The organism is Eubacterium sp. AM46-8 (assembly GCF_003466705.1).
Lineage (GTDB): Bacteria > Bacillota > Clostridia > Lachnospirales > Lachnospiraceae > Lachnospira.
In genome coordinates, this window is record NZ_QSEU01000004.1 from 57,672 (window position 1) to 115,342 (window position 57,671).

The 57,671-nt window shown below is 37.4% G+C and carries 54 protein-coding genes and 2 pseudogenes (2 of these 56 cut by a window edge); 1 reads left to right on the forward strand and 55 read right to left on the reverse strand.

Annotated features, from left to right (window positions below; translation table 11 throughout):
• The 21 genes and pseudogenes from DW963_RS03860 to DW963_RS03960 all read right to left on the reverse strand — a co-directional run.
• Positions 1-2,179: the 5' portion of a penicillin-binding transpeptidase domain-containing protein gene (locus DW963_RS03860; RefSeq protein ID WP_117913916.1), read on the reverse strand. The gene continues 575 nt to the left of window position 1, outside the view; 2,179 of the gene's 2,754 nt are visible here — the first part of the coding sequence; the start codon lies at positions 2,177-2,179; its stop codon lies off the left edge, out of view.
• A complete protein-coding gene (gene mreD / locus DW963_RS03865) occupies positions 2,163-2,696 on the reverse strand; it encodes a rod shape-determining protein MreD (protein WP_117913917.1) in 534 nt (177 codons plus the stop codon). The genes DW963_RS03860 and mreD overlap by 17 nt, the downstream gene beginning before the upstream one ends.
• A gap of 19 nt (positions 2,697-2,715) precedes the next feature.
• A complete protein-coding gene (gene mreC / locus DW963_RS03870) occupies positions 2,716-3,555 on the reverse strand; it encodes a rod shape-determining protein MreC (protein ID WP_117913918.1) in 840 nt (279 codons plus the stop codon).
• Between the two features lie 14 nt (positions 3,556-3,569).
• Positions 3,570-4,586 carry a rod shape-determining protein gene (locus DW963_RS03875; RefSeq protein ID WP_117913919.1) on the reverse strand — a complete coding sequence of 339 codons (1,017 nt, stop codon included), beginning with the start codon at positions 4,584-4,586 and terminating at the stop codon, positions 3,570-3,572.
• Between the two features lie 22 nt (positions 4,587-4,608).
• Positions 4,609-5,301 carry a RadC family protein gene (gene radC, locus DW963_RS03880; protein WP_117913920.1) on the reverse strand — a complete coding sequence of 231 codons (693 nt, stop codon included), beginning with the start codon at positions 5,299-5,301 and terminating at the stop codon, positions 4,609-4,611.
• Between the two features lie 19 nt (positions 5,302-5,320).
• Positions 5,321-5,584, reverse strand: coding sequence for a DUF4321 domain-containing protein (locus DW963_RS03885; RefSeq protein WP_117913921.1), 264 nt, complete (start codon positions 5,582-5,584; stop codon positions 5,321-5,323).
• Between the two features lie 78 nt (positions 5,585-5,662).
• On the reverse strand, positions 5,663-6,943 hold the full coding sequence (locus DW963_RS03890; RefSeq protein ID WP_117913922.1) for a methionine gamma-lyase family protein: 1,281 nt from the start codon (positions 6,941-6,943) through the stop codon (positions 5,663-5,665).
• A complete protein-coding gene (gene miaA / locus DW963_RS03895) occupies positions 6,940-7,881 on the reverse strand; it encodes a tRNA (adenosine(37)-N6)-dimethylallyltransferase MiaA (protein WP_117913923.1) in 942 nt (313 codons plus the stop codon). The genes DW963_RS03890 and miaA overlap by 4 nt, the downstream gene beginning before the upstream one ends.
• Before the next feature lie 8 nt (positions 7,882-7,889).
• A pseudogene (gene mutL / locus DW963_RS14135) lies at positions 7,890-9,766 on the reverse strand (DNA mismatch repair endonuclease MutL).
• Between the two features lie 70 nt (positions 9,767-9,836).
• A complete protein-coding gene (mutS, locus tag DW963_RS03905) occupies positions 9,837-12,491 on the reverse strand; it encodes a DNA mismatch repair protein MutS (RefSeq protein WP_117913924.1) in 2,655 nt (884 codons plus the stop codon).
• Between the two features lie 15 nt (positions 12,492-12,506).
• Entirely contained in the window at positions 12,507-13,928 is a 1,422-nt protein-coding gene (gene miaB / locus DW963_RS03910) for a tRNA (N6-isopentenyl adenosine(37)-C2)-methylthiotransferase MiaB (protein WP_117913925.1), read from the reverse strand.
• 24 nt (positions 13,929-13,952) lie between these two features.
• Entirely contained in the window at positions 13,953-15,629 is a 1,677-nt protein-coding gene (locus tag DW963_RS03915; RefSeq protein WP_147347574.1) for a sensor domain-containing protein, read from the reverse strand.
• Positions 15,630-15,656: 27 nt separating this feature from the next.
• A complete protein-coding gene (locus tag DW963_RS03920; RefSeq protein ID WP_117913927.1) occupies positions 15,657-16,904 on the reverse strand; it encodes a glutamate-5-semialdehyde dehydrogenase in 1,248 nt (415 codons plus the stop codon).
• Positions 16,904-17,434 (reverse strand): 5-formyltetrahydrofolate cyclo-ligase, encoded by a 531-nt coding sequence (locus tag DW963_RS03925; RefSeq protein ID WP_117913928.1) that lies wholly within the window; start codon positions 17,432-17,434, stop codon positions 16,904-16,906. Before DW963_RS03925 ends, DW963_RS03920 begins: the two co-directional genes overlap by 1 nt.
• 29 nt (positions 17,435-17,463) lie before the next feature.
• Positions 17,464-17,718 carry a DUF896 domain-containing protein gene (locus DW963_RS03930; RefSeq protein ID WP_117913929.1) on the reverse strand — a complete coding sequence of 85 codons (255 nt, stop codon included), beginning with the start codon at positions 17,716-17,718 and terminating at the stop codon, positions 17,464-17,466.
• A 14-nt stretch (positions 17,719-17,732) separates the two neighbouring features.
• Positions 17,733-18,878, reverse strand: coding sequence for a hypothetical protein (locus tag DW963_RS03935; RefSeq protein ID WP_117913930.1), 1,146 nt, complete (start codon positions 18,876-18,878; stop codon positions 17,733-17,735).
• 40 nt (positions 18,879-18,918) lie between these two features.
• The gene (gene proB, locus DW963_RS03940) at positions 18,919-19,770 is read right to left on the reverse strand and encodes a glutamate 5-kinase (protein WP_117913931.1); all 852 of its coding nucleotides are present in this window, start codon (positions 19,768-19,770) and stop codon (positions 18,919-18,921) included.
• Positions 19,771-19,857: 87 nt separating this feature from the next.
• A complete protein-coding gene (locus tag DW963_RS03945) occupies positions 19,858-21,486 on the reverse strand; it encodes an NAD(P)/FAD-dependent oxidoreductase (RefSeq protein ID WP_117914019.1) in 1,629 nt (542 codons plus the stop codon).
• Positions 21,487-21,491: 5 nt separating this feature from the next.
• Positions 21,492-22,736 (reverse strand): aminoacetone oxidase family FAD-binding enzyme, encoded by a 1,245-nt coding sequence (locus DW963_RS03950; protein WP_117913932.1) that lies wholly within the window; start codon positions 22,734-22,736, stop codon positions 21,492-21,494.
• A 6-nt stretch (positions 22,737-22,742) separates the two neighbouring features.
• On the reverse strand, positions 22,743-24,281 hold the full coding sequence (locus DW963_RS03955) for a glycoside hydrolase family 43 protein (protein WP_117913933.1): 1,539 nt from the start codon (positions 24,279-24,281) through the stop codon (positions 22,743-22,745).
• A complete protein-coding gene (locus tag DW963_RS03960; RefSeq protein WP_243269378.1) occupies positions 24,278-25,144 on the reverse strand; it encodes an AraC family transcriptional regulator in 867 nt (288 codons plus the stop codon). The genes DW963_RS03955 and DW963_RS03960 overlap by 4 nt, the downstream gene beginning before the upstream one ends.
• Before the next feature lie 201 nt (positions 25,145-25,345).
• Here DW963_RS03960 and DW963_RS03965 point away from each other — a divergent pair, with 201 nt between their 5' ends.
• Positions 25,346-26,125 (forward strand): ZIP family metal transporter, encoded by a 780-nt coding sequence (locus DW963_RS03965; RefSeq protein ID WP_117913935.1) that lies wholly within the window; start codon positions 25,346-25,348, stop codon positions 26,123-26,125.
• Between the two features lie 3 nt (positions 26,126-26,128).
• Here DW963_RS03965 and DW963_RS03970 read toward each other — a convergent pair whose 3' ends face one another.
• The 34 genes and pseudogenes from DW963_RS03970 to DW963_RS04130 all read right to left on the reverse strand — a co-directional run.
• Positions 26,129-26,989 carry a L,D-transpeptidase family protein gene (locus DW963_RS03970; protein ID WP_117913936.1) on the reverse strand — a complete coding sequence of 287 codons (861 nt, stop codon included), beginning with the start codon at positions 26,987-26,989 and terminating at the stop codon, positions 26,129-26,131.
• Positions 26,990-27,089: 100 nt separating this feature from the next.
• Positions 27,090-29,063: an oleate hydratase gene (locus DW963_RS03975; protein WP_117913937.1), complete on the reverse strand. Its 1,974-nt coding sequence runs from the start codon at positions 29,061-29,063 to the stop codon at positions 27,090-27,092.
• A gap of 346 nt (positions 29,064-29,409) precedes the next feature.
• Positions 29,410-30,261 carry a DegV family protein gene (locus tag DW963_RS03980; protein WP_117913938.1) on the reverse strand — a complete coding sequence of 284 codons (852 nt, stop codon included), beginning with the start codon at positions 30,259-30,261 and terminating at the stop codon, positions 29,410-29,412.
• A gap of 17 nt (positions 30,262-30,278) precedes the next feature.
• Positions 30,279-30,647: a hypothetical protein gene (locus DW963_RS03985; RefSeq protein WP_117913939.1), complete on the reverse strand. Its 369-nt coding sequence runs from the start codon at positions 30,645-30,647 to the stop codon at positions 30,279-30,281.
• Positions 30,648-30,709: 62 nt separating this feature from the next.
• Complete coding sequence (gene cdd, locus DW963_RS03990) at positions 30,710-31,090, reverse strand: cytidine deaminase (protein ID WP_117913940.1); 381 nt, start codon at positions 31,088-31,090, stop codon at positions 30,710-30,712.
• Between the two features lie 12 nt (positions 31,091-31,102).
• A complete protein-coding gene (gene ybeY / locus DW963_RS03995) occupies positions 31,103-31,612 on the reverse strand; it encodes an rRNA maturation RNase YbeY (protein ID WP_117913941.1) in 510 nt (169 codons plus the stop codon).
• A gap of 1 nt (position 31,613) precedes the next feature.
• Positions 31,614-32,633, reverse strand: a complete 1,020-nt coding sequence (locus DW963_RS04000) for a PhoH family protein (protein WP_117913942.1) — start codon at positions 32,631-32,633, stop codon at positions 31,614-31,616.
• Positions 32,626-33,810 (reverse strand): sporulation protein YqfD, encoded by a 1,185-nt coding sequence (locus DW963_RS04005; protein ID WP_117913943.1) that lies wholly within the window; start codon positions 33,808-33,810, stop codon positions 32,626-32,628. Before DW963_RS04005 ends, DW963_RS04000 begins: the two co-directional genes overlap by 8 nt.
• The gene (locus DW963_RS04010; RefSeq protein WP_012739205.1) at positions 33,794-34,090 is read right to left on the reverse strand and encodes a YabP/YqfC family sporulation protein; all 297 of its coding nucleotides are present in this window, start codon (positions 34,088-34,090) and stop codon (positions 33,794-33,796) included. The genes DW963_RS04005 and DW963_RS04010 overlap by 17 nt, the downstream gene beginning before the upstream one ends.
• Positions 34,091-34,267: 177 nt before the next feature.
• Complete coding sequence (locus DW963_RS04015; RefSeq protein ID WP_117913944.1) at positions 34,268-34,585, reverse strand: P-loop NTPase family protein; 318 nt, start codon at positions 34,583-34,585, stop codon at positions 34,268-34,270.
• 186 nt (positions 34,586-34,771) lie between these two features.
• Entirely contained in the window at positions 34,772-35,110 is a 339-nt protein-coding gene (locus DW963_RS04020) for a hypothetical protein (protein WP_147347575.1), read from the reverse strand.
• A 182-nt stretch (positions 35,111-35,292) separates the two neighbouring features.
• Positions 35,293-35,469 carry a 30S ribosomal protein S21 gene (rpsU, locus tag DW963_RS04025; protein WP_005539624.1) on the reverse strand — a complete coding sequence of 59 codons (177 nt, stop codon included), beginning with the start codon at positions 35,467-35,469 and terminating at the stop codon, positions 35,293-35,295.
• A gap of 288 nt (positions 35,470-35,757) precedes the next feature.
• On the reverse strand, positions 35,758-38,400 hold the full coding sequence (alaS, locus tag DW963_RS04030) for an alanine--tRNA ligase (protein WP_117913946.1): 2,643 nt from the start codon (positions 38,398-38,400) through the stop codon (positions 35,758-35,760).
• Between the two features lie 16 nt (positions 38,401-38,416).
• On the reverse strand, positions 38,417-38,599 hold the full coding sequence (locus DW963_RS04035) for a hypothetical protein (RefSeq protein ID WP_117913947.1): 183 nt from the start codon (positions 38,597-38,599) through the stop codon (positions 38,417-38,419).
• A gap of 69 nt (positions 38,600-38,668) precedes the next feature.
• Complete coding sequence (locus DW963_RS04040) at positions 38,669-40,351, reverse strand: MutS-related protein (protein WP_117913948.1); 1,683 nt, start codon at positions 40,349-40,351, stop codon at positions 38,669-38,671.
• Complete coding sequence (deoD, locus tag DW963_RS04045; protein WP_117913949.1) at positions 40,348-41,085, reverse strand: purine-nucleoside phosphorylase; 738 nt, start codon at positions 41,083-41,085, stop codon at positions 40,348-40,350. Before deoD ends, DW963_RS04040 begins: the two co-directional genes overlap by 4 nt.
• A 60-nt stretch (positions 41,086-41,145) precedes the next feature.
• Positions 41,146-41,673 (reverse strand): adenine phosphoribosyltransferase, encoded by a 528-nt coding sequence (locus DW963_RS04050; protein WP_117913950.1) that lies wholly within the window; start codon positions 41,671-41,673, stop codon positions 41,146-41,148.
• Positions 41,674-41,753: 80 nt separating this feature from the next.
• On the reverse strand, positions 41,754-43,241 hold the full coding sequence (spoIVA, locus tag DW963_RS04055; RefSeq protein ID WP_117913951.1) for a stage IV sporulation protein A: 1,488 nt from the start codon (positions 43,239-43,241) through the stop codon (positions 41,754-41,756).
• A gap of 108 nt (positions 43,242-43,349) precedes the next feature.
• A complete protein-coding gene (locus tag DW963_RS04060; RefSeq protein ID WP_022205435.1) occupies positions 43,350-43,580 on the reverse strand; it encodes a hypothetical protein in 231 nt (76 codons plus the stop codon).
• Positions 43,581-43,595: 15 nt separating this feature from the next.
• Positions 43,596-45,587 (reverse strand): ATP-dependent DNA helicase RecG, encoded by a 1,992-nt coding sequence (gene recG, locus DW963_RS04065; RefSeq protein WP_502694402.1) that lies wholly within the window; start codon positions 45,585-45,587, stop codon positions 43,596-43,598.
• Between the two features lie 30 nt (positions 45,588-45,617).
• Positions 45,618-47,360 (reverse strand): DAK2 domain-containing protein, encoded by a 1,743-nt coding sequence (locus tag DW963_RS04070; protein ID WP_502694401.1) that lies wholly within the window; start codon positions 47,358-47,360, stop codon positions 45,618-45,620.
• 44 nt (positions 47,361-47,404) lie between these two features.
• Positions 47,405-47,764 carry an Asp23/Gls24 family envelope stress response protein gene (locus tag DW963_RS04075; RefSeq protein ID WP_117913952.1) on the reverse strand — a complete coding sequence of 120 codons (360 nt, stop codon included), beginning with the start codon at positions 47,762-47,764 and terminating at the stop codon, positions 47,405-47,407.
• 253 nt (positions 47,765-48,017) lie between these two features.
• Positions 48,018-48,203: a 50S ribosomal protein L28 gene (rpmB, locus tag DW963_RS04080; protein WP_117913953.1), complete on the reverse strand. Its 186-nt coding sequence runs from the start codon at positions 48,201-48,203 to the stop codon at positions 48,018-48,020.
• Between the two features lie 137 nt (positions 48,204-48,340).
• Positions 48,341-48,481 carry a hypothetical protein gene (locus DW963_RS13380; protein WP_199665627.1) on the reverse strand — a complete coding sequence of 47 codons (141 nt, stop codon included), beginning with the start codon at positions 48,479-48,481 and terminating at the stop codon, positions 48,341-48,343.
• 60 nt (positions 48,482-48,541) lie between these two features.
• Positions 48,542-48,931 carry a GerW family sporulation protein gene (locus tag DW963_RS04085; RefSeq protein WP_117913954.1) on the reverse strand — a complete coding sequence of 130 codons (390 nt, stop codon included), beginning with the start codon at positions 48,929-48,931 and terminating at the stop codon, positions 48,542-48,544.
• Between the two features lie 65 nt (positions 48,932-48,996).
• Positions 48,997-49,938: a DUF2953 domain-containing protein gene (locus tag DW963_RS04090; protein WP_117913955.1), complete on the reverse strand. Its 942-nt coding sequence runs from the start codon at positions 49,936-49,938 to the stop codon at positions 48,997-48,999.
• 23 nt (positions 49,939-49,961) lie between these two features.
• The gene (locus DW963_RS04095; RefSeq protein WP_117913956.1) at positions 49,962-50,306 is read right to left on the reverse strand and encodes a hypothetical protein; all 345 of its coding nucleotides are present in this window, start codon (positions 50,304-50,306) and stop codon (positions 49,962-49,964) included.
• A gap of 54 nt (positions 50,307-50,360) precedes the next feature.
• Positions 50,361-51,338, reverse strand: coding sequence for a hypothetical protein (locus tag DW963_RS04100; RefSeq protein ID WP_117913957.1), 978 nt, complete (start codon positions 51,336-51,338; stop codon positions 50,361-50,363).
• Entirely contained in the window at positions 51,335-51,748 is a 414-nt protein-coding gene (locus tag DW963_RS04105; RefSeq protein ID WP_117913958.1) for a hypothetical protein, read from the reverse strand. Before DW963_RS04105 ends, DW963_RS04100 begins: the two co-directional genes overlap by 4 nt.
• 15 nt (positions 51,749-51,763) lie before the next feature.
• Positions 51,764-53,043: pseudogene (locus tag DW963_RS04110) on the reverse strand (diaminopimelate decarboxylase).
• A 182-nt stretch (positions 53,044-53,225) separates the two neighbouring features.
• Positions 53,226-53,543: a leucine-rich repeat protein gene (locus DW963_RS04115; RefSeq protein WP_117913959.1), complete on the reverse strand. Its 318-nt coding sequence runs from the start codon at positions 53,541-53,543 to the stop codon at positions 53,226-53,228.
• Between the two features lie 86 nt (positions 53,544-53,629).
• Positions 53,630-55,123, reverse strand: a complete 1,494-nt coding sequence (locus DW963_RS04120) for a peptidoglycan D,D-transpeptidase FtsI family protein (RefSeq protein ID WP_158568613.1) — start codon at positions 55,121-55,123, stop codon at positions 53,630-53,632.
• Positions 55,068-56,432, reverse strand: a complete 1,365-nt coding sequence (locus DW963_RS04125) for an FtsW/RodA/SpoVE family cell cycle protein (protein ID WP_117913961.1) — start codon at positions 56,430-56,432, stop codon at positions 55,068-55,070. Before DW963_RS04125 ends, DW963_RS04120 begins: the two co-directional genes overlap by 56 nt.
• A 30-nt stretch (positions 56,433-56,462) precedes the next feature.
• Positions 56,463-57,671, reverse strand: partial view of a U32 family peptidase gene (locus DW963_RS04130; RefSeq protein ID WP_117913962.1) — the 3' portion only. It continues 1,188 nt past the right edge of the window; 1,209 of the gene's 2,397 nt are visible here — the last part of the coding sequence; the start codon falls outside the window, past its right edge; it ends in the stop codon at positions 56,463-56,465.

Consider the following 57,671-nt stretch of genomic DNA (forward strand, 5'->3'; position numbering starts at 1 on the left):
CATTCTTGCTACATGCAAGATTGTATCCAACATTATACATATAAACATTACATGAATCTCTTATGGCAGTTACAGGTGTCTCACTTCCATGTCCCCATTTCTGCCAACATCTAGGGGATGGTGTAACCTTATCAAACACACCAGAGCAGTTAAATGTTGTAGATGAAGAAATTATCCCACTATCAATACCTGCAATAATTGTACATGGCTTATAAGTAGAACCTGGGGCTATAAAAGACTGCGTTGCCCTGTTAAGCAGTGGACTTGCATTATCAGTAACAAGTGAACTGTAATACTTTGCATCTACTGTTCCTGACAACTTGTTATTATCATAACTTGGATATGAAACAAGTGCCAGAATATCGCCATTATTAGGATTAGTAACAACTGCTGAGCCTGAGCATGGTTTAAGTGCAAGCTGTCCAACAGTAATAATCTTATTAGAGATAACATATGACATAAATTCATATGCTCCCATGCTTCCTGATGAAAGAGATTGATAACGTGAATCATCTGCATTCATATCAAGAACGCCCTGTTCATAAAGAAGCATACACACCTGTCTTCCTGAAATACTTCCAGCATTAATCATATATTTGTACATTTTCTTAAAAAATGCTGTATCAGAATCAAGTGCTGAAATAATATAATCAACAAGTGCATCATATGACTCCTGAAGACTTGTATACTTCTCTGATGTAAGAGATGACATATCTATCCAGTTCTTAGATATACCATACGTCAAAAGCTGTGAGAGACTTGTCGAATCCCCGTATACCCAGTCATAATAAACACTGTCGCTTGTATCAACATTAGCCAGACTGAATATATTCTCACTTCTTAAAAGGTCATATATATACCAGATATACAACTGCTGTTCCTCTGAAAGTTTTCCATAAGCAGTGTTACCAGATTTAAGCTCACTATCCAACCATGATAAAGTCTGTGCCTTTTTTGTCTCAAACTGACTGTAAATCTCAGCTTCATTAGGTGTATTCTGTTCTTCAATTTCTTTTAATGAAACCAGATTATTATCAATAAGTGCAAAATATACTTCCTGTGCTGTTATATATATAGTATCAACATCACCAGAACCATTATAAGTTATCTTATTGCTTCCAGGTGTGAAATATTTCATGAATATATCGGTTATCTCATCTTCTATTGCATTATATATTGATTTCTGAAGGTTAATATCTATTGTAAGATATACATCATGTCCAGCCTGTGGATCTTCCTGATCAAGCACCTCTGTAACTCTTCCTACAGTATCAACATATACCGATTTCTCACCCTTTACTCCGGATAACTCATTCTCCATGCTCTTTTCAATTCCTGATTTACCAACAACATCATTACTTTCATATCCGTCGCCAAGCTCCTCTAATTCTGAATTAGAGACTGTTCCAGTATATCCAAGTATTTGTGAGCAATATACACTATCAACATATCTTCTTATATACTGCTCTTCCACAGTAACACCAACAAGACCATCACTGTTTTCCAGTATAGCTGCAACAGTTTCATCCGATACTTCATTTGCAATAATAAATGTAAGATATCTGTTATACGAATTGGCAGCCATATATCTTCTTAGATTAACAATCATAAGAGAATGTTCTATTCCAAATTCATCATAATTAACCTCATAAGTCTTGCAAAGGTACTTGAACATATTCTCTGCTGATGTAGCCTTCTGTTCGTCAGAAAGTGCTGCTATCGACTCAGTTCCATAAGAATCTCTTAAAAATCTTAAAAGCGATGTACCCTCAACATTATATGAGAACTGTCCATTATTATAGATAATAGGAAAATCATTAGAATATGTATCTCCATGATTTTCTATAATATCTAATGTCTTGTTAATAGAATTATTAATAGTTGTATTCTTAGTTGCGTTATCTGAATATCTTCCAGAGTCGCTTATCTTGACTGCGTATGACAGATCATTGTAAGCAAGAAGAACACCGTTACGGTCATAGATACGGCCTCTGGCAGCCGCAACACTCATATCTTTCTGTATAGAGCTTGATAAGTCTTCAACATATGAATCTCCCTTTATTATCTGAAGAACAAATAATCTGTGAACAAGAACAGAAATCAGAACAATAAACACAAGAATCATAGGAAAAATTCTGGATTTGAGAAGACTTACAATATAATCAAATACTTCCTTCATCAATCTTACCCTTCTTTTTTCTCTCTCTTCCTGGCTCCGTTATCGTACAGAAATAATGTATAGGATGATATATAATAAGAGAAACCAGTGCTGTATATACAACTTCCGGCAAAATAAATCTCGACATGAAAAATCCTACATTAAGTCTGTTATGAAGCAGGAAATTACCAATATATGATATAAATCCATATCCGAAATCAGCAGTTATCACAAGTGCAAGAGGGATAAGAATTTCTCTCACCTCGTACTTCTGATAAAAAAAGCCTGAAAAATATCCTATGTAAATAAAAATAAGTGCTGTAAATCCGAATAATCCGGAATAAAACAAATCATACATAATTCCTGCAAAAAATCCAGCAAACATTCCATCATTTTTTCCACAGAAAAACCCAAAAAATACTGGAAGAATAATAAGCCAGTTAGGCGAAATATTAGCAATTGAAATAACTCTTGCAACAGAAACCTGCATGAGATAGAAAAACAATATAATAATCAATTCTGTTATCTTTCTTTTCATAATAAATAGTCCTAAACACTTATTCTTTAAGCTGGGTTATGACTAATACCTCCTGCAGATTATTAAAATCAACTGCGGGAACAATATATCCAGACTGGGTAAGATTGTTAGAATCCAGCTTAACATCCTTAACATATCCAATCAGAATTCCCTGAAGATATTTATCACTTATATTGGATGTAACTACTTTATCACCATTTCTGACAATAACATCACTTTTAAAATGTGAAACACGTATCATTCCTGTATCCATAAGTTCAATATCACCTTGAACTATACATGTTTCATTAGTATCTATAAGCATTCCGCTCACATTACTGTTATTCTCTGTGATTGTCTTGACAATAGAATAATTACTTCCTGTTTCAGAAATAATACCTACAAGACCACCACTTGCAATAACATTCATATCAACTTTAAGCCCATCATCTGTACCTTTATCAATCTTGAATGAAGAATGCCAGTTATCTGTTGTAACTTCAATTACTCTTGCTCCGACTTTAGAATAGCCTGCATACTGCTGGTCAAGCTCATACAGCTCACGGAGCCTGTTAAGTTCATATGAATCCTGCTTTAACTGATTATTTTCTTCTGTAAGCTCATCAATCTGACTCTGAAGATTCTTATTCTCATCAAGAACAACTGATATTTCCTGAAGCGTCTGGTATTTGTCATAAACCCAGAAGCCTATATTGTTCATACCTTTCTGTACCGGAACAACAATCATTGAAACACATTTTTTAAGAGGCTTGGTAAGCGTATCTGTAAAAAAGCTTGTTCCAATAAAGAAGCAGCACAGAACCGTAAGTGCAATGAGAATATTCTTCGAAGTCATAAATGAAGAAATTTTCTTTCTCATTCTAAAACCTGCCCTTAATCAAAATTTTTCTCTGTTGGAGTATATGCAACCTTGGCAAATTCAGGATTAGATACAACTCCCATAAGACCTCTTACAACGCTTTCTGCAGGATGTTCCACAATGTTGACATTAAGATTAGTCTCATCCTTAATAAATTTCTCAAGATTATTAATCTGAGATGTTCCTCCTGTAAAATAAACACCATCTTTAATAATATCTGCCGCAAGTTCTGGCGGAGTTCTCTCAAGAATAACTTTAATTGCATCCATAATCGAATGTAATGAATCAATTATTGCCTGATATATAATATCAGAAGATATATCAACACTTACAGGCAGTCCTGATAAAACATTTCTTCCAAAACCAGGTGCAAAGCTTTCTGATACAGGAACAGCACTTCCTAACTGTTTCTTTAAATTCTCAGCAGTCTTGCTTCCAATAACAAGATTATAGGCTTTTCTTACGTTGCTTATAATGCAGTCATCAAGCTTATTACCACCAATCTTAACAGCCTTGCTTATAACGATTCCTCCTAAAGAAAGTACAGAAATTTCTGTTGTCTCAGCGCCGATATTAACAATCATGATACCTTTAGACTTGGTTACATCAAGACCTGCACCAATTGCATCTGCAACAGGCTTATCAACTACAAAAACATTCTTAGCCTTTACCTTTGAATCAACCACAAGTTCATAAAAGGCTCTCTTCTCTACTTCTGTTACATCTGTAGGTACAGCAATATAGAAATCTGAACCTGTAATCTTCTTTCCTTCATTAATCTTATTAAAGAAACTAAAAAGAAGTGTCTGCATATTCTCAATATCTGCTATAACACCAAACTTTACAGGGAAAGAAACCTCTATATGCTCAGGAGCTTTCTCATACATCTCATATGCTTCATCTCCAAAAGCTAAAAGCTCTGTTTTATTAGCAATAGCTATAATATTCTTCTCATTAAGTATCTTATCTTTGTCACTGCAGCACATTTTGAAATTACTTGTGCCTATATCAATTCCGTATGCGTTACCCATATCTTACTTCCTTTCTTAATTGTTAATTAATATATTGCATTTGTTTAAAACTGAAATAAGAATTATCTCCTATAACAATATGGTCCAGCAGCTCAATCCCTACAATCTTCCCTGCTTCTGCCACATTCCTTGTAACCTTCATATCTTCCCTGCTCGGAGAAGGATTGCCTGAAGGATGGTTATGAAGAAGAACTATTGAAGCTGCCCTGTTATCAAGTGCTTCTTTAAATATCTCTCTTACCGAAACCATTGAACCAGTGGAAGTTCCTACAGAAAGCACCTTATCTCTTATAAGACAGCATCTGTTATCAAGCATAACAAGTATAAGATGTTCTTTCTCAAGATGTCTCATGTCTTCCATATAATACCCTGCTATTGTCTCTGCATTGGAAAAATCTAATTTTTCTCTTGCCTTCTGCTTGGCAATACGCCTTGAAAGCTCAAGTATACAGCATATCTGCACAGCTTTAGCCTTTCCTATGCCTTTAATCTGCATAAGTTCCTGAACAGACATATTATAAAGTCCGTTAAGATTACCAGCACTCTCCAGTAACTTTTCAGCAAGTTCGATAGAACTTAATCCGTTCGTTCCGGTTCTGATAATGGCAGCTAACAGCTCCGCATTATCCAGCGCTGTTGCCCCATATTCAAGGCATTTCTCATAAGGAAGAAGCTTATCATCTTCTACACCTGTTATTATATTCTCATATACCATAAATTAAACAGCAGTCAGATTAAATAAATCTGTAAATAATAATTGCAAGTATAACGCCTATTATACTGGCAATAGTAATCTTAATCTGGAGTGCAAATGTTAATACAAGTACCCCAAGATCTAATACCAGTGGACTGTTAAGACCAAAACTCTGTCCATAAGACAGCCAGCTTAATGTATGTACACCGGCAGTAAGTTCTGCAATAAGACCGCCAAGCACAATGCCTATCAGAATGAATAGCCATAAAAGCCAGCCGTTCTTATATTTAGAAATGTTACTCATAGATTTCACCCTTTAATCATAAATTGGAGTACGGAAAAATCCATACTCCAATGCATTATAACACAAATATTAATTCAATCAAAGCTTTATAAGGTCTTTTTCAAACATTTTCTGAACACTCATCATAATTCCAAGCTTTGCATGATACCATGTAAGGCCTCCCTGGAAGAATACTGAATAAGGTTCTTTTAATGGGCCATCCGCAGAAAGTTCTATTGATGAGCCTTGAACGAAAGCTCCGGCAGCCATGATAACGTCTGAATCATATCCTGGCATCGGCCATGGTTCTGGTGTAACAAAGCTGTCAACAGGTGCTGCCGCCTGGATTCCTTTACAGAAAGCAAGAAGCCCGTCTGCACTTCCAAGCTCAACTGCCTGAATAATATCATATCTTGGCTCACTTCCATCAGGTCTTACTACAAAGCCTGCCTTTTCGTATACATTTGCAGCAAATATAGCACCTTTAAGTGCACCGGCAACAACTACAGGTGATAAGAAAAGCCCCTGATAAAAGCTCTGGTTTACACCGAGTGTTGCACCGACTTCTTTCCCAAGCCCCGGTGAAGACAATCTGTAAGCCGCCTGCTCAACACATTCTTTCTTTCCTGCTATATAACCTCCGCATGGAGCAAGTCCGCCACCAGGATTCTTTATAAGCGAACCAACTATCATATCTGCCCCAACCTCTGAAGGCTCAATTCTTTCAACAAATTCACCGTAGCAGTTATCAACCATGCATATAACATCTGGCTTGATTCCCTTGATAAAACTTATAAGTTCTCCAATTCTTTCAACTGAAAGTGTAGGTCTTGAAGCATATCCCTTAGAACGCTGGATTGTAACAAGCTTTGTTCTTTCATTGATTGCATTCTTAATTCCGTCATAATCAAAGCCTCCGTCTGGCAGCAGGTCAACCTGTGCATATGTAATTCCATATTCTGCAAGACTTCCCTTAGAAGGTCTGATACCGATAATTTCATCCATTGTATCATATGGCTTTCCAACAGGCGACAAAAGCTCATCACCCGGTCTTAAGTTAGATGATAAAGCTACATTTAACGCATGAGTTCCGCAGATAATCTGTGGTCTTACAAGTGCATCCTCTGTCTTGAATATATCTGAATATACTTTCTCAAGAGTATCTCTTCCATCATCGTTATAACCATAACCTGTTGTTCCTGATAAATGCATCTCAGCAACCTTATTATCCTGCATTGCCTTTATAACCTTCATCTGGTTATATTCTGCATTCTTGTCTATCTCTTCAAATCTGTCATGAAGCGACTTAATTATATTATCGCAGTAATCATATACTTCATCACAGATTCCCATATTCTTATACATTTCTCTCATAATCATATAATTTCCTTTTCTTTTAGTTGTTCAAGCATATACGAAAGTGCATCTTCTCTTCGTATCTGGGAAAAATCCACCCATGTAACCGACGGTTCTCTTCTAAACCATGTAAGCTGTCTTTTTGCAAAATGTCTTGTATCCTGCTTAATCATTTCTCTAAGACCAGCCTCATCACATCTGCCTTCAAGATAATCGAATACCTCTTTATATCCAATCCCCTGCATGGCAACATCGTCCTTTACAAGCCCCATGTCCGACAAATGTTTTACCTCATCAAGCAGTCCATTGTCAAACATTATATCAACACGCCTGTTTATTCTGTCATATAAAATTTCTCTTTTATCATTAAGGACAAAGTAGCAGAAATTATAAGGCGACTCTTTAGCTCTCTGCTCGTTATTATGTTCTGATATCTTCCTGCCTGTCGTCTTATAAAATTCAAGTGCACGGATAACTCTTTTGACATTATTGGCATGAATTGCCTCTGCAGATTCAGGGTCAGCTTCCTTTAACATATCGTGAAGCACCTCTGCGCCCTTGGTATCAGCAATCCCCTGAAGGTAATCCCTGTATTCATAATCACTTTCATCATCTTCAAATGTAGAATCATATAAAAGTGCCTGAATATAAAATCCTGTACCGCCAACAACTACAGGAATATGACCGTTCTCACGGATTTTTTGTATTGCATCTACAGCCATAGTCTTGAATCTTGCCACATCAAAGCCCTCTGTCGGCTCAATCTCATCAACAAGATAATGCTTAACACCCTGCATCTCTTCTTTTGTTATCTTGGCAGTTCCGATATCCATATATCTGTACACCTGCATGGAATCGGCACTTATTATCTCACCGTTTACCGCCTTTGCAAGTGCAATGGAAAGCTCTGTCTTTCCAACTGCTGTCGGACCTGTAAGTATTATTAAAGGTTCTTTTTTCATATCAGCCTCTATACTATTCGTTTAAATTTCTTTTCTATCTCATATTTGCTCATCATAATAAGCGTTGGTCTGCCGTGTGGACAGTTATATGGATTTTCTGCCTTCATAAGCTCGTCCATCAGTTCAAATGCTTCATTAAATGACAGTCTGTTATTGCCCTTTACAGCCGCTTTACACGACATACTTGCAACCTTTTCAGTGATAATATCAGGATCTTTTCCGGCACTTTCTTCAGAAAGTCCATCCAGAACATCAATAAGGAGCTGTTTGTAATCCATTTTAGGAAGTCCGGCAGGAATTCCTGTAACCTTATATTCATTACCGCCGAATTCTTCTATCTCATATCCTAATCTTTTAAATATATCCTGATTAGCCTTGTATATTTCTTCCTCATGCATATTAAGTGACAATACAATCGGTGGAAGAATCATCTGAGTTCCTATTGTCTTATTATGAAGCTTATTCATTGTTCTTTCATAAAGCACCTTTTCATGTGCTGCATGCTGATCCATCATATAGAACTTATCTTCAAATTCAATGAGCCAGTAGGTATCAAACAGCTGTCCTATGATTCTGTATTTGTTACGGCTGTTTTCATCAAGAAGCTTATTCTCAAAAAGGTTCATCTGCTTTGGTGGTTCAGATTTTGTCACAGCTTCATATCTTACTTTATCTTCTTTAACCATCTGCAGAGAACCCTTAATTTCAAATGGCTCCGGAAGTCTTTTCGGCTTAATTTCTGCATTTGCAGACTCTGCAGATTTTGTGTCTGTCTTACATGGCATACTATCCGAAACATTCTTCTCTGGCAGCTTAATATCTGGCATAACGTTTTTTACAACAGGTGCTTCCTGCATTTTAACTGCAACAGGGTCAGGCACAGAAACTTCTGCTATAAGCTCCTTTGAATTAAGGGCTTTTAAACATGTATCATATACAAAATTATATATATATTCATTGTTCGAGAATCGCAGTTCCATCTTTGTTGGATGTACATTTACATCAATAATTGCGGGATTAATCTTAAAATGTATCGCACTGAACGGATAATTATGTGGCATTATAAAGCCTTATAGGCATCCTCTATAGCCTTAGTTATAATACTGCTCTTGATATATCTGCCGTTGATATAATAATTCTCATATGTCCTGTTTCCGCGGACAACCATAGGCTTGCCAATAAAACCAGAAGCCTCAATATCCTGCGACTTGCCGCTGATTTCATACAGATTATTAGTTATATCCCTGCCATACACATTATATATTATATCTTTAAGATTCATATTACCCGATGTATGCAGCTTATTCTGGTTATTACTTATGAACCTGAACGAAATATCAGGATGCGAAAGTGCCAGATATTCCACAAGCGAACCAATATATCCTCCCTCGGTAGTCGCTGTCTTTAAGAACTTTCTTCTAACAGGAGTATTATAGAAAAGATTTCTTACAATAAATGTAGTTCCCTCCGGAGCGCCTATTTCTGCCACTTCACCTGGTACTCCGCCATCAATTGTATAACGCACACCACTCAGACTGTCAGCAGTCTTGGTAATAAGTTCAACCTGTGATACAGCAGCTATACTCGCTAGTGCCTCACCTCTGAAGCCCAGAGACGAAACAGCCATAAGATCTTCAATTGATTTAATTTTACTTGTTGCATGTCTTTTAAATGCTATCTCAATCTCATCTTTATTGATACCACTTCCATTATCAGTAACCCTGATAAATGAAATTCCACCTTCCTTTATCTCAACTGTAATCGCAGTTGCTCCGGCATCTATAGCATTTTCAACAAGTTCTTTAACTACAGAAGAAGGTCTTTCGACGACCTCTCCTGCAGCAATCTTATTAATCGTATTCTGGTCTAAAAGTGTTATTGACATACAATCCTCCCTGTTTTGTGAAACAAAATGCGACTGCCCTTGCAGGAGCAGAGGATTTAGTCTCCTTGTTTTACCAGCGGTTCTTAGCTTTTCCCTGCAGCTTATAAAGCGTATTCAGTGCATCAATAGGTGTCATATTGCTTATATCAAGATTCATTATATCAGTTACTATATCATCATCCTTAACAGTATCAAAAAGAGACATCTGCTTAACTTCAAGGTCATTAACATTTCTGTACTTGTCATTCATCTTGTCAAGTTTCTTTGAATACTGTGCAATATCCTTAGCTTTCTGTGATATATCAGCATCACTTAAGTCCACAACAAGCTCCTTAGCCCTGTTAAGAACCACATCAGGTACTCCTGCAAGCTTCGCAACCTGAATACCATAACTCTTATCAGCACCGCCTTTTACAATCTTTCTTAAGAAAACAATATCATCACCGTTTTCCTTGACAGCAATACAGTAATTATTAACTCCGTCAAGAGTTCCTTCTAATTCAGTAAGTTCATGATAATGTGTTGCAAAAAGTGTCTTGGCTCCTAAGTATTTAGTATTGGCAATATACTCAACAACAGCCCATGCAATACTCAATCCGTCAAATGTGCTTGTTCCTCTTCCTATTTCATCAAGAATTATAAGACTCTTAGGAGTTGCATTTCTTAAGATATTGGCAACCTCTGTCATCTCAACCATGAAAGTTGACTGCCCGGAAGCTAAGTCATCAGATGCTCCGACTCGTGTAAATATACGGTCAACAATACATATATTTGCTGAATCAGCTGGAACGAAAGAGCCTGTCTGTGCCATAAGCACAATAAGTGCCGTCTGTCTCATATATGTAGATTTACCAGCCATATTAGGACCTGTGATAATTGAAATTCTGTTCATTCCATTGTCAAGATAAGTATCATTGGCAATGAACATATCATTAGAAATCATCTTCTCAACTACAGGGTGTCTGCCGTTCTTAATATCTATAATACCTTTTTCATTAATCTTAGGTCTTACGAAATTATTCTGTGTTGCAACAACAGAAAGTGAAGCATACACATCAATCATTGCAACAGCCTTGGCAGTGTTCTGTATTCTTACAACCTCTGCCGCTATGCGCTCCCTGACTTCACAGAATAAATCATATTCGAGTGAGTACAGCTTATCCTCTGCGCCAAGAATAATATCTTCAAGATGCTTTAACTCATCTGTAGTGTATCTTTCAGAACCGGTAAGAGTCTGCTTTCGTACCCATTCAGCAGGAACAAGGTTTTTAAATGAATTAGTAACCTCCAGGTAATATCCGAATACCTTGTTATACTTAACTTTGAGATTCTTAATTCCTGTCTTTTCTTTCTCCCTGCTTTCAAGCTCTGCAAGCCATTCTTTTCCTTTAATCTTGGCATTACGAAGCTCATCAGCCTCTGCTGAAAAGCCGTCCTTTATCATTCCGCCATCACGCATTGTAATCGGAGGATCATCTATAATTGCAGTGTCAACAAGATTATATAAGTCTTTTAAGTCGTCCATCTGCTCAAAGCACTGTCTGAATACATCACGCTTAAAATGTCCTATCTGATTCTTAATGTGAGGTATCATCTCCAGGGAATTCTTAAATGCAATTAAATCTCTTGGATTAGCCGACTTACAACTAATCTTAGTCATGATTCGCTCAAGGTCATATATAGGGCCAAGATATTCACGAATCTCTTCCCTGTCAATTGCATTATCAGAAAGCTCCTCTATCGCATCCTGTCTTCTTATGATCTCATCTCTGTTAATAAGTGGCTGCAGCACGAGATTTCTTAACGCTCTTGCACCCATTGCAGTCTTGGTCTTATCAAGTACCCACAAAAGCGAGCCTTTTTTCTGCTTTTCACGCATAGTCTCAACAAGCTCAAGATTTCGTCTTGATGAACTGTCTATAAGCATATATTTACCTGTTGTGTAAGGCACAATGCTTGTTATATGAGACATGTCACTTTTCTGTGTCTGGGTAAGATATATAAGAAGTGCTCCCGCAGCATCAATTCCTACCGGATAGTCCTTGATTCCAAGTCCGTCCAGCATATTTACATGAAAATGTTCTTTCAGCTTTGCCTTGCATGAATCATCATCAAAATACCAGTTCTCAAGTGTTGACACTGATACAGAAAGCTTTTCAGATATAAATGTAAGATCAATTCCACTCATTGCAAAATACTCGTTAAGTATTATCTCTGAAGGAACAAACTTATTAATTTCGTCAATAAGCTCCGCACCTGTCTCAATCTCAGTTACAAAAAAGTCACCTGTTGAATAATCTGCAATAGCAACACCTAGCACATCACCAAGATAAACAATACTCATAAGATAATTGTTCTTAGTCTCATCAAGTGCCTGGCTGTTTAAGTTAGTTCCTGGTGTTACAACCTTTATAACCTCTCTTTTGACAATACCTTTTGCCTGTTTCGGATCTTCCATCTGTTCACATATTGCAACCTTGTGTCCATTAGAAACAAGCCTGTTAATATAAGTTTCTGCCGCATGAAAAGGAACGCCGCACATTGGCGCACGTTCCTCCTGTCCGCAGTCTTTTCCTGTTAATGTAAGTTCCAGTTCCTTAGAGACAACCAAAGCGTCATCAAAAAACATTTCATAGAAATCTCCAAGTCTGTAAAAAAGTATGCAGTCCTTGTACTCTGCTTTAGTAGCAAGATAATGCTGCATCATTGGTGAATACTCTGCCATTATATTACTCCCTGATTAATTCTCTATAAGTCTTCCCATATAGTAAAATCCCTTGCATTCGTCAAGATGTACTGTCACAATCTGTCCGATAAGTGATTCATCTCCTGCGAAATGTACAAGAATATTGTTAGTCATTCTGCCTGTAACAAATCCTTCTTCATGGTCATCTTTACCCTCAACAAGCACCTTCATATCCATGCCTTCGTATCTCCTGATATGTTCATGAGATACTTCATTGACAGTTGCAAGCAGTCTGTTAAATCTGTCCTTAACAACATTCTCAGGCACCTGATTCTCCATTCTGGCAGCAGGAGTACCCGTTCTTTTTGAATAAATAAATGTATATGCGCTATCAAACTTTGCTTTCTTTACAACATCAATAGTATCCTCGAAATCTTCCTCTGTCTCTCCTGGAAACCCAACAATAATATCAGTTGTAATAGAAACATCGGGCAGTATTCTTCTTATCATCTCAACCTGCTCTAAGTAATGCTCTTTAGTATACTTTCTGTTCATCAGTTTAAGAAGCCTTGAGCTTCCTGACTGAAGTGGAAAATGTATATGATTGCATATTTTCTTTGAATCCCTTATAACTTCAAGTGTCTCCTCTTCTATATCCTTTGGATGAGGGGTCATGAATCTGATTCTTTCAAGTCCCTCTATCTTATCAATCTCTCTTAGAAGCTGCGCAAATGATACAGGATTGTCAAGTGTCTTTCCATAAGAATCAACATTTTGTCCAAGAAGCATAACTTCCTTGACGCCATCCTTCACAAGCCTCTCAATCTCCATAATGATATCCTTAGGCTCCCGGCTTATCTCTCTTCCTCTGACATAAGGAACGATGCAGTATGTACAGAAGTTATTACAACCATACATAATATTAACACCTGATTTGAATGGAAACTTTCTTTCTGTAGGAAGCTCCTCAACAATATCCTTTGTCTTTTCCCATATATCAATAACCTGGCTTCCTGATGTAATTCTGTTATATATAAGCTTTGCCATTGCATATATGTTAAAAGTTCCAAAAACAATATCAACAAACTTATAAGAATCTCTTATCTTCTCGACCACATCAGGTTCCTGCATCATACAGCCACACATTGCAATAAGCATATGCGGATTCTTTCTTTTGACATTCTTAAGATGTCCGAGACGTCCATAAACCTTAAGGTTGGCATTCTCTCTTACAGTACATGTATTATATATAACAAAATCTGACTTATCCTCGTCCTCTGTCTCAAGATATCCAATCTCTTTAAGTACACCGAGAAGCTTCTCCGAATCCCTTGCATTCATCTGGCATCCAAATGTGTGTACACATGCATACAATGGTCTGCCTATTTCTTTTGTTTTCTTTTCCAAAAACTTCTTACATTCTCCAATATAATAAAGCTGTTCTTCAAGTGCACTGGTGTTATTAACTTCCTGCATTATCTACATTTCTCCATTCTATACTTATCCTAATATGAGCTTTTTCAAATGCTGTTCTTCAAAATCAGCAACGCATACAGGCTTACCATAATAGTATCCCTGAATATAATCTGCGCCAAGTTCCCTGACACACGAAAGCTCTTCCTTTGTCTCAACACCCTCAATACACACATGCAATCCCATCTCATGTGCCATCTTAACTATAAAACTGACCATAAGATAATTATTTCTCTGTTTATCTATGTCAGTTATAAATGACCTGTCAACCTTAACTATATCAAATATTTTGTCACGCATATATCCATAGTTGGAATATCCCGTTCCAAAATCATCAATAGCAAGTCTGAAATCATTCTTTATAAATTCTTTAAATACCCGCTCAACTGCCGGAATCCGGTCCATCTCAATTGTTTCAGTTATCTCAAATACATAATGATTATTGGCTGCACTATACCTTCCAATATACTCCAATACATCTTTAATTATATTACTTTTGACAATCTGTACAAAAGACAGATTAATATGCATTACAAAGTCTGGAATATTGGTAATCCATCTGTTGCATGCTTTGGCAGCCGAATCAATTATCCATCTTCCAAGTGGAATAATAAGTGCGCTTTCCTCCAATAGTGGAATAAACTTGTCCGGTCCCATAAAGCCATACTTTGAACAATTCCACCTTATAAGTGCCTCAGCTCCTGACAGCCTATCATTCTGTGGATTATATATAGGCTGAAAATACAACTCAAAGCCTTCAAAACCTTCGCTTATACATCTGCGAAGTTCATCCTGTATACCAAGTTTCTTAATATATTCTATATAATTGACAGAATCAAATATTTCACAGCGGTTCTTACCATTTAATTTGGCAGCATGAAGCGAGAATTTAGCATTTTTTAATAAGTCATTAAAGCTGTCTCTTTCCGTATCAAATTCAGCAGTTCCCGCAGATATAGTAAAGAATATATCATACTTTCTATGTTCTATCACCCTGTCAATCCTGTTTCTGATTCTCTTATATAAATTCTTAGCCTGCTCAATATTATCCTCGATTGTATATGGCATAAATATAGCACATTCATCACCTGGCATTCTGAATATTCTGAGCGGAGTATCTATATATCTTCTGATTGCATCCGTAAGAATATTAAGTACTTCATCACCTGTCTTAGCACCATATTTTTCATTAAGTTCCTTAAAATTATCAACTCCGACAAGCATGAGGAAACCTCTTGAATGTCTGACTTTGCAATACTCATTGTACACGTTTTCAAGAACTACTTCTCTGTAAAGTCCCGTGTTATTATCAAATCTGCTCTGCTTTCCTATCTCAGATATTCTTCCTATAAGGTACTTTATGCCTTGGCTTATGACATACTGCCCCCGGCAGCTTATGGCAACATATGTGCCATCAACTGTTTTCCATCTGTATTCAAGATTGTGTTCTTTTCTTCTGCCATTAAAACCTTCCTGAAGATCTTCCATAAGCATATCAATGTCATCAGGATGAACAACCGCTTTTAATTGGGCTGTAGCATTTTCAAATGCATTGGATGCAAATGGAAATACATCTGTAATTGATTTGGAATATATAGCTCTGTCATTAGTAAAATCAAATATATACAGGTAATCATCTGTACTTAATTCAACAAGATTAAGGAAGTATTTCATTTCTTCCAAATCAAAATCTCTTCTAATCATAAAAACACCCAATACTTATAAAACATTTTACTGCCTTATCTGTCCCTCTCCATATATAACATACTTAGTTGTTGTAAGTGCCTTAAGCCCCATTGGACCTCTTGCATGGAGCTTCTGCGTACTTATTCCAATCTCAGCACCAAATCCGAATTCAAATCCATCAGAAAATCTTGTAGAAGCATTTACATATACACATGCAGCATCTATTTCATCAAGAAATCTGTTGGCATTATTGTAATCTTTAGTAATTATTGACTCTGAATGGCCTGTGTTATATGTATTAATATGTTCTATTGCTTCGTCAACAGAGTCAACAGTCTTCACAGATATAATATAATCAAGATATTCCATTCCCCAGTCATCATCACTTGCTGGAACAATTCTTGAATCACACTGCATTGCATATTCATCACCACGTACTTCAACATCCTTTTTCTTAAGTGCGTCAACAATAAGCGGAATAGCCTGCTTTGCAACAGCTCTGTGAATAACCAGCGATTCGCACGCATTACATACTCCAATTCTTGAAGTCTTGGCATTATATATAACCTTAACTGCCATATCAATATCAGCATATTCATCAACATACACATGACAGTTGCCTGTACCAGTCTCTATTACAGGTACTGTACTGTTATTAACAACATTCTTAATAAGACCTGCCCCACCTCTTGGAATAATTACATCAACATAATTATTCATCTTCATAAGCTGGTTAACAAGTGCTCTGTCCGTATCTTTTATAAGATTAATAACATCAGGATTAATTCCGTTGTCATAAAGAGCCTTTGCAATAACATCTGCAATTGCAATATTAGAATTAATAGAATCACTTCCGCCTCTTAAGATGCAGGCATTGCCTGATTTGAATGTAAGTCCAAATGCATCTGCAGTAACATTAGGTCTTGACTCATAGATAATCGCAACAACGCCAAGTGGAACTCTCTTAGTTCCGATAACAAGTCCATTAGGTCTTTTCTTCATTCCTGTAACTTCACCAACAGGATCTTCAAGTCCCGTAAGAACTCTTATTCCGTCTGCCATTGCATTAATTCTCTTAACATCAAGTGTTAGTCTGTCAATAAGTGCAGGCTTCATTCCGTTAGCTTTGGCATTAACAAGGTCTTTTTCATTGGCTGCAATTATACTCTCTACATTAGCTGTAAGTGCATCAGCAACCGCTTCAAGTGCCTTGTTCTTCTCATCTATTCCAAGCTTTGCAAGATATCTTGATGCCTTCTTTGCCTTAATTCCAATCTGCTCAAGTGTCTCCATTAATTATCCCTCCTTATAAACTGTGTCTGTGTAATAATATAATCTGGTTTTAAATCATGTTCCTCATAAGGTATAGCTTCTAATAACTGGAAATCAAATGCAAGCGCCGCCTTTATAAATGTATTATCTATGGATAAATATCTGTCATAAAACCCACCGCCATAACCTATTCTGTGAAAATCATAATCAAACGCAAGCCCAGGCATAATAAAAAGTCCATCTCTGGTATCAGCTTTCTCACAGGCGTCAGATGGTTCCATAATTCCCATATAACCGCTTACAAGGTCATTCTCATCAGATAAGCAATAAAACTCCATCTGTGTCTTTGATAAAACTTTTGGAGCATATACTTTCTTGCCATCCATAAAGCACTGCGAAAGAAGCATATATGTATCAACTTCCCTGTTATAGCTCATATACAGAAATACATTTTCCGACGTTTTATATATGTCCGATTTTTTCAATCTGTCAATTATAAGTCTACTCTGCATTTCAATATCTTCATCTGACAATTCATGTCTGCGGTTCATAATAGCTGACGCACTTCATTCTTATCCATCTAGTTACCTTTCTCTGCCTGTTCCTTTGCCAATCTTTTCATCTTCTCATCATGTCTTGCCTTGACATCTATTAAAGAACCATCAGGATTCTTAATCTTAATAGATTCTAACTGTCCTCTTAAGTTTTCTCTGAAAGCTTTAACATAATCAGCTCTTAACTGCTTCTGTTCAGCAAGTTCTGCATCTGTAAGTCCCTCTGCTTTAGATTTATGATAAAGCTCGTTAATTCTTTCTAATGTTTTCTCTGTAACCATACAAACCTCTGTCACTAATTAGTAAATATAATCAAATCATCTCCGCTTTCTACACAACTATTATACACAGCCTTTGTAGAAAACATAGGATGATGAAGTTCCGATATTCTGTATGCTTCAATATATTCAGAAGCTTTCTTAATAAAGAAAAATCGATGTCTCATACGGGTTATAACAACAATATCATTCTTCATATATCTGAATTTCATATCGGAATGAAGCCTGTATTCTGGCTTCTGTGTATTAAGATTAACAAAGCATGTGCTCTTGTCCTCATTCTTAAGTATATAAGGCGTGTCATTAATAATATATGTAAAACTCAAATCCATTGCATGCTCGACATTGTTATTAAATCTTACCTGCTTAACCTTTGTTATAGCATCATATATCACAATCTCTTCTGACTGGCTCTGGAAATTATATTTGGAATAAATAATCTTCCCCGCACTAGCTTTAATATATGGAAATGTAGTATCTTTATCAGATGCATCCAGTTCTTCCATAGTAATCATCTGTCCGTTAAAAGATATCTCCGATACAAACTGCTTGGCATTAAAAAGTGCTATCTTCTCATCATTATGTGAATCATCTGATATAAGCCTGTCAGCTCCGAATTTAATCACACAATTATTACCCCCTGTAGGAAGAACCTTGTATATCCCCAAGTCCTTTACAAATGTATCACTCAGATTATTGTCTGATTCAGAATTAATATCATGTAAAAATATATCTATAAGTTTTCCATTCGTGTCAAGCTTCTCAACAAAAAAATAGTTAGAATCCATTACAAATATATAATATCTTAACTTCCGTGAAATATCAGTGTTATCTATCTCCATACTGAATACAGCTTCATTCTCATTAGTATCAAACATAAATCTGTATACAGTAAGAAGTGTACGGCTTTCAGTCACTGATTCCAGTGATGTGAAGAACATATAATTTCTTTCAAGGCATGCATACCTCACCTTGCAGAAATGATACTTCTTAACCTGTGATGCCACTTCATACTTCTCATTAGTTGCTGCATTAAGAATAAAATATTTTTTTCCATGAAGTCCCTGATACTGATAATTATCATCTGTTATCTGCATTAAAAGCCTGTCATTAATTGGAAAAAATATTCCCTTCTCTGAATTCTTCATCAGCTTAATATCCATGTATGACCTCCCATAGTTGTGCAAGTAATATCCAGTCTTTCTAGTCTATAAGTGACATCAGATCAAAATCAGATGCCCTGTGATTCAAGAACAGAGTTCCAACATTCTCTCCAGCCATAACCCTGATAATATTATCAACATCATTACCGTTAGTAATAATCATATCTGCCCCCGACAGTGTTGCAATCTTTCCTGCGATTAGCTTGGTTGTCATACCGCCAGTCCCCATATTACTGCCGGATGAGCCTTTGCCCATTCCCATAAGCTTATCATCAATCTCATATACAGTCTCAACGAATTTTGCATTAGGATTAGTATTCGGATCATCTGTATACAGACCGTCAATATCAGATAACAGAATAAGAAGATCTGCCCCGATAATTGAAGCAACAATTGCTGAAAGTCTGTCATTATCTCCAAAAGCCTGAAGCTGTTCAATCTCATAAGTTGATACTGTATCATTCTCATTAACAATTGGAACTGCGCCAAGCTTTAAGATTTCGTTAAATGTATTCTGTGCATTAGTTCTGTTCACATCATTAACAATAGTGTTCTTAGTAAGAAGAACCTGGGATGCAACAGCACCATATTCTGCAAATATCTTCTGGTAAACCATCATTAACTTAGCCTGTCCTATCGAAGCGCAAGCCTGTTTTACTGGAAGCTCTGTAGGTCTGTCATTAAGTCCTATAACAGCTCTTCCTACTGCTATCGCCCCGGAAGAAACAAGTACCACATCCTTGCCTGAATTCTTAATATCAATAAGAATTCTCACAAGCTTCTCGATTTTCAGAAGATCTAATCTTCCTGTCTGCTCATGCATAAGCGAAGATGATCCTATCTTTATGACAATTCTTTTCTTGTCTTTTATAAATTCTCTATAATTCCCCATATTCTATATCTCCAGTAAAAAATTCAAACATTGATTTATTTTACTATATTTTTATTAAAAAGTCCATATTATGCCATGTCAGCAGTCTCACACAGTCATATACTCTGCAACCTTAACGCCGTCAACCGCTGCGGATGTTATGCCTCCAGCATACCCTGCACCTTCACCGCACGGATACAAGCCACACACCGATGTGCTCACAAGTTCATCATTTCTTACTATTCTTACAGGACTTGAGGTTCTGCTCTCAACACCCGAAAGTACGGCATCTTTCCTGTCAAAGTCATGTATAAATCTTGAAAAACCATGCACACCTTCAACAACCGAATCTGTCACATAAGAAGGTAATACATTCTTAAGATTAGCAAATGTATATTCACCCTTTATACAAGGCTCAACCTCTCCCAATTCCGTTGTTGTTATATTTTTTTCAAAATCGCCAAATAACTGTACCGGAACTTTTCCATTTCCTTCAGCATAAGCATTTGCTTCTAACTGTCTCTGAAATTTTATTCCGTCAAGTACTCCATGTCCGAAATCATCTGGTCCGACTGTAACAATTATTGCTGAATTAGCATTGCGGGAATCACGGCCTGAATAACTCATTCCATTAACACATGTCCTGCCGTTCTCTGATGAAGCATTAACAACATAACCTCCTGGACACATGCAGAAAGAATACACACCTCGTTCTTTATCTGTATTCTTTGTCTTGTAAGTAACTTTATAATCAGCAGCCGGAAGCTCATATGCAGCATCAGCATAAGCATTATAATTAATCATTTCCTGAGGATGTTCTATTCTTACTCCTACTGCAAAAGGCTTCGGCTCCATATCTATATTCTCACTGTGAAGATATTCAAATGTATCTCTTGAGCTGTGACCTATTGCAAGGCACACTTTACTGCATTTTCTTGCGTGCTCTCCGTCTTTGTCAGCTATGACAACGCCACACACTTTACCATCTCTAATATCTATCTTTTTAAGACAGCTTCCAAAATTAACTTCACCGCCAAGCGCGGTAATATGCTGTCTTATATTCTTAATTACAACCGCAAGCACGTCTGTTCCTATATGTGGCTTATTGACATACAGAATATCTTCTGATGCACCGAACTTTACAAAGCTCTGCAGAACATATCTTATTCTTCCAAATGTATCTGAAATCTGTGTGTTAAGCTTTCCATCAGAAAATGTGCCTGCTCCGCCTTCACCAAACTGCACATTACATTCTGTATCAAGCTCACCCGTCTCCCAGAACTGTGCAACCTTCTTAGTTCTTGTATCAACATCCTGCCCACGCTCATATACAACAGGTTTAAGCCCCGCTTTGGCAAGCTCAAGAGCACAGAATATTCCTGCCGGTCCAAATCCGATAACTACAGGTCTTTTATCTTCATCAACATTTTCTGTAGCAGTAACAGGAAACTTATAGATAACTCTCTTAGACATAACGGCATTCTTACAGCCTGATTTCTTAAGAACATTTTCAAGCTTTTCTTCCCTGCCAGAACGCACCACCTTATACACTTCGACACTGTATATATACATAACCTGAGGCTTGTGTCTGCAGTCAAGTGACCTTTTAGCTATTTCATAATCAATCTGTGCATCTTTTCCAAGTCTTAATTCTTTTCTTATAGCTCCTTCTAAAAAAGTCGTATCTTTATCAGGAGATATCTTTATATTACTAATCTTAATACATTTCTTTTCCATTATTTTCATTCCTGTCTGTTGCAATAATCAAACGCTGACTTAGCAGCAACCACACCGCTGCTCCATGCCCACTGAAGGTTATAACCTCCACATTTACCGTCTATATCCACAAGCTCCCCTGCAAAGAATATTCCAGGATTATCAACTGATTCAAGATTGCCATTCAGTCCTGATACATCAACACCACCCTGACATACCTGTGCATAATCATTGCCCTTATATCCTGTTATATGGTAGCGGAGGGATTTTATATGTCCGGCAAGTTTCTGGCATATGTCGTCATCTATATCAGAAGCCGAGGAATTACCCTCAATTCCAATATCCTTACATATCATCATTACAAGCTTTTTATTAAACAGTCCCGAAAGGCTTTCACTTACTGACTGTTGTTTTCTTGTACTCACCGCGCATTTTATCATTGATACAAGTTCTTCTTCACTGATATCTGCTGCCACATCAACTAAAGCTTCAACCCTCTGACCTTCTTCCAGCGCCCTGACAGCAAAACGGCTCACCTGAAAAACAGGGATTCCTGATATTCCATAATCAGTAAACTGAATCTCGCCAGTATCCCAAGAAACCTCTCTGCCTGCTGCCATAATCTTAACATTACCATATGCCCTTACACCTGTAGCAAGCTTCATATTCTTCTTGTCAGATTCAAGTGCCGTAAGTGCCGGAAGAGGCTTAACAAGCTTAACTCCAAGCTTCTTAACAAGCTTATAACCGCTTCCATCAGAACCAGAAGACGGTGAAGCCGCCGAACCGCATGCAAATATCACTGTCTTAGTCTTAATTGTATTAGTCTTCGCACCCTCTAGCTGTAACACATATTCACTGCCTGCGCTGTCAATTCTTTTAACAGATGTCTCAAAGAAAACCGGAATATCAAGAGCCTGTATCTTTCCTGTAAGAGCCAGTGCCACAGATGCCGCCATCTCTGACCTCGGATACAGATAGCCGTTACGCTCCTTCTTATATACACTTAAATTCTCAAAAAAATGTATTGTATCATCAACATTAAACCTATTAATAATCCCCACCGCATAATCTGCGTTATTGTCCTGATACATTTCCTTAGTCATAAATGTATTAGAAAAATTACATTTGCCATTGCCTGTCTTTAAAATCTTAGTTCCAAGCTTTGCTGTGTGTTCTATAATCACAGTCTGCATATTATTCTCTTTACATTGTATGGCAGCCATCATTCCGGCTGCGCCTCCGCCTATAACCACACAATCAAAACTCATAAAAATCTAATCCTCATATTCAAAATAATCAAAATCTGCCGGAATTCTGCTTCCACAGCCACCATTATTGGCATATATTCCAACAAGCGTTCCTGTATGACGCTTTCTGTCATCAGGCACACCCTCATCACACAGATATATACAGTTTTCAAGCACTCCTGCAAGTTCCCATTGTTCACCATCATAGCTGTAGTAAAAGCTTCTTGTCAGTTTATCAACTACAACCTTTAAGTATATGCTCTGCTCCTTTATATTGTCCACCTGTGAAATAAGCTCCTCACCGTGGTTTCTGTTAATCACAAGCTGTAACTTTCTTCCATTCTCATAGCACAGTGAAAACCTCACATAAGTTGCAGTGCTGTAATAACATGTAAGCCCTGCCTGTTCTCCGTTCTTTTCAGGATAGAAGTCAACCTTTGTATGTGCTGTATACGATAATTCCTGTTCTCTTCTTACAAGGGTATTCTTAGCCCTTGTCTCATTAAGAGTTCCATCCATTGTCCAGAGCCTTAAATATCCTTTTCTTTCTGTAAGAGAATAATTACCCTTAACAGGATTTCTTACAAACTCCCAGTTAAGATTAAGAGTATCATCGTCAAAATCATCTCTTGTCCATTTTTCAAATGTATATTCATGTAATTCAGGTGCTTTCTGTGTAAGGCTTGGTCCTTTCCTGTCATTAATCACGAACCAGCCATCTGAAAGCCATGTTACAGGATCAAGTGCTGTCTCTCTGCCTATTGTTGTATAGTTGCCCTGATTAGGTCTTCCACACAGATAATAACACCACCAGCTTCCGTCCTGTGTCTCAATTATATTGCCATGTCCTGTTCTCTGAATCGGTGCATCTGGATTAAACTGTCTCAATACAGGATTGTATGGTGATTCCTCATATGGTCCATACAGATTCTTTGAACGGGCAACATTGATTCCATGTCCATAGCCTGTACCGCCTTCCGCAAGCATTGCATAATAATACTCACCTTTCTTAAAAATGTGTGGTCCTTCCGGACATCTCTCTCCAGTTCCTGGCCATACACACACACTTTCACCTGTAACCTTAGTGCAGTCATCACTGAGTGGTAAAAGATTGATCCCCGGACTTATAAGAAGATACTTCTTACCGTCATCATCAACAAATAAAGATGGGTCAATATTATCAACCTCAAGCCAGGCTGGCTTTGAATATGGTCCTTGTGGCTTATCTGATGTTACAACAAGCTGACGTCTTAATACATTATTATCTCTTTTGCCATCTCCGTTAAGTCTTAAAGTTGCCATTATAATGAATTTACCATCAACATAATTAATATCCGGTGCCCATATGCCATGTGAGTCTTTAATATCTCTTAAATCAAGTTCTTCTGAATCTGTAATTGCATGTCCAATTACATGCCAGTGAATCATATCCTTGGAATGGCTGATTGCAATTGCAGGGAAATATTGAAATGTTGAATTAGCCATATAATAGTCATCTCCAACTCTTACTACCGAAGGATCTGGAAAGAATCCTCTCTGTACCGGATTGTTATACATATCACTCATATCGTAAACTCCTTTTCTTTAATATATTTTCTGAATTTTGCAGGTGTCATGTTGTATTTCTCAGTAAATATCCTGTAAAAATATCCTTTGTTTCTATATCCAACTTCCTTTATAATCTCATCAACATCCCTTGAATCTTCTTTTAAGAGAATGGCCGATTTGTTCAATCTGCAATCCTGCAGATATTCCGTGAAAGTCATACCTGTCTGTGCCTTTAAAAACCTGTTGAAATAATCCTCCTGATAACCGAATCTTTCAACAAGCATATCTATTGTAACATCTTTCATATTATCTTCAATAAAATCTGTAATTTCCTGATGCAAAAGCCAGTTAATTTTCTTTCTTATGTATCTTGACTGCGCATACTCATATACTGTTCCTAGCCGCCACAGAATCCTAAGCATAAGTCCCTGACATATATATGCAGACGCCATATCCGCCACACCACACTCATTAATAAGATCCGTCAGCATATCTTTTAATTCATTATCATAATGATTTCTGAATGTAAAGTGTATGTATCCGCTGTTCTTTAATGCTTTCCCTAGCTCTTTAATATAATCGGATGCCTGTTCATCTGCCATTGAATTCGTTATAAGTGCTTTAACAATCACATCCGATACTTCAAGTCTTATTACAAATGCAGCTTCATCCTCAAAGCTTTCCCAATGTACACAATCCGAATTAATCAGGCATACATCACCTTTCTTCATATGTACATCATCTCCACTTATATGCTGTGTAAGACTTCCATCAGATACATACAGCAATTCTGCATAAGCATGATTATGCCGGTCAGTTTTAGTGCCTGACACATATCTGTTCAGATGAAATAAAGATTTAAGTACATTATCACCAGTCATTTTATCCAAATCACGCACCTCCTGACATCATAGAAACATTTTAACATAAAAAGTCGTCTTAAGAAACTTATATTTTGAAAAGTCGTTATAGGTAACTTTTGTATATAATCATTCACCTTTGATAAAACATTTGTAATATAAACCCTTAAATGCTATAATAATTATGTTAGTTATGCCTAACTTACATAGAAAGGAGCTTTTATGTCAGAATTTATAATATTAGCAATTCCTTTTATCGGAACATCTCTTGGCTCTGCCATGGTGTTCTTCTTAAAAAAACAGATTGCTCCAAAGTTTGAAAAAATGCTTTTAGGATTCGCGGCAGGAGTTATGATTGCCGCATCAGTATGGTCTTTGCTGATACCATCTATAGATATGTCAAAAGGAAGCAGTGCTCCGGAATGGCTGGCTGCACTGGTTGGTTTTCTTGCAGGAATATTCTTTCTTCTGCTTCTTGATACTGTCATTCCACATATGCATATTGAAAGCAATAATCAGGAAGGTATTAGAACCAATTCCATATCCAAAACTACCATGATGCTCTTCGCCGTAACATTACATAATATTCCTGAGGGCATGTCTGTCGGTGTTGCATTCGCCGGCGCAATGATGAAGGATTCAGGAATAACTGCTACTGCTGCAATGGCTCTTGCAATTGGTATTGCAATACAGAATTTTCCAGAAGGAGCAATTATATCAATGCCATTATGTGGTGAAGGCATGAGTAAGAAGAAAGCATTCATATGCGGAGTGCTTTCTGGTGTTGTTGAACCTGTCGGCGGATTCATAACAATTCTTATTGCTGGTATTATCACGCCTGTTCTTCCTTATCTGCTTTCTTTCGCAGCAGGAGCTATGATGTATGTTGTAATAGAGGAACTTATTCCTGAATCACAGAACGGCGAACACAGCAATATAGGAACTATAGGTGCCGCTGTAGGATTTGCACTTATGATGGTTCTTGATATAGCATTGGGATAGTGATTACTCAATCACTATCCCACAATCCTCGCCTATATTTCTTAATATAAATGCCATATCAGACTCTGGTACTGATACACAGCCTGCCGTTGGTCTTCCATTAGAGCAATGTAAGAAAAAACAGCTTCCTTTTCCCGGAACACCTTCTATGTTATATCCAATAAACAGACAGTACCCATAAGCTGTCGGATAATCAATTATTCTTTCAGACTTGCTCTTGTCCCAGTCTGTATCAGAATCAGCTCTTGCATACTGATTATATAAAGGAGAAGACGAATCTCCTACCCAGTAATCATATTCATCTACCTGAAGATAAGAAACTTTCGTTCCCGGATCCGGATTAATTCCAAATGCAAAATACAATGGAAATGTTCCCTGTGGTGTAGCTGATGTAAACTCACTCGCCTCACCAACTCCATTAGAACCTACAAATCCATCTGTCCTTAAAATCTCAGTCCATACGCCATCCTGCAGTTCATGCATAGTTACAGTTGCATTTGTTCCATTCGACTGGACAATTACAAGCTGGGAATACTGTGATGCTGCTGCATAACCCGCTGCAAAGCTGTTATTATCTGGCTCTGCTGCCTGTGGTGCTGTCTCATATACAGTCTGTGAAGAATCCGTAACCTCCGTTGCCACAACTGTCTTGCTTTCTTCTTCTATTGTCTCTTCCTGCTGTGTTTCAGAATCCATTGTCAGTCCAGTAGTTGTCTCCTGTGTGCTTAACTGTGTTGTTTCCTGTTGTACCGCTGAGACATTAGTTTCTTTATCTTTCATGTCTGTTACATTTTTCTTATTGCCGCATCCATTTGCAGCCAGGACTGTTATCAATAACAAAGTTAATATTATAGTCTTCTTCACTTTTATCTCCTGATGTATTATTTCCCTGCAAAAAGGGATACCAGCCATAAGTTTAACTGGTATCCCTTCATGTTTCAACATATTTCAACTAATATTTCAACTAATATTTCATATAATCTTTAATTACATCATGGTCTTTTAACACCTTTTCAATAACAGTTCCTTTTATCTTCTTTAAGACAACCTTCTTGATAACATTAAGCGGTCCTAAATCAATCTCTAATGGTGATTTGCCATCCATAAGCTTAACAGATGAATCAAGCAGGTCTCTTACATCATATACACTGCCCCAGACCTCAGGAACACCTCTGTCTACGCCAAGCAGTCCATATACAGCCTCCATTGCAGTTCTGACTGAATACTCTGTCGTAAATATTGTGTCTCTCGGAGTCTCAGCAAACTGTCCAAGAAATGCAAAATTAACGCAGCCATCAGGAATAACATCAGGTCTGTCGCCTTTTCTTCTTGGCATGAAAAATGCAGTAATAAATGGCATCATTGTTGGTGTAGTGTTACAGTGGTTCTTAGCAAGCTCATCAATCTCTTCAACAGGAACGCCAAGATGATACAGCCATTCTGCTGTAATCTCTTCACCTGTACACTCTTTCATAGGCTTCTTGATATAATCACCATCAACATCAGTAAACAGGCTGTATACCCATACACACACCTCATCCTTCTTCTGTTCCTTAAACTGTCCCTGTCTGTTAATTGTCCAGCTTAAAAGCCAGCTTGAATCCTTACAGCTGACAATTCCGCCTGTAACAACATTTCCAGTTCTTGGGTCCCTCTTACATATTTTCTTAATGTAAGAAATAATCTTCTCATCGCTTGTTGTAACAGTTGCAGACTCCCAGTTAGACTTTGATATATCACCACAGAACTTCTCTGGGTGTCCAAATGAACTGTCCTGTGCTGCAATATTCTTCCACAGACTCCAGCAACCGCTTGTTCTTACCTCTGCATTACCTACAGGGGCATGTGTATGGTCACCGTATATAGTACCTTCTGTACAGCTTCCATTAGTAACGAACACCAAATCATTCTCAGTAAGATCAATTGACTTAGTCTCACCTTTTACAGTACATTCAATAGTCTTTGCAATCTTTTTTCCATCCCTGAAATCAAATATTACATTATCAACTCTTGTGTTAAACCTGAACTCAACACCTGCATCTTCAAGGTATTTCTGCATAGGCAAGATAAGTGATTCATACTGGTTATACTTGGTAAACTTCAATGCTGAGAAATCAGGAAGTCCGCCTATATGATGGATAAATCTTTGAATATAAAGTTTCATCTCAAGCGCACTGTGCCAGTTTTCAAATGCGAACATCGTACGCCAGTACAGCCAGAAATCTGAATCAAAAACTTCCTCATCAAAGAAATCTTCAATTGTCTTATCATACAAATCCTCATCTTTAGTGAAGAACAGCTTCATTATTTCCATACAGCCCTTCTGGCTTAAATTAAATTTGCCATCTGTATGTGCATCTTCACCTCTGTTTACAGTTGCCCTGCAAAGAGAATAATTAGGATCATGCTTGTTAAGCCAGTAATATTCATCAAGTACAGAAACTCCCGGAGTCTCAATAGACGGAATACTTCTGAACAAATCCCACAGACATTCGAAATGATTCTCCATCTCTCGTCCGCCACGCATTACATAACCTCTTGTAGGATCATTAATTCCATCACATGCACCGCCTGCAATATCCATAGCCTCAAGTATGTGAATATTCTCTCCTTTCATCTGTCCATCTCTTACAAGAAAACACGCTGCTGCTAATGCACCAAGACCGCTTCCTACAATATAAGCTGATTTATCATCAACTCCTTCCGGTTTTTCCGGTCTTGCAAATGCTTCATAATTACCATTAGAATAATATATTCCCTTACTATTCTTAGTATATTTTCCTCTTTCAGTATTGCGAAACTCCTTATGTGCTCTTTCCTGAATGTCTTTAGTCGCTTTCCTCTGCTCATCCCTTTTGTTCTTTTTTGATACAACTGCCGCACCTGCCCCCAGTGCAAGAATAGAAGCTGCTCCTAGTTTTAACGCCTTTTTGCCCATAATCTTTTCCACCTTTCTGTGCTTTCTTATTTATTTTTGCCGTTTTTATTGTATTTAGCATACATTTTTTCTCAAAATAAAAAAAACAGGCAAAACATGTACTTTGTCCCAAAATTGAACACTTTACATGTTTTGTCTGTTTTTAACAACTAATTATTAGCTTCACACAGATTAATCATTGTATCAATCGTTGCATCAAATGACTCAGAAAAACGCTTAATAAGGTCTTTATCATATGACATATATCTGTAACCGTAATCCTGTCAATATTCTTATGCTTTAGCATATTAAGAAAACAGTCTATTATCGCTTTTTTCGTAAATTTAGCCATATATTTCTCCTGAAATTATTCTCCGGCAATAAAAAGAACTCCTAATGTTCCCGGACCACAATGTGAAGATATAACGCCGCCTGCCCTTGTTTCATATATTTCATCAAACACATCAAGCTGTTTAAGATAATTCTTTACTTCATCAACTATCTCTTTATCACAGCCAGAGTGTGTAATGAATACACGGTCTTTCTTAGCCTTCTTAAGGTCTTCTTCCATATCCTTAACATAATCCAGGACAACATTCTTCATGCGTCCTCTGTACTTCTTTCCAGGACTCATCTTTCCATTATTAACTTCAATTCTTGGATGAAGTTTAAGTACACCGCCAGCCATGGCAGCCAGTCCGCTGCATCTTCCTCCTCTGTGAAGGTAAGTAAGCGTATCAACAACAAAGCTTGCCCTGACTCTTGGTCTTAATTCTAATATATTCTTCTCAATATCAGATGCAGACATGCCTTCTCCTGCCATAACAGCAGCCTCGACAACCAGATGTCCTATTCCTGTAGACAGATTCGCAGAGTCAATTACATGAATCCTGTCCTCTGCCTCAAGCTCTCTTGCAGCAAGTCTGAACACATTAGCTGTAGTTGACATATCCTCTGATATTGCAAATGCAACAATATCCCTATCCTCTTCTAGAACACATTTAAACATCTCTATTGTATCATCAATAGACACCGCCGATGTCTTAGGTGTTGTCTTATTCTCATCTGCCCATTCATATATTTTATCAGGTGCAATATCAATTCCATCCCTATATTCATCATTGCCTAGCAGAATGTGAAGCGGAATAACTGATATATCAAGCTTGTCTATAAGTTCCTTAGTCAAATCACTTGTACTGTCCGAAATAATCTTAACCATGTAAATGTATATCCTTTCTAGCTGCTATATGTCTGCAGAAAATCATACAGCTGTGCTTCTCCTTCAAAATATATCCCCTTAATTAGTCTTTCTCTTATGTCATCCGGAAGTGAATCCATATTAATATCTGCATAATCATAGAACACTTCGCGTCCTTCGTTCACAATATTTCTGTATATTCTTAAAGTATCTCTTTCATACTTAAGCACATACTGGTACTCCTCACTTTCAGTTACTTTAGTCACCTGTGAGCTTACCTCTTCTTTAAAATGCTGATTAGAAGGCTTCTTATTATCTGTTACCACCAGTATAACTATTGCAAGTACTACAGCTATTACAGCCATAGACATAATCACAACATAAAGCCAGAATGATTTCTTATTCATCAATACTCCCTCCTGTAAGTTGTTCTTACTGGGAAGTATTAACATTTATAAGCAATATTATACTATAACAAAAAGCTGTCTGGAAGAATTTCGCTCATTGTATAAGTCTTAAGCCCGCTGTCTTCCTCAACAATAATTCTTGTATCAGGATTGAAAAATTCGGACATCACCTGTCTGCATATTCCACACGGATAGGCAGGCTGGTCTCCTGAACATACAACAGCAATTGCCTTAAAATCCTTTACACCCTCACTGACCGCCTTAAATATTGCAGTTCTTTCTGCACAGTTAGTAGCCCCGAAAGAAGAATTCTCAATATTACAACCTGTAAATACCTGTCCATCAGTACTTAAAAGTGCCGCACCAACTGCAAAATGCGAATACGGTGAATATGAGTACTCAAGTGCCTCTTTAGCTTTAGCAACAAGTTCATTATCTGTCATATATGTCACCTCTTAACGGGTAATTCCAAGTCTTTCAAGTACTTCATTCTGCTTTGCTTCCATAACTGCACTTTCTTCTGGTGTCATGTGGTCATAACCGAAAAGGTGCATCATGCTGTGTGCTGTAAGGAATGCAAGTTCTCTCTTTTCAGAATGTCCATACTTGTCCGCCTGTTCCTTAATCTTCTGAACGCACAGAACAATATCTCCAAGAAGAAGCTCTCCTGTATCTGGATTGAAATAATCCTCAGCATTGTTTTCTAACTCGTCCTCAATTGCATCAAAATCCGAAGGTGTAACATAATTAACTCCCGGAAATGAAAGTACATCTGTCGGAGAATCAATATTTCTGTATTCCTTATTAATCTCGTGGATAGATTTACTGTCAACAATTGTTACATTAACCTCTGCTTCATAAGGACATTTTTCATAATCAACCGCCTCATTGACAACATCAGTAATTATCTTCTCATAATCTAAGTCAAGCTTTTCCACAGCTTCGTACTCTATATTAATAGTCATATCAATCTTTTCTCCTTCCTGTCTGACCGCCCTTTCTTGCTTCTCTTCTCTTGGCAGCCTTAGCCTGATTCTCCTCGTAATCCTCGTATGCCTTGACAATCTTCTGTACAAGAGGATGTCTTACAACGTCTTTATTAGTAAGCTTTATAAATGCTATCTCTTCAACCTTGGATAAAACCTTAGTTGCAACCTCAAGACCTGACACAGTATCCCTTGGCAGATCCTTCTGGGTCATATCACCTGTAACAACAACCTTAGAGCCGAATCCGATTCGTGTAAGGAACATCTTCATCTGTGCAGGTGTTGTATTCTGCGCCTCATCAAGAATAATAAATGCATTGTCAAGTGTACGGCCTCTCATATATGCAAGCGGTGCAACCTCGATAAGTCCCTTTTCCATATTGGCATTAAAGCTCTCTGCACCCATAATCTGGAAAAGTGCATCATACAGAGGTCTAAGATACGGATCAACCTTACTCTGTAAATCTCCCGGCAGGAATCCGAGCTTTTCACCAGCCTCAATTGCCGGTCTTGTAAGAATTATCTTGTTGACCTCATTATTCTTAAATGCATTGATAGCCATCGCCATAGCAAGGTATGTCTTACCTGTTCCAGCAGGTCCGACACCGAACACAATCATCTTATCTCTTATGGCATCAACATATTCCTTCTGTCCGAATGTCTTAGGCTTGATTGGTCTTCCGGCAATTGTCCTGCACACTGTATCAGAATCAATCTCAATCAGCGAATCAGCCTTTTCTTCAAATGACTGTGCAATGGAATAATCAACATTCTGTCTTGTAATCTGGTTGCCTCTCTTAGACAGCTCATACAGATAATTAAGTACTCCTGATGCTCTCTGCACTGCTGCCTCTGCACCTATAACCTTCACAGAGCTGTCTCTTACAATAATCGTAACTTTAAGTGTTTTCTCTATAACCTTCGCATATTCATCAAACTGTCCAAATATATTGGAGCAGTGTTCTATCGGTATATTAATAAGACTCTCTACCTCACTCATCAGATGTCTCCACCTTTCTAACATCAAAATCCGCAGGAACAGTTGCATCAATATCACCATGTGCAATATACTTATCCCCACTTCTTTCTATATTAACATGATAATCATTTATTTGCACTTCATTTTCTTTCAAATGTTTTATAAATCTCTCAGCTTTTTCATTAAGAATAGCCGCTGCTTCCTCCTCACTATACTCAGTCTCGTTTTCCTTATACTCATTAAGAGTAATCTTCTGTACAGATACAGGAAGTGCAATAAGATTAGCAATCTTTATATTCTCATCATTTACAACCTTGTCATACTCTTTTAAATGTCGTGGAAAGCCGAGAGAAATTTCATATTTATCTATGCTTATGGCATATGTCGTCATCTTTCGTCCAGTATATATTTTATCGGCATATACCGCATTTATCTCCTTATCCCATGACAACTGCGTTCTTATCAGAATATCTGCCTGAGCCTGAGTCTGGAATTGCTGTATGTTCTCCTCGTAATCATCTGGAACATACAATGTATTTTCAACAAGTATATCACCCTCTGATACTTCGTCACCAACAGTAACCTTAGGCGTTCCGCTTCTTGTTATAATGTATTCAATAACACCGGAATACCCTGATATTATATTGCCATCATTAGTGGTGCTATGTAACTCATCAGCTTTAGATTCATCAATGCTGACTTTCAGAATATTCCCCTCAATCCGTACATTAACCCATGTAACCTGCGACAATTCATCTTTAATTGCCTTCTCGATACTTTCAGTATCTATGCTCTTAACTTTGTCGCCTGTACTGATGCCATGCTCATTAAGGAATCTCAACATTGCATAATCTGTATATATGTAATTTCCGTCAAATTCAATACTCCACACGAATCTGCTGGCAATAAACATCAATACAAATGCAGTGGCAAAGCCAGCAATTATCGAATAATTTCTTCTGTATCTAGCAAAAAGAAACTCTATATCATGTTTCTTTAAAACTTTAATATGAACATGACATTTTCTTCTCAATTCCTTAGTCTTGAAATAATCCTGTCTTGTTATTCTCGCTCTTATTGTCTCTTTCACACACTGGCAGTTATATAATGTAATCCCGCGCCTGCAGCACAGATTAACGAACCTTTCCCGCTCCCATCCGGATATTTCAATAACAATATAATTATGTATCCTTTTCATCAGCCTCTCCTTTTAGAGAAACTTTGCCAATGCGTCCCCTAAGAAGGATTTCGTCCTGATTCATATGGTATATCACAAGATTGCTCCCGCTTACTCTTATATTACCTATCTTCGTAGAAACCTTAAGATATTCGCTTGAATACTCAAGTATCCCTCTGTAATTCTCTATAAAAACCTCGCAGTCACCCAGCATTGATATAACAGGAAGTCCTGCAACAACATCTCTGCTAAGATCACACATCTGTCCGAGCCTTATACCGCTGCTGATAAAATCGACCATATAAGCAGACTTCCAAAATCTTTTTATATTCTATGCTGGGGAGTGGGAAAATATGAAATAAGAGATTATGTATTTTATAATTACACAATCCCTTTCTCTAACATAATTATCAATTCTCATTTATATTTATCACAAAAAGAAAAACAAAACTAACATTATCTATTATTTAACAATATATCATCTCGTCACTAATATTAGTAAAGACATAAAAACACTCAGTACTACATTTACAATAACAAATATACTAGTGTATTTCTCTTGATATCGTTTTAAATCACTAATTTTTTCTTTCTCTCGAACAGTCATTCTCCATGTTGCTGGAAATAACGCTGCAATTGAAATAATTATAAATAACAAAATTGCAACAAAAGACAATGTAATTACTATCCCCATATCCCCATCACAAAAAAATCCTTTAAATATACTAGATGTCAGAATCAACACAAAACATGCAACCTCTAAGCATTTATGCCAATTGTTAAATTTGCCTTCCATTTTTATCACCTCTTTTTTCTACTGTATCAGATAGCAATTACTAACACAATATCTTTTTAATATCTTGTCTTATTCCAGCTATTCGAACCTTACTTACATAATACAAAAAATAATATAAATAATATTTCAGCCCAGCTACCCATAATCATAACATATGGTAATAGATCAAGTTTATCTATTACCTCATTAAATGCTTCTTCTCTTTTTATATCCATATAGTTTTTCTCCCGCCTTAAGATAAATTTCAATTTCTTTCTTTTCAAATTCCATTTTCGCAAGAACATCAGATAAATACTTGCGTCTTTTCAAATCCTTTTCAATTGCTATTACATGCTCTGAATTAATATTACCAATATATTTATTAATAACTTTTCCGTTATCCCTATGCGTAAGATACATATATGAATTATTACCATGTCTTCTTATTACAGGGCTACATACAGGATATTTCTTCAATTCATCTTTATAAGCTTCAATCATTCTTAATGTCCTGTCATATTCATCTTTAAGCATTATCCGTATCATTGAGTCTTCCATGATATCACTCTCTTTTATTTTATATACATATTGTACTACACTAAGAAGAAACTATGCAATATGTCGTACACAAAATTGATAAAATATGCAAAAATAACCCAATGGACAATCTAAAAACTCAAAAAGAGCGATGCCTAAGCACCGCTCTCTCATGTCAAAAATATTAATTATTAGTTGAACTTACGTTTTCTAGCTGCTTCTGACTTTTTCTTACGTCTTACGCTTGGCTTCTCGTAATGTTCTCTCTTACGAATTTCCTGCTGAATGCCTGCCTTAGCACAGTTTCTCTTGAATCTGCGTAATGCGCTATCTAAAGACTCGTTTTCTTTAACGATGACATTTGACATACTACTTCCTGACCACCCTTCTGTTGCAAATTGTGCGCCAAACTACATAAATAGGGTATTTACTAATCGCACAAAAAACATTATATCACATTTTTGCAAATCGTCAAGCCCCAATTGTCTAATCTTACACTAATCTTGCATATTATCGTTACTGTTCAGAGCTATCTCGAAAATACTGTGTATTTGAGATGTGGCGTATCCGCCATATAAAATCTGATAAACACACATAAAATGCCAGCATTTTTATGTGTATCTCTCGGATTTTGCATAGCTCTGAACAGTAACAAATTATCCAATCTGTGAAAGAATTGTATCAGGTACTTTGGCAATAAGCTCATCAATACCGGCAGGGTTCTTACCACCAGCCTGAGCCATATTAGGACGACCGCCGCCGCCACCGCCAACAATAGGAGCAAGAGCCTTGATAAGGTTACCAGCATGAGCACCCTTGGCAATAACATCGTCTGTTGCCATCGCAATAACGCTTACCTTATCAGCACCCTGTGCGCTGACGATAACAACAACTCCTGAACCAATCTCACCCTTTAACTTATCGCCAAGGTTTCTTAATTCATTCATATCAACGCCGTCAACCTTAGTTGCGATATACTTAACGCCGTTAACTTCCTTGATATCTCCTGCTGTATCTCCAAGTGCATTATTAGCAAGCTCGGCCTTAAGCTTCTCATTCTCGCTCATAAGGGACTTAATCTCATCATTCATAGCTACAATCTTCTTAACAAGCTGTACGGGCTCTGCCTTGGCTGCCTTAGCTGCCTCTTCAATAGTCTTCTCAAGTTCAGCATAGTACTTCATAACACCCTTATCTGTAAGAGCCTCTATTCTTCTTACACCTGCAGCAACACCTGCCTCAGATACAATCTTGAAAAGTCTGATATTAGCTGTATTAGCAACATGAGTACCACCACAGAATTCCTTAGAGAAGTCTCCCATAGCAACTACTCTTACCTTCTCGCCGTACTTCTCACCGAAAAGTGCCATAGCTCCTGTCTTCTTAGCTTCCTCAATTGTCATTACATCAGTAACAACAGGAATAGCCTCTGCAATCTTTTCATTAACAATATCTTCAACCTTAGCAATCTCTTCCTTAGTCATGCTCTGGAAATGTGTAAAGTCAAATCTTAATCTGTCAGGATCAACGTATGAACCCTTCTGCTCAACATGATCACCAAGAACAATTCTTAAAGCCTTCTGAAGAAGATGTGTTGCACTGTGGTTCTTGCATGTATCTGCTCTGTAAGCAGGGGAAACTTCCATTGTTGCAGTATCTCCAACCTTCATCATGCCCTTAGTCATAGTTCCGACATGACCAATCTTGCCACCTTTTAACTTGATAGTAGTCTCAACAGTGAATTCTCCTTCAGATGTCTTAATAACACCCTTATCGCCTTCCTGACCACCCATAGTAGCATAGAATACAGTCTCATCTACAATAACAGTTCCCTTATCACCCTCAGATAAAGCGTCAACAACTTCTTCCTCTGTTGTAAGAACTGTAATCTCAGATTCATTAGTAAGCTTGTCATATCCGACAAACGCGCTTGTTATAGCAGGGTCAATCTCATCATATACAGTTGCGTCTGCACCCATATAGTTAGTTACCTTACGGGCATTTCTTGCCTTAACTCTCTGCTCTTCCATAGCTGCATTAAATCCAGCTTCATCAATTGTAATATTCTTCTCTTCAAGGATTTCCTTAGTAAGATCAATAGGGAATCCGTAAGTATCATAGAGCTTAAATGCGTCTGCTCCTGATAATACTTTTTCACCCTTAGAAGCAAGTTCAGCTTCCATATCATTAAGGATGCTTAATCCCTGGTCGATAGTCTTATTAAACTTATCTTCTTCTTCAGAGATAACCTTAGTAATAAATGTTCTCTTTTCCTCTAATTCAGGATAACCGTCCTTAGAGCCTTCAATTACAGTTTCACAAAGCTTAGATAAGAACCTTCCTTCAATACCTAGAAGTCTTCCATGTCTTGCAGCTCTTCTTAAAAGTCTTCTTAAGACATATCCTCTTCCTTCGTTAGATGGCATAATTCCATCACTTACCATAAATGTTACTGAACGGATATGGTCTGTGATAACACGGATAGAGACATCCTGCTTCTCATCTTCCTTATACTTAACTCCAGCCATCTCACAAACCTTGTTGCGAAGTGCCTGTAATGTATCAACATCAAATATAGAATCAACATCCTGAACAACAACTGCAAGTCTTTCAAGTCCCATACCTGTATCAATGTTCTTCTGGATAAGGTCTGTGTAATTGCCATGTCCGTCATTGTTAAACTGAGAGAATACGTTATTCCATACTTCCATATATCTGTCACAGTCACAGCCTACTGTACAGCCTGGCTTACCACAGCCATATTTCTCACCACGGTCATAATATATCTCAGAACATGGACCGCAAGGACCAGCGCCATGCTCCCAGAAGTTATCTTCCTTACCAAATCTGAATATTCTTTCAGGTGCAATACCGATTTCCTTATTCCATATATTAAATGCTTCATCATCATCCTGATATATAGAAGGGTATAATCTGTCTGGATCAAGTCCTACAGTCTCTGTTAAGAACTCCCATGACCAGTGAATAGCTTCGTCCTTAAAATAATCACCAAATGAGAAGTTGCCAAGCATCTCAAAGAATGTACCATGTCTTGCTGTCTTACCTACATTCTCTATATCGCCTGTTCTTATACACTTCTGACAAGTTGTAACTCTTCTTCTTGGTGGAATCTCCTGTCCTGTAAAGTATGGCTTAAGCGGAGCCATACCTGAATTAATGATAAGCAGACTGTTATCATTATGTGGTACTAAAGAAAAGCTCTTCATCTTCAAATGTCCCTTGCTCTCAAAGAAATCAAGGTATAATCTTCTTAATTCATTCACACCTCTGTACTGCACTTCAACTTCCTCCTGATTATTCAGTAATCTCTTTCTCTTTATTCTCCGATGCAGCCATCTTAGCTGCCTTCTTGGCATCTGCTGCCTTTCGGAGCTTACTACCTACGAATACTGCAAGTACCAGTAACGCAAGCATTATAACAAATCTTACCGCTTCGTAAGCTATCTCACCTACGAGTACGCCGACTAACCCAACCATATTATTACCTCCACGAATTATAATAAAAGCCTTCGCAATAATTTATAATATCACAAGCAACAACATTTATCAAGATTTCCAGTTTCCATCTGTCAGGAAATGCATTGCACGCTGTTCGGCTCCCTTAATTATATTCTTATCATACCCTATAACATTAAGAAGCTTGATTGCATTCCTTGTTGTTGCAGGTCCGGCATACAGCTTATAATCAAACTTAACCTCATCCTCAGTAACTTCCTCCTGGAAATGATAGTTGCTATAACAGTCCTTAAGTATTGATGTAAGCTCAATATCATGTGTTGCTGCAAAGCACAACGCTCTGTCTGTATTAAGATTCTTTAGTATCTCTGATGATGCTGCAATTCTCTCAACGGTGTTAGTTCCACGAAGCACCTCATCAATAAAACACAGAACCGGCTTTCCTTTTCTGCTGACCGCATCAAGAATTCTCTTTAATGACTTAATCTCAACAATATAGTAACTGTCTGAATTAGCAAGGTCATCCCTTAATGCCATTGAAGAATATATCCTATATACCGGAGCAATGTATTCTTTGGAAAGACTTGTTCCTATAGTCTGTGCCAGAATACTGTTGATTGCTATTGTCTTTAAAAATGTTGACTTGCCAGAAGCATTAGAACCTGTAAGCAGCGCATTTCCTTTGGTCGTTATTGAATTACATACCGGATTATCTATAAGCGGATGATACACTTCTTTCACACTAAGGTTATTAGTATTCTCCACAAATTCAGGCTTACAGTAAAATGGCAGGCTTTCCCTGAATGATGCAACAGCAATTGATGTCTCTATGAATCCAAGTGTATCTACAAGGTTATATGCATCCTCACTTTTGGCAGTTATAAGCTTTGTCATCTTATTAAACTTCACAATATCCATGTGCGTTATCATTCTTAGATAATCAAGTACAACCTCTCCGATTGAACCATCAACATTGCCTGACTCAATCATCCATGAGCCTTTTGTTACTTTAGAAAAGCTCTTTAATATCTCTTTAAGCCTGTTACACTCTGGTTCAAGAAAACTTATATTGCTTTCACATATATCTTCAGATGCCGATGCCATTTTCACAATAACATTAATACATTTGAAATAATTCTCAATCTTAGCCTTATACTTGTAATAAGTAATTATTGAAAATGCTACCGATGCAATTATAAGCCATATTCCAAGCACCGGAGTTACAAGAACCGTAACAAGAATTGAAGCTATAAGAAATGCCCACGCAAGATAATGCATAATATTACTTCCCTGCTCTATATCCATTATATAACCGATATAATCTGTAACTGCAACCTTACGGCTTTTTCCCATATTCATAAATATCTTCTGAATTGTGATTCTTTCTTTTTCATTAGCTGTGAATTCATCTGCAAGCCTGTCCAGTTCGTGAAGCTTTTCTGCATCTGCAACCGGTTCTCTTAACATCTTATATAGATATTCCTGTCCAACAGATGAATTAGTATTATTAATACATTTAAATACTTCATCCATGCCAAGATCATTCCATGTTATATCATCAATCATAGATTCACTCGGATTACCTTTGGCATAATGCGATATATATTCAAAACTCTCATCTGTTCCCTTGTATACAGCACGTTTGCCCCACGCTTTCTTTATGGCATTCTCCGCTGCCTTCTTCCGCTTAATACTGCTGCTTACACATACATACACGCCGATTGCAACAGCCAGCAGTACAAAAACAATAATCTCTAAATCTGTATCTGTCATAAATCCTCCATCTTCCTGTTATTCTGCAATCTAACTGCAGTTTCAAGAGCTGTCTCCATCATTTTAGTAAATCCTGTCTGCCTCTCCTGTGCTGACAGCTTCTCACCCCTGTAGAGATGGTCACTTATTGTAAGAATTGTAAGTGCACGTTTTCTGCATCTGGCAGCAGTCATATACAACGCTGCTGACTCCATATCAACTGCAAGCACACCCATCTTCTTCCATCTGTCATTAACTGTTGTATCATCATTATAAAACACATCTGATGCCAGTACATTGCCAACTTTAACCGAAAAATGTTTTTCTTCTGCAACATCATATGCAGTCTTTAAAAGCGTAAAATCAGCTATCGGCGCATATACGCCCGGGAGATTGTACTGTGCCGCAAAATTAGAATCAGTGCATGAGCCCATTCCAAGTACAATATCCATAAGATTAAGGTCATCATCAAATGCTCCCGCTGAACCAATCCTTATAATATTATCCACATCATATACATTATATAATTCATATGAATATATTCCCATTGAAGGCATTCCCATACCACTTCCCATAACAGATACCCTGCATCCGTTATAAATGCCTGTGAATCCTGACATATTGCGGACCGTATTAAAGCAGCTTACATCTGCAAGATAATTATCTGCTATATACTTTGCCCTTAAAGGATCTCCCGGCATAAGAACTGTCTTTGCTATATCTCCTATCTGTGCTTCATTATGTGGTGTCCCCATATCTGCCTCCTGTTATCAATCTTAAAAAGGCTGCTTTATATAATAAAGCAGCCCGAATAATTATTTACCTGGGTATTTAATTACTGACTCGACATCATATCCTGCAATCTTGTCTCTTCCTTTAAGGCCTTCAAGCTCCATAAGAAAAAGAACTTTCACTACTTCTCCTCCAAGCTCTTCTACAAGCTTGATAATAGCTTCTGTTGTTCCGCCTGTAGCAATCAGATCATCAACAATAATAACCTTCTGTCCCGGAGTAATCGCATCCTTATGCATCTCTATAGTAGCTGTACCATATTCAAGTTCATAATCTGCTGATATAGTCTCACACGGAAGTTTCCCCTTCTTTCTTACAGGAACAAATCCCTTACCGGTATTATATGCAATAGGAACGCCAAATATAAACCCTCTTGATTCTGGTCCTACTACAACATCAAATTCTGTATCCCCTATAAGATCTGTAATTCCATCTATCGCAAGCTTTAATCCTTCAGGACTCTGTATAACACTTGTTACATCCCTGAATATAATCCCTGGCTCTGGAAAATCAGGTATGCTTCTTACATAATCTTCTACTTTCTTACTCATAATGTGTGTATCCTCCTTGGTTATCACATACATATACATTTAGCATATTACCATATTTCACACACTAAATAAAGTGTTTTTTACACGATAAGGCACACAAGTCCTGAATTTTCATTCATTACTTTTTCAATTGTATCGCCAATCTTTCCCATGCTCTCTGCTGTCATATTATGTGTCTTTTCATATATTCCGTCCGATACAATCTGTTCTATCGTCTTTCCAAATATATTGGTATCCCAGATTCCGTCAGGATTATCCTTCATATTGCCCTTAATATATTCAATTAAATCATCTGCCTGATTCTTGCTTCCGACAATCGGAGCAATCTCAACCATTATCTCTGTCTTTAGCAGATTAATAGACGGCACTTTAGCTTTAATCTTAACACCATATTTATTGCCATTCTTAATCACAACCGGCTCATCTAGTTCAATATTTTCCTTTGACGGAGTAACAACGCCGAATCCATTAAGGTTAACCTCACTTATCGCATCTCCGAAGCTTCCAAGTTCATTCTTTTTATCTGACAAAGACTTTATCATATCTATAAGCTCATGCTCATTGTTAATCTGCGTTCCAGTAAGCTCACTTAATATCTTATAATACAGATCTTTTGAAAGCTTAAATTCTATCTCAACCTTTCCTGTTGACATATCAACTTTTCTTACATCAACCTTTTCTATGTACTCACAGGTATTATTCCACTCACGATATGCATCCTTCATAACATTAATATCATCAAGAATCTCAAGTGCTGCATCTGCTATGCATGTCTTAAGCCAGTGTGATGATTCTAGTACTTCAACCCACGCGGGCGCATAAAAATCAAGCTGGGACACAGGAAATTCCTTAAGTATGCCTGATATAACCCTGTCAACATCTTCTTTTCTAAGTTGCTCACAGTTAAGCGCATATACATTAACACCATATTTTTCTTTCATTGATTCTGCAAGTTGAACAGACTCCTTCGCATAAGGCTTTACACAATTTAATATAATAACAAATGGCTTCGAAATCTTCTTAAGCTTATCTATTGCCATCTGCTCTGCTTTGATATAATTATCCCTCTCTATCCCTGTAAATGAACCGTCAGTCGTCACAACAACACCTATTGTAGAATGTTCCTCAATCACCTTCTCTGTTCCAATCTGTGCAGCCATTGAAAACGGAACAGGGTCCTTTACCCACGGAGTATTAACCATTCTTTCCCTGCCATTCTCCTCTGCCCCCATTGCTCCGTCAACCATGAAACCCACGCAGTCAATCGCACGAACTTTAATTTTAATATCATCAGCCATGCAGATTGCGGCACTCTCACCTGGTATAAACTTCGGTTCAGTTGTCATAATTGTACTTCCGGCACTGCTCTGTGGCAGTTCATCAATCGTGCGCTGCTTCTCATTGACATCTGCAATCTCAGGAATTACGCATAAGTCCATGAACCTCTTTACAAATGTTGATTTTCCTGTTCGTACCGGGCCAACCACACCAAGATATATCTCCCCGTTAGTGCGTTTCTTTATATCTTCGTACAGATTAAAGCTTGTGTTTTCCTTTCCGTCAGACATACATTCCTCCCTGCTATTAAGGCGGCGCATATAAAAATAATGCCTTCCGCATATACTTGTAAAAAATATATGTGAAAGGCATAGCATTTATTCTGCATTCAATTGTAATTATTCATCAAATTCTGCAAGCACGTAATAACCTCTGCTTGTCTCTCCGACCTCTTTGACTACCCCGTGTCTTGACTTTAATCTGTCCGGAGTTGAGTAGTTTCCTGACATTGCAACTGCCGGCTCTATCGTATAATAATAACTGCTAGGAAGCTTACCCTCCGTAATATCTACCTCATCTCCAGGCTTGACAAGATTAGGTCTGCTCATTGTGAATTCCATCTGTCTCATGTGCATGCATCTCCTTTACAGATTAATCTTTTCTAGACATTTAATCGTATATTCTGCAACCTTCTGCTTTAGATATATATTATTCTCCAGCTTTAACTCAGGGTCTTTCTTTAACAAATCTTTCGCAGCGTCAGACGCTTCCTTTAACGTCTTTGCATCCGTAAACACATCCGCTATTCCGAAATCAAAATCGCCACTCTGCCTTACCCCGAAGAAATCCCCCGGTCCACGCAGCCTTAAATCTTCCTCAGCTATCTTGAATCCATCGTTAGATTTATTAAGGATTTCCAGTCTTTTTCTTATCTTCTCTGACTTATTGCCGGTAACAAATATACAATACGACTGATATTCTCCTCGTCCAACGCGGCCTCTTAACTGATGAAGCTGTGCAAGTCCAAATCTTTCCGAATTCTCAACCATCATAACTGTGCTGTTAGGCACATTTACGCCAACCTCAATAACCGTGGTTGACACAAGTATATCTGTTTCATGTGCCGCAAATCTTTCCATTACTTCATTCTTTAGCGATGGTCGCATCTTGCCATGAAGATATTCTATTCTTATATCCGGCAGTTCTTTCTTAAGCATTGCCGTATAATCAACAACATTTTCAGCCTCAACTGCCTCGCTATCCTCAACCATTGGACATATTATATAGCATTGTCTGCCGGAAGCAACCTGTTTCTGTATAAATGTATACGCCTTCGGCCTGTAGCTCTCATCCACAACACAATTCTTAATTGGAAGTCTGTTTGCTGGCATCTCATCAATTATCGATATATCAAGGTCGCCGTACAGGATAATTGCCAGAGTTCTTGGTATTGGAGTCGCACTCATTACAAGGATATGCGGACTTTTTCCTTTCTGTGAAAGGTCACGTCTCTGGTTGACTCCGAATCGGTGCTGTTCATCTGTTATAACAAGTGCAAGCTCTTTATATTCAACTTTTTCCTGTATCAGTGCATGTGTTCCAACTATTATTTCCGCAGTTCCATCTGCAATCCTTGCATATGCTTCTCTTTTCTGTTTTGCTGTCATTGAACCAACAAGCAGCTCAACCTTAATATCAAGTCCAGCTTTTTCAAAGCCTTTAGTAAGAGATTCATAATGCTGTCTTGCAAGAACCTCTGTAGGTGCCATTAATGCTCCCTGATATCCTGCCACAACAGTATTAATCAGTGCAAGTGTTGCAACAACTGTCTTTCCTGAACCTACATCACCCTGGATAAGCCGGCTGCACAAATGTTGACCGGACATATCTGCCTCAACCTCTGACACAGTCCTTAGCTGTGCATTGGTAAGCGAATATGACAGACTTGCAAGGAATTGATTCTTTTCTTTGCTTTCCGGTATGACATAGCTGTTCGGTATGCGTTCATTTGCACTCTTTAACGAAAGAGTCGCAAGCGTAAACAGGAAGAATTCTTCAAAAGCAAGTCTGTGCCTCGCCTGAACATATTCTTCCATCGTCTTAGGAAAATGTATATTAACAACACTGAAATTATGCTCAGCAAGCGAATATCTCTTTCTTATATAATCAGGTATATATTCCTTTTCAAGACCTGTACTGTACTTTTCAAGTGCCTGCGCAACCGCCTTAGTAACAGTATTGTTAGTAAGTCCCTTAGTCAGCGGATATATCGGCTGCAATGTTCCCTGAAGCTCCTTGTACTGAGCAAGCGTATACATTTTAGGCTGCTCTAACAGCCAGCCTCTTTTATTAACCAGTCTCCCCCTGAATACATATCTTGCTCCAAGTCTTAATGTATTCTTTAAAAATGGCATGTTATACCAGCTGCATTTTATGGAGTCACCATTATAATCCTTTATAGTCACAGTTAATATCTTAAGTCTGCCGCTCCCATATATATCCGGGCTTTTGCATACCTGTCCTTCAACAGCGACCTCGGTATGTTCTGATTCACGGCTTATATCTTTAACAAAAACAGGCTCATGGTATACATCGTAATCCCGCGGTATAACCCCACGAGATCCGATACTGTGTATACCGAAAGCCTGTTAAAATTCTCAGCTGTCTTAGCGCCGATGCCCTTTAATTCCGTTATATTCATAATTCTTACTCGACAGATACAATATAATAGTAAACTGGCTGCCCACCAAACTGAGTTCAACATCTACATCCGGGAACTTTTCTTCAATCTTAGAAACAACTGCCTCGGCAGCAGCTTCTTCAACATCAGCTCCATAGTAAACGCTTATAAGTTCAGCTTCATCTGACATCATTGACTCAATCATCTCAAGTAAAGTTGTATCCATATCAGTTCCAACTGCAGCAAGACCCTTATCACCTAATCCAAGATAATTATCCTTCTTAATCTCCTTGCCATCAATTGATGTATCTCTTACAGCATAAGTGAGCTGTCCAGACTTAACTGTTGAAAGACTGTCTGTCATCACATCACCATTATCCTTGGCACTGCGTGTTGTCTCAAAGTTAATCATAGCTGTGATTCCCTGTGGTACTGTCTTAGTAGGGATAACTATAAGTTCCTTATCCTCAACAATTGATGCTGCCTGATTAGCTGCAAGAATAATATTACTGTTATTAGGAAGAACATATATTGTCTTGGCATTAATCTTATCTGCTGCATTAAGAATATCTTCTGTTGAAGGGTTCATTGTCTGTCCGCCTTCAATAACCTCATCAACACCAAGTCCCTTGAAAATCTCTGCAATTCCGCTTCCCGGTGCGATTGTAATAAAACCAAAGTCCTTAGCTGGTTCTGCCTTCTTTTCTTCTACTTCAGAATTCTTTTCCATAGCCTCTTTAGCTGCTGCAGCCTGAAGTTCTGACTGTGCAACAACCTTCTGGTTATGTTCTTCTCTCATATTGTCAACCTTCATCTTAGTAAGCTGACCATACTCTAATGCTTTCTCAAACGCCTGACCTGGATGGTTAGTATGAACATGAACTTTAACAATATCATCAAGAGCTACGCACACTATAGAATCACCTATAGATGTAAGGAATGCCTTGAAGTCTGCCTCAGTCTTCTCATCAAATTCCTTCTCAAGCATAATAATGAACTCGGTGCAATATCCAAACTTAATCTCTACATTATCTATTGCAGCGCCCTTTCCAGCTCCTGGTGCAGTCTGCTCATTAGCAGGCTTAGCCTCTGTTAATGAAAAATCTGTAACCTTGCCTGTAAGAGCATCATACATTCCCCTAAGAACTACTACAAGTCCCTGTCCGCCTGAATCTACAACTCCTGCCTCTTTAAGAACAGGAAGCATATCAGGTGTCTTAGAAAGTACATATTCTGCATGCTCTATAATAATACGCATTGCTTCTTCAATATCATCTGTCTGTGATGCAATTTCAGCTGCCTTATCAGAAATACCCTTAGCAACAGTAAGGATTGTTCCTTCTTTAGGCTTCATAACTGCCTTATAAGCCGTCTCTGTAGCTCTGCTTGTTGCAAGTGCAAGTGTCTCAACAGTAATCTCGGAAACGCCCTTCATCTCTTTAGTAAATCCTCTTAAGAGCTGTGATAAGATAACACCAGAGTTACCTCTTGCTCCTCTTAAAGAGCCTGATGAAATAGCCTTAGAAAGATTCTCCATATTAGGATTAGCAATAGTGCTTACTTCCTTAGCTGCTGACATAATTGTAAGAGTCATGTTAGTACCTGTATCACCATCTGGTACGGGGAATACATTAAGGTCATTAATCCATTCCTTCTTAGACTCAAGGTTTTTAGCTCCTGCAAGAAACATCTTCTGCACAAGTGCTGCATCTATTGTATTAGTTGCCACGATTATCCTCCATTCTGCAATTAAGCATTATAACAATATTCCTATTAATCAATTACTCTTACGCCTTCAACATAAATGTTGATTTTCTTAATCTCAAGGCCGGTAAATTCTGACACTTTATACTTAACATTCTCAATAAGATTATCTGCTACTGCAGCAATGCTTACACCATAAGAAATAATAACATGAAAATCAATCTCAATAAGATTGTTCTCATCTATAACTACACTGATTCCTCTTGTAAGGCTGTCTCCCTTAAGAAGCTTTACAAGTCCGTCTTTCATACTTACAGCAGCCATACCTACGATTCCAAAGCACTCAACTGCTGTAGAACCTGCATACTGTGCAATAACTTCTGAATCAATTAAAACTTTTCCAAGTTTATTCTCCAAAGTTCCCTTCATAGATAGTCCTCCAATACTGCGTCTTGTATTTGTTAACACCCGGAATCCAGATGCAAGTTTCGCGCAGTCAAACTTTACATAAAAATATGTACATAAATAGCACAAATATTATACTATCTTTCCGAAGAAAAATAAACACATTTTCGCATTCTTTATTAAACTTTGATTATCAAATGAATATCCAAAAAATAAAGTGAATCACGTCTCGCGCAATTCACCTTAATATACTGGTATTAACTTTAAAGCTCATAGATTATGCACGCTCAACTAAACCAGAACGTAAGCATGAAGTACAAACATACATCTTCTTAGCATTTCCGTTAACCTTAACTTTAACAGACTTAACATTAGCATTCCAAATCTTATTAGATCTTCTATGAGAATGACTCACTGCATTACCAAAGTGAGGACCTTTTTCGCAAATTGCACATTTAGCCATTTCAATAACACCTCCTTACCGGTATTGGGTAATTTACCCACAACAGAAATTATTGTATCAGATAAAAAAATATTTTGCAACACATTTTTTAAGAATTTTCATCAATTTTTTCTCATAACCACAATATATTGTTCCAGCTACTGACAAAACATGTTATATCCTACAACAAGCAACGTAATTATTATGCACACGCACAAGAATACATTGTCCATTATAAACAGTGTAATTATCATGCCTACAGCAATCCAGAAGAATATAAAACCAAGCAGTCTGCACATATATATACTTCCTTAACGTGTATGTTATATAATATGCGCATTTTCTCCGGTTATGAAAAACTACTCTGCTGCATCTTCTATTGCGGCATCAATATCCGCGTCAGTTACGACTTTTTCATCCTTACCTTTGAATTTATCAATAATATCAGGAATCATATCAAGAATCTTAGTTACAGTATCCTGATTCTTAATATTAACAAGCTTGGTTGCACCATTCTGGATAACTAAAACAGCACTTGGTGTGACCTTTCCAGTCATTCCACCGCCTGCATTATTCTTCTTGTCCCCTGCAAATGCTCCTGCTCCAACTCCGAACGAAACATCAACAAGTGGAAGAATAATTGTATCATTAACTGTAACAGCTTCTCCAACGACTGTTTTAGCTGATATAAATGCATCCATCCCCTTAAAAAGTGATGCCACTGTTGAATCAAAATTATTATCTGCCATAAAATCTAATTCCTCCTTGTCTCCTTGTTTTACGAAGTTCTGTTAACATTATAACATAACCTTCTCTATCTGGAAATAAACTTTTTAAACTGTTCATTTCTATACAATCTTAATGCTATCACCAGCACTGAAAATATACAGATATTTCCTTTCAGGAACATGCTGCCTTCCTTAACATTTTCACCAAATACCGGTTCTAAAGAAAGATCAACACCTGACATTCCATAAAGAATCGAAACATAAGCAAGAACCTTTCCCATTGTTGCCGGGTCTTCAAATCCGATTCTTGCGTTAATTCTGTATTTTTTAGGTTTTATAACCTTAATAAGTGCCTTTAACTGTTCCACAAGAAAATGAAAAAGTGCCTTATTGTCCTCATCTGTCACAAATTCTTTTGCCTTGCTTACTTTTTCTTTAAGCCTGTCAGCTGCACCTGAAATCTTCTTTACTGTATCCCTTATAAGCTTTATTATCTCTTTAATCTTTGTATATATTACAAAGCATTTATCCTTAACTTTATTGAAGAAGCTCCTATTCTGTATGTTCCCTGATTCATCTTCTGATACAGCCTCTTTGACATTCTGTACATCTTCTTTTGTTTCATTCACAGCCTCAGCCATCTTAATCTGTGGTTTTTCTTCTTTTTCTGTAAGTTTCTCTACATCCTTATCACTCGCAGAAAAAATATTCTCTTCAGGCTTTTTTTCTTTTTTCTTATTAGCTTTCTTTTGTTCAGAAACTTTACTATTCTCGTCATTATTGTTGTAAACCGTTATAAAAAACGCCTTGGCTTTTATATCAAGTTCTTCATCATAAGAGATCATCAGCCTCAATATCCCTAACCAGGATACTTTTGCTTGGGCTTTGAACCTGTCATGATAATCCGCATTAACCTTATATCTTACTGGTACAAAAAGAACTGCTGTCACAACAAGTATGACAAGACCTAAGATACATGCGATAACTATGCCTGTTATCTTAAGTATAAGCAATAAAACATGTAGCATAGCCCCACCTTTCCAACAATCTGTCAGTTATCTTTTCTTAATTTCGTACCAAACTTAAGATACCCCGCTACGTCAACACACCCTGTATGGGAGTATGTGTCATCAACTATGCATCTTACCAGCTCCAGAGCCTCATTTCTGCCCTTCGCAAGTCCTACAACATACACTTTATCTCTGTATGATTTATTCTTAAAATGCGGCTGTTTCAGCATATTAGCTGAATAAATATCAAGAATATTATCAGGATTATCAGAAATCGCAATAATATAAGTATCTATGGTAAATCTGTTCTTTCTGATAAGACCAAACGTCTTGTATTTAGCTTTTCTGGCATTATCGCCAAGATAAAGATTTCTGTACCACTTCAACTTACTATCCCCCAAAAACCTTAAACTTCTCATATGCACATCAGCACATTTGCATTACTTATCACTTATCATAGCCTTGATAATCTCAACAACCGCCTTCTGCTCTGCTTCATCATTGCACTGCATAAGAGAATTATTAATATATGACTGTATCTCCTCGGTATTGTTAAAAAATACCGGAAGACTTGAAAGCACTGATGCCATAACAGCTCTCTTAACCATTACATTCATGTTCTTAAAGCTGTCATCAAGTTCCATAATAAGCTTCTCTGCTGTCTCATCAGCATAAGAATTATCCGGAATCTCTGCAAATACCTCTGATTCAAGCTTAACAAAATCACTGCCTGACTGTAACTTAAGTGTTTTAGACAAAGCATTATATTCAGATAAAAGCTCATAATTCTTAAGTTCATCCACAAAATTGGCAAGGCTGTATTCTATTGCATAGTCACCAGATGATACTGCCTCAAGAATTCTTTCCTGTTTTCCTTCAAATGCTGTAAAATCCTCTGAAATATCTTCAAATCTTTCACCTGTAATATAAGCATTTCTTGTTTTACTTAAAACATTCTTAGCATTCTCTATCTCTTCTATTCTATCCAGTGTATTTCTTCTGGTAAGAGCTATGGTGAGTGCATCATTAACAACCTGTGTAAGAAGCACATATACATCTGCATAATCTGTCATCTTCTCAGTTGCAATATCAAGTGCGCCTTTAAGTCTTGCATATTCATCTTTATCAATATTCCTGTAGTCAGCCCCTGCAAGTGTGTTATATATATCATAAACATCAGGGAATTTATCAAATCCCGCTTCACCTGAAAGCATAGCACTTGTGCTTAAGGTGTAATAGAAATCATCTATCGAATCCTTTCCGGCACCATGATACAGTGTAAATGCATCTCTGATATGTTCAAAAAATCTGTCCTTTAACATTCTTACAGGAAGCTGTCCTACTATCTCTGAAATCTTGCCATTAATAACAACATTATCCTTGTCAGACAATATATAATGCATAATCTCATTAGTCATATAGGTATTATAGTAGTCGTAATCCAGTTCACCTCGTTAAATCTGTACTCAACTCTGTTAAGTACATGCTCATATATTCTTAGCCTGTCAACATAAGCTGTTATAACTTCCATAATCTCAATGATCTGTTCACGGAATGAATTGAGTTCTTTAAATGCTTCATAATCATCACATTCATCATTCTCCACAAAACGCTCCACAAGCTCATTAAGTCTGTTAATCATGTTAAGAAGGTCTTTATCATTCTGTAAATCTCTTGCAATATCAAGTACAGTATAATAATTCATTGACATTTTAATAAATCCAAGCCCATTATACATGGAACACATTCCATTACCATACTTTAAAAGATTTTCTGAAAGATTCTTTCCCTTTGTAATTTCGCCTGCTATATAACCTAAATTCTTCAATGTATCAAACCTCGTTTATTTTAAATTCAACTTATCTAATGCATCACAGAAATCAAATGTAGCATAGTAATCCTTGATTGTCTCTGCTCGTCTGATCATCTGGACACTGCCATCTTCCTTAAGAAGAAGCTCTGCTGATCTTAACTTTCCGTTATACTGGTATCCCATAGAGAAACCGTGCGCTCCTGTATCATGGATAATAAGATAATCACCCATGTCAATCTTAGGAAGCATTCTGTCAATTGCAAATTTGTCACTGTTCTCGCATAAAGAACCTGTTACATCATACTTATGGTCGCAAGGTGCATCTTCCTTACCCGCAACAGTAATATGATGATATGCGCCATAGATTGCCGGACGCATAAGGTTAGATGCACATGCATCAACTCCGATGTATTCCTTATAGATGTGCTTCTCATGAATTGCCTTAGTTACAAGACAGCCATATGGAGCAAGCATGAATCTTCCAAGCTCTGTATAAATTGCAACATCACCCATTCCGGCAGCGCAAGAACCTCATCATATACCTTGTGTACACCTTCACCAATAACAGCAATATCGTTAGGCTCCTGATCCGGTTTGTAAGCAACACCAACACCACCTGAAAGGTTTACAAACTTAATATCTGCTCCAGTCTTGTCTCTTAACTCAACTGCAAGCTCGAATAAAATCTTGGCAAGTGTAGGGTAATATTCATTAGATACAGTATTACTTGCAAGGAATGAATGGATACCAAAATGCTTAACGCCCTTACTCTTTAATATCTTAAACGCTTCTATAATCTGGTCATGTGTCATACCATACTTGGCATCACCAGGATTATCCATAATAGATGTTCCAAGCTGGAAATATCCACCCGGATTGTAACGGCAGCTCATTGTTTCAGGAAACTTACCGTCTAATATCTTATCTAGAAACTCAATATGAGTAATATCATCAAGATTGATAGTAGCACCTATCTCATTAGCATATGCATACTCTTCTGCAGGAGTATCATTAGATGAGAACATAATCTCTTCCGGCTTATAATCAAGAGCATATCCCATCATAAGCTCTGCCATAGATGCACAGTCAACACCGCAGCCATAATCCTTTAATATCTTTAAAATATATGGATTAGGAGTAGCCTTCACAGCAAAATACTCTCTATAACCTTTATTCCATGAGAATGCTTCCTTTAATCTCTTAGCGTTCTCTCTGATTCCCTTCTCATCATAGAGATGATAAGGAGTCGGATATGTCTTGTCGATTTCCTTAAGCTGTTCAAGTGTAACAAATGTCTTTTTCTTACTCATTATCTTCCTCGTTTCTGTGCTGAATTTCTAAAATCTTTTGCAAGCCCACGTATACAGCACCAACGCATAGTCAGGCCACTGTAAGAAATCCTATATTATGAAGAAATATTTGTCAAGTTTTTAGTCGTAAACGCCTATAAAAATAAGAAGCCCCGTAAGGCTTCTTATTTCAATAATTCTGATTATAAATTAATACAGCCTTTAAATGCATCCGGAGCAACAGTTACATTCTTTCCGTAATCAACTTCTTTAAGACTTGTGCAGTTAATAAATGCTTCACACTCAATCAGCTTAAGTGAATCAGGAAATTCGACTTTTTCAAGTCTTCTGCAGTTCTCAAAAGCATTAGATGCTATTGTCTCTACTCCTTCTGGAAAACTGATTGCGACAATATCATCTCTGTTAGAAAACAGGCCTTCTGTTATTCTTGTAAAATCCGACATATCTATCTCTTTAAATGTTCTGTTGTACAATGTAACTTTAATACGATTACTATTCATAGCTTTCCCCTCTTCTTTTCTTAATAATTAAGTTGTACCGTTCCATATATTTCTTATATACATTATACAATCTTCCGGCATTAATATCAATATCCGAAATATGTATCAAATACAGTTTTTGCAACATATTGTGCACTTGCAACTCCTGAATATCCGCCTTCAAGTATTACACATACAGCAATCTGTGGATTATCATATGGTGCAAACCCTGTAAACCAGCTATGATAATTCTCAGAATCATCATACTGTGCAGAACCTGTCTTTCCAGCTGCTTCATATGATGAATTTTTCATAGCATAACCTGTACCGGACGTAACCACCTGTCTCATACATTCAGTAAGATACTCAGCTTCTTCTGCAGACATCACAGTTCCAACTGCTGACGGTTTGTTCTTAACAACCATTCTGCCCTCGCTGTCACTTACACTGTCAACAATATATGGAGTCATCATAACCCCATCATTGGCAATACTCGCCGCAATCATCATATTATGAAGTGGTGTCATCATTGTCCTTCCCTGTCCTATACCAGTCTCCTGCATCTCACTTATTGAAGAATCCTGTGTAACAGCCATTGCGCTCTTAGAATACTCAAATCCTACAGGAAGATTAGAATTAAACAGGAATGTACTACACAAATTTATGAAAGATGTTTTGTTAAGTCCGGCACCAATCGTAGAAAATGCAGAATTGCATGAATTTGCAAATGCTTTTCTTAAATCCTGATATCCATGTGCTGTATGATCAAAACACGCTATAGTAGTTCCACCTGGTATATATGCCTGTCCATCACAATCATATGAATAGTTATAATAATCATTCTCATTCTGTCTTATATATGCAAGTGCTGTAATTATCTTAAATGTTGAACCTGGAGGATATAGTCCCTGCGTTGCCCTGTTTAAAAGTACTGAATCAGCACTGTCATATGTAATCCATTCTTCATAATCTGTATTAACATCATTAGAATCAAATGATGGATTGGATACCATTGTAAGAATCTTTCCTGTAGACGGTTCCATCGCGATAACAGCTCCTTTATTACTGCCAAGTGCCTTATAAGCAGCTTGAGTAAGCTCTACATTAAGTGTTGTTGTTACATTATGTCCCTTTGCTTTGCCACCTGATAAGTCATTACCAATCTGGTCAAGTACATTATTTGTCTCACTGAGAAGATAATAATTCTGTGACTGTTCTATTCCTGTCTTCATTCCTGTAAGAGAAGTAAATCCAACCGAATGACAGAACAGATTCCCATATGGATAATAACGCGATTCATTGCCTTCATCATCTGTAAGCGTTGTTGCAAGAACATCTCCATCATCTGCTAATATATCGCCTCTCACAACTTTGCTTTCCTGATTATCAACTCTCTTGTTATACGGATTATTAACAATTGTTCCCGCGTCCTTTATATTGAACACGCACAGATACACAATTGCAGCCACAAAAAGACCTACAAAAAAGAATGCAATTACATTAGTTTCTTTATTCCTTAAATTCTTCTTTTCTGTATCTACTATATCACTCTGAACGTTTTGTTTTTTTCTTTGTCTGGATTGTTTTCTTTTTTCTGCCATCTTTCCTGTCACCTTCATCCTGTCTCATATTGTACATTCCATTAATAAGTGCAAACATTATAAGTGAACTTAATATTGAGCTTCCTCCATAACTTACAAAAGGAAGTGTAACACCTGTCATTGGTATGAATTTTATTGCACCTCCAACCGTTAAGAACACCTGTACTCCATATGTAACTCCGAGTCCTACAGCTACAAGACGATAGAAAAGCGTCTTACATCTTGAAGCTATATTCATCATAAGAATAAGATTATTAAGACACACTAAGAATAATGATATTGAGAATATAAGTCCGAATTCTTCTGTAATAGCAGAAAACATAAAGTCCTTCTCTGCTACAGGTATCTTATCCGGCATCCCCTGACACAGTCCGTATCCAAACCATGAACCCATACCGATTGCAAAAAGAGACTGGCATATCTGATATCCGCTAGTATCAATATATTCCCATGGATTACGCCATACCACAACTCTTGCCCTTACATGTGAAAACAGCTTATACGCAATAACTGATGCTCCCGCTCCCGCAAGAAGTCCTGCCCCAGCATACGATAGTTTTCTTGTAGCAATATAAAGCATGGCAATATATACAACAAAGAATATCAGTGCAGCACCAAGATCCGTTGAAAGCACGAGAATAATCACATGCAGTGCTGCAAATACTGTAACAATACAAGTCTGTTTAAAGGTTGTTGATTTATTAAACATAGATGCAACAAACATAACATACAGAATCTTTACGAATTCTGCCGGCTGTACAGAAAATGCTCCTATGCTTAATGTAAGATTGGCTCCATACACCTTATTACCAAGAAGAACAGCACATAAAAGCACAAGTCCTGCAACACAGTAAATCCAGCCAAAGTTTCTGAAACTCTTAACTGATTTGATAAGCCACGGAACAAGGAACATAATCACTGTTCCAAGCACAGCAATAACAAACTGTTTGACACATTTATCATAGTTAAGTCTTGCTATCATAATAAAGCCAACAGACATAAGCATACACATATTATTAACGAGCAGTCTTGATGCCTTTGGATACAATATATAATAGAATGAAATAAATACTATAAGATATATAAGCTGTACAAAATAAAAACCTATATACCTGGCATCATTCTTCATAATATACAGAACATAGTATCCAAGAAAATGTATGGCAAATATCAATAGGTATTGCTGTATATATATGCCTTTTCTCTTCTCTTCCTTATGAATTATCGCTCCTCTGTATGCAGAAAGAACATAAAAAGCCATAAGAAATGCAAAAATGTATTTCGTAAGTTCAATAAAAACTGACTGCATTGCAATCTCCTTTATCCGAATCACCTAATCTTAGTCAATTGCCTGATGAAAATGTCCTGTAGTACCACCACTTACTCCATCAGTCATAACTAATTGTATATCATCTGCTCCACTCTCGTCAAATTCATAACGAATTACACATTTATTGAAATCTTCCAGATTCTCCTGTGTAAGATTGAGCTTTTTCCCATCCATAACAGTATAGCAGAATTCACACATACTGTTAACTGTATATTCATTTCCTTTAAATCCTGTAAGCTTCACACTACCCCAGTTTCCATCACATCTTCCATAAGTTTTTCTTACGCACTGTTCAGAAACCATAAGCGGTACACTGCCATACACGACAAGTTCTGTATCTGTGCCAGCCACAGGCAGCATCTCCTTGTCTGTAAGTTCCAGAGGAAGAGTCATCCTGTCAAGAACGATGCCTGACTTTTCACACAGTTTTCTTAATTCATCTTTAGCAAATGCATTAAATATATATATGCTGCTGTCTGTGATAATATGCACATCGCCAGATAATTTTTTCCAGTTACTGCTTCCAAGAAATCCAATCTGTTCAATATTCCTGCAAAGATAACGGCTGATACCACATCCGGATGCCTTCTCACAAAGCTTCTTAAACTTATCATACTTATCAGCTTTAAGAATATGAGGAAGAACAACATACACATCTATTTCCCGTGATGCACAATATGAAACACAGATTTTCAACTCCTCATCTGTGCATTCATATAACAGCTTATAATCAAGATATATGCCCTGCACTCCTGAAACTGTTGCTGCCTGCTTCACATGATTAATATTGTGCAGATACACAGCTTTTCTTATTAAAAATCCATTATCATTAAGCGTCTCTTCTTTGTTATACATTTCAACATAATCTGGCTTATTATAAGTTCTTACATGACTGTGCTTTAAATGTGTTTCAAGCTGTTCAAGTACATTTCTTCTTAGTTCCTTAATCCAGCCAACCGGAACGAATACTCCATCGTCAAGTTCCACTTCTGTATTATCCACCACAAAGCATGTATCACCAGTTTTCTTTAAATTCTTAACCAGTTCCTGCTCTGAGGCGGGACGGCTCTGCGCTTCAGTAATAATCTCTCCTGTACATGTCTTCTCAATCCCATCATACATTACAGTGAGTGATATATTCTCATTCTTTCTTACAACAAGCTTCATATCAACATGGATTTCAGGTGATGTTCCAACATAATTATCCGCTACATATGC

Coding starts and splice junctions, on each gene's coding strand:
- DW963_RS03935 (WP_117913930.1), bottom strand. CDS start 18,878: ATGGATATTAAGCTGATGAAGAATTCAGAGAAGGGAATATTTTTTCCA.
- mutS (WP_117913924.1), bottom strand. CDS start 12,491: ATGGCAGAGTATTCACCAATGATGCAGCATTATCTTGCTACTAAAGCA.
- DW963_RS03965 (WP_117913935.1), top strand. CDS start 25,346: ATGTCAGAATTTATAATATTAGCAATTCCTTTTATCGGAACATCTCTT.
- DW963_RS04040 (WP_117913948.1), bottom strand. CDS start 40,351: ATGACAGATACAGATTTAGAGATTATTGTTTTTGTACTGCTGGCTGTT.
- miaB (WP_117913925.1), bottom strand. CDS start 13,928: ATGCAGGAAGTTAATAACACCAGTGCACTTGAAGAACAGCTTTATTAT.
- spoIVA (WP_117913951.1), bottom strand. CDS start 43,241: ATGTCTGACGGAAAGGAAAACACAAGCTTTAATCTGTACGAAGATATA.
- DW963_RS04090 (WP_117913955.1), bottom strand. CDS start 49,938: ATGCTACATGTTTTATTGCTTATACTTAAGATAACAGGCATAGTTATC.
- DW963_RS03955 (WP_117913933.1), bottom strand. CDS start 24,281: ATGAGTGATATGTATAACAATCCGGTACAGAGAGGATTCTTTCCAGAT.
- DW963_RS03890 (WP_117913922.1), bottom strand. CDS start 6,943: ATGATTATGAGAGAAATGTATAAGAATATGGGAATCTGTGATGAAGTA.
- DW963_RS03960 (WP_243269378.1), bottom strand. CDS start 25,144: ATGACTGGTGATAATGTACTTAAATCTTTATTTCATCTGAACAGATAT.
- DW963_RS04100 (WP_117913957.1), bottom strand. CDS start 51,338: ATGACTAATGAGATTATGCATTATATATTGTCTGACAAGGATAATGTT.
- DW963_RS04115 (WP_117913959.1), bottom strand. CDS start 53,543: ATGAATAGTAATCGTATTAAAGTTACATTGTACAACAGAACATTTAAA.
- DW963_RS03985 (WP_117913939.1), bottom strand. CDS start 30,647: ATGAATAAGAAATCATTCTGGCTTTATGTTGTGATTATGTCTATGGCT.
- DW963_RS04010 (WP_012739205.1), bottom strand. CDS start 34,090: ATGGTCGATTTTATCAGCAGCGGTATAAGGCTCGGACAGATGTGTGAT.
- DW963_RS04050 (WP_117913950.1), bottom strand. CDS start 41,673: ATGAGTAAGAAAGTAGAAGATTATGTAAGAAGCATACCTGATTTTCCA.
- DW963_RS03945 (WP_117914019.1), bottom strand. CDS start 21,486: ATGGAAAAGAAATGTATTAAGATTAGTAATATAAAGATATCTCCTGAT.
- DW963_RS04120 (WP_158568613.1), bottom strand. CDS start 55,123: ATGGCAGAAAAAAGAAAACAATCCAGACAAAGAAAAAAACAAAACGTT.
- rpsU (WP_005539624.1), bottom strand. CDS start 35,469: ATGTCAAATGTCATCGTTAAAGAAAACGAGTCTTTAGATAGCGCATTA.
- proB (WP_117913931.1), bottom strand. CDS start 19,770: ATGGGGAATTATAGAGAATTTATAAAAGACAAGAAAAGAATTGTCATA.
- DW963_RS04085 (WP_117913954.1), bottom strand. CDS start 48,931: ATGGCAGATAATAATTTTGATTCAACAGTGGCATCACTTTTTAAGGGG.
- DW963_RS03980 (WP_117913938.1), bottom strand. CDS start 30,261: ATGGTTAAGATTATTTCGGACAGTACAAGTGATTTGACTAAGGAACTT.
- DW963_RS03915 (WP_147347574.1), bottom strand. CDS start 15,629: ATGATTAGAAGAGATTTTGATTTGGAAGAAATGAAATACTTCCTTAAT.
- DW963_RS03975 (WP_117913937.1), bottom strand. CDS start 29,063: ATGGGCAAAAAGGCGTTAAAACTAGGAGCAGCTTCTATTCTTGCACTG.
- miaA (WP_117913923.1), bottom strand. CDS start 7,881: ATGAAAAAAGAACCTTTAATAATACTTACAGGTCCGACAGCAGTTGGA.
- DW963_RS03930 (WP_117913929.1), bottom strand. CDS start 17,718: ATGGTTACAGAGAAAACATTAGAAAGAATTAACGAGCTTTATCATAAA.
- radC (WP_117913920.1), bottom strand. CDS start 5,301: ATGGTATATGAGAATATAATAACAGGTGTAGAAGATGATAAGCTTCTT.
- DW963_RS04075 (WP_117913952.1), bottom strand. CDS start 47,764: ATGAAGGGAACTTTGGAGAATAAACTTGGAAAAGTTTTAATTGATTCA.
- DW963_RS04000 (WP_117913942.1), bottom strand. CDS start 32,633: ATGAGTGAGGTAGAGAGTCTTATTAATATACCGATAGAACACTGCTCC.
- DW963_RS03875 (WP_117913919.1), bottom strand. CDS start 4,586: ATGGGTAACGCATACGGAATTGATATAGGCACAAGTAATTTCAAAATG.
- rpmB (WP_117913953.1), bottom strand. CDS start 48,203: ATGGCTAAATGTGCAATTTGCGAAAAAGGTCCTCACTTTGGTAATGCA.
- DW963_RS03925 (WP_117913928.1), bottom strand. CDS start 17,434: ATGAACCGCAGACATGAATTGTCAGATGAAGATATTGAAATGCAGAGT.
- ybeY (WP_117913941.1), bottom strand. CDS start 31,612: ATGACTATTAATATAGAGTACGAAGCTGTGGAAAAGCTTGACTTAGAT.
- DW963_RS04005 (WP_117913943.1), bottom strand. CDS start 33,810: ATGAAAAGGATACATAATTATATTGTTATTGAAATATCCGGATGGGAG.
- DW963_RS03920 (WP_117913927.1), bottom strand. CDS start 16,904: ATGGAGACACTTGAGCAGATTGGAATTAAGGCAAAGAAGGCATCAAGA.
- DW963_RS13380 (WP_199665627.1), bottom strand. CDS start 48,481: ATGTGCAGACTGCTTGGTTTTATATTCTTCTGGATTGCTGTAGGCATG.
- DW963_RS04020 (WP_147347575.1), bottom strand. CDS start 35,110: ATGATACGGATAATGCTTAAAGATGAATATGACAGGACATTAAGAATG.
- DW963_RS03950 (WP_117913932.1), bottom strand. CDS start 22,736: ATGAGTTTTGATTGTGTGGTTATAGGCGGAGGCGCAGCCGGAATGATG.
- DW963_RS04035 (WP_117913947.1), bottom strand. CDS start 38,599: ATGGTTGGGTTAGTCGGCGTACTCGTAGGTGAGATAGCTTACGAAGCG.
- DW963_RS03885 (WP_117913921.1), bottom strand. CDS start 5,584: ATGAGTAACATTTCTAAATATAAGAACGGCTGGCTTTTATGGCTATTC.
- mreC (WP_117913918.1), bottom strand. CDS start 3,555: ATGAGAAAGAAAATTTCTTCATTTATGACTTCGAAGAATATTCTCATT.
- deoD (WP_117913949.1), bottom strand. CDS start 41,085: ATGGGGACACCACATAATGAAGCACAGATAGGAGATATAGCAAAGACA.
- DW963_RS04015 (WP_117913944.1), bottom strand. CDS start 34,585: ATGGAAGGCAAATTTAACAATTGGCATAAATGCTTAGAGGTTGCATGT.
- cdd (WP_117913940.1), bottom strand. CDS start 31,090: ATGACAGATAATGAACTTGTTGCTAAAGCTAAAGAGGCACTTGAGTAC.
- DW963_RS04125 (WP_117913961.1), bottom strand. CDS start 56,432: ATGCAGTCAGTTTTTATTGAACTTACGAAATACATTTTTGCATTTCTT.
- mreD (WP_117913917.1), bottom strand. CDS start 2,696: ATGAAAAGAAAGATAACAGAATTGATTATTATATTGTTTTTCTATCTC.
- DW963_RS04060 (WP_022205435.1), bottom strand. CDS start 43,580: ATGAGACAGATGGAATTCACAATGAGCAGACCTAATCTTGTCAAGCCT.